Origin of the sequence: Maribacter sp. Asnod2-G09 (genome assembly GCF_045063795.1) — a bacterium.
Taxonomy (GTDB): domain Bacteria; phylum Bacteroidota; class Bacteroidia; order Flavobacteriales; family Flavobacteriaceae; genus Maribacter.
Window position 1 is genome coordinate 7,501 of sequence record NZ_JBEFOA010000002.1, and the last position, 57,671, is coordinate 65,171.

46 protein-coding genes and 2 tRNA genes (2 of these 48 only partly in view) are annotated in these 57,671 nt (G+C 35.0%); 32 read left to right on the forward strand and 16 right to left on the reverse strand.

Annotated elements, in window-relative coordinates; translation table 11 throughout:
- Together gltB and ACJJVT_RS00045 are read right to left on the reverse strand one after the other, a co-directional pair.
- On the reverse strand, nucleotides 1-4,337 hold the 5' portion of the coding sequence (gene gltB, locus ACJJVT_RS00040) for a glutamate synthase large subunit (protein WP_405395447.1). 172 nt of this gene lie to the left of the window's left edge; 4,337 of the gene's 4,509 nt are visible here — the first part of the coding sequence; the start codon lies at nucleotides 4,335-4,337; its stop codon lies off the left edge, out of view.
- Nucleotides 4,338-4,656: 319 nt separating this feature from the next.
- The gene (locus ACJJVT_RS00045) at nucleotides 4,657-5,796 is read right to left on the reverse strand and encodes an acyl-CoA dehydrogenase (protein WP_405395449.1); all 1,140 of its coding nucleotides are present in this window, start codon (nucleotides 5,794-5,796) and stop codon (nucleotides 4,657-4,659) included.
- A gap of 337 nt (nucleotides 5,797-6,133) precedes the next feature.
- Here ACJJVT_RS00045 and nhaD point away from each other — a divergent pair, with 337 nt between their 5' ends.
- The 15 genes from nhaD to ACJJVT_RS00120 all read left to right on the forward strand — a co-directional run bounded on the left by nhaD (nucleotide 6,134) and on the right by ACJJVT_RS00120 (nucleotide 23,218).
- Nucleotides 6,134-7,504: a sodium:proton antiporter NhaD gene (gene nhaD / locus ACJJVT_RS00050; RefSeq protein ID WP_405395450.1), complete on the forward strand. Its 1,371-nt coding sequence runs from the start codon at nucleotides 6,134-6,136 to the stop codon at nucleotides 7,502-7,504.
- 52 nt (nucleotides 7,505-7,556) lie between these two features.
- Nucleotides 7,557-8,246, forward strand: a complete 690-nt coding sequence (locus ACJJVT_RS00055; RefSeq protein WP_299325225.1) for a MotA/TolQ/ExbB proton channel family protein — start codon at nucleotides 7,557-7,559, stop codon at nucleotides 8,244-8,246.
- Between the two features lie 9 nt (nucleotides 8,247-8,255).
- Entirely contained in the window at nucleotides 8,256-8,642 is a 387-nt protein-coding gene (locus tag ACJJVT_RS00060; protein WP_073247166.1) for a biopolymer transporter ExbD, read from the forward strand.
- Nucleotides 8,643-9,581: an energy transducer TonB gene (locus tag ACJJVT_RS00065; protein ID WP_405395451.1), complete on the forward strand. Its 939-nt coding sequence runs from the start codon at nucleotides 8,643-8,645 to the stop codon at nucleotides 9,579-9,581.
- A complete protein-coding gene (locus ACJJVT_RS00070) occupies nucleotides 9,578-10,789 on the forward strand; it encodes a bifunctional folylpolyglutamate synthase/dihydrofolate synthase (protein WP_405395453.1) in 1,212 nt (403 codons plus the stop codon). Before ACJJVT_RS00065 ends, ACJJVT_RS00070 begins: the two co-directional genes overlap by 4 nt.
- Before the next feature lie 59 nt (nucleotides 10,790-10,848).
- Nucleotides 10,849-10,923 (forward strand) — tRNA-Val (locus ACJJVT_RS00075).
- 927 nt (nucleotides 10,924-11,850) lie between these two features.
- The gene (locus ACJJVT_RS00080) at nucleotides 11,851-14,967 is read left to right on the forward strand and encodes a SusC/RagA family TonB-linked outer membrane protein (RefSeq protein ID WP_405395454.1); all 3,117 of its coding nucleotides are present in this window, start codon (nucleotides 11,851-11,853) and stop codon (nucleotides 14,965-14,967) included.
- Nucleotides 14,968-14,985: 18 nt separating this feature from the next.
- Entirely contained in the window at nucleotides 14,986-16,440 is a 1,455-nt protein-coding gene (locus ACJJVT_RS00085; protein WP_405395455.1) for a RagB/SusD family nutrient uptake outer membrane protein, read from the forward strand.
- Between the two features lie 20 nt (nucleotides 16,441-16,460).
- Entirely contained in the window at nucleotides 16,461-17,282 is an 822-nt protein-coding gene (locus ACJJVT_RS00090; RefSeq protein ID WP_405395456.1) for a PKD domain-containing protein, read from the forward strand.
- Nucleotides 17,283-17,439: 157 nt separating this feature from the next.
- On the forward strand, nucleotides 17,440-18,882 hold the full coding sequence (locus ACJJVT_RS00095) for a hypothetical protein (RefSeq protein ID WP_405395457.1): 1,443 nt from the start codon (nucleotides 17,440-17,442) through the stop codon (nucleotides 18,880-18,882).
- 10 nt (nucleotides 18,883-18,892) lie between these two features.
- On the forward strand, nucleotides 18,893-19,804 hold the full coding sequence (locus ACJJVT_RS00100; RefSeq protein WP_405395458.1) for a polysaccharide lyase family 7 protein: 912 nt from the start codon (nucleotides 18,893-18,895) through the stop codon (nucleotides 19,802-19,804).
- Nucleotides 19,805-19,814: 10 nt separating this feature from the next.
- A complete protein-coding gene (locus tag ACJJVT_RS00105) occupies nucleotides 19,815-20,795 on the forward strand; it encodes a polysaccharide lyase family 7 protein (protein WP_405395460.1) in 981 nt (326 codons plus the stop codon).
- Between the two features lie 220 nt (nucleotides 20,796-21,015).
- Entirely contained in the window at nucleotides 21,016-21,717 is a 702-nt protein-coding gene (locus tag ACJJVT_RS00110; RefSeq protein WP_405395461.1) for a FadR/GntR family transcriptional regulator, read from the forward strand.
- A 76-nt stretch (nucleotides 21,718-21,793) separates the two neighbouring features.
- Nucleotides 21,794-23,065 carry an Nramp family divalent metal transporter gene (locus ACJJVT_RS00115; protein WP_405395463.1) on the forward strand — a complete coding sequence of 424 codons (1,272 nt, stop codon included), beginning with the start codon at nucleotides 21,794-21,796 and terminating at the stop codon, nucleotides 23,063-23,065.
- Between the two features lie 78 nt (nucleotides 23,066-23,143).
- Nucleotides 23,144-23,218 (forward strand) — tRNA-Val (locus ACJJVT_RS00120).
- A 17-nt stretch (nucleotides 23,219-23,235) separates the two neighbouring features.
- Here ACJJVT_RS00120 and murF read toward each other — a convergent pair.
- Both murF and gldJ read right to left on the reverse strand, forming a co-directional pair.
- A complete protein-coding gene (murF, locus tag ACJJVT_RS00125; protein ID WP_405395465.1) occupies nucleotides 23,236-24,513 on the reverse strand; it encodes a UDP-N-acetylmuramoyl-tripeptide--D-alanyl-D-alanine ligase in 1,278 nt (425 codons plus the stop codon).
- Between the two features lie 63 nt (nucleotides 24,514-24,576).
- Complete coding sequence (gldJ, locus tag ACJJVT_RS00130) at nucleotides 24,577-26,244, reverse strand: gliding motility lipoprotein GldJ (RefSeq protein WP_405395467.1); 1,668 nt, start codon at nucleotides 26,242-26,244, stop codon at nucleotides 24,577-24,579.
- A gap of 440 nt (nucleotides 26,245-26,684) precedes the next feature.
- Between gldJ and porV the strand changes: the two genes are divergently transcribed.
- The 9 genes from porV (at nucleotide 26,685) to ACJJVT_RS00175 (ending at nucleotide 36,251) form a co-directional block, all read left to right on the forward strand.
- Complete coding sequence (porV, locus tag ACJJVT_RS00135; RefSeq protein ID WP_405395469.1) at nucleotides 26,685-27,833, forward strand: type IX secretion system outer membrane channel protein PorV; 1,149 nt, start codon at nucleotides 26,685-26,687, stop codon at nucleotides 27,831-27,833.
- Between the two features lie 120 nt (nucleotides 27,834-27,953).
- The gene (cdd, locus tag ACJJVT_RS00140) at nucleotides 27,954-28,442 is read left to right on the forward strand and encodes a cytidine deaminase (protein WP_405395470.1); all 489 of its coding nucleotides are present in this window, start codon (nucleotides 27,954-27,956) and stop codon (nucleotides 28,440-28,442) included.
- A gap of 188 nt (nucleotides 28,443-28,630) precedes the next feature.
- The gene (gene pdhA / locus ACJJVT_RS00145; protein WP_405395472.1) at nucleotides 28,631-29,629 is read left to right on the forward strand and encodes a pyruvate dehydrogenase (acetyl-transferring) E1 component subunit alpha; all 999 of its coding nucleotides are present in this window, start codon (nucleotides 28,631-28,633) and stop codon (nucleotides 29,627-29,629) included.
- A 4-nt stretch (nucleotides 29,630-29,633) separates the two neighbouring features.
- The gene (locus ACJJVT_RS00150; protein WP_405395474.1) at nucleotides 29,634-31,277 is read left to right on the forward strand and encodes a 2-oxo acid dehydrogenase subunit E2; all 1,644 of its coding nucleotides are present in this window, start codon (nucleotides 29,634-29,636) and stop codon (nucleotides 31,275-31,277) included.
- 86 nt (nucleotides 31,278-31,363) lie between these two features.
- Nucleotides 31,364-32,413: a M28 family metallopeptidase gene (locus ACJJVT_RS00155; RefSeq protein ID WP_405395476.1), complete on the forward strand. Its 1,050-nt coding sequence runs from the start codon at nucleotides 31,364-31,366 to the stop codon at nucleotides 32,411-32,413.
- Entirely contained in the window at nucleotides 32,413-33,093 is a 681-nt protein-coding gene (locus ACJJVT_RS00160; protein ID WP_405395478.1) for an SDR family NAD(P)-dependent oxidoreductase, read from the forward strand. The genes ACJJVT_RS00155 and ACJJVT_RS00160 overlap by 1 nt, the downstream gene beginning before the upstream one ends.
- A gap of 2 nt (nucleotides 33,094-33,095) precedes the next feature.
- Nucleotides 33,096-33,698 carry a SprT-like domain-containing protein gene (locus tag ACJJVT_RS00165; RefSeq protein WP_405395480.1) on the forward strand — a complete coding sequence of 201 codons (603 nt, stop codon included), beginning with the start codon at nucleotides 33,096-33,098 and terminating at the stop codon, nucleotides 33,696-33,698.
- Between the two features lies 1 nt (nucleotide 33,699).
- The gene (locus tag ACJJVT_RS00170) at nucleotides 33,700-34,779 is read left to right on the forward strand and encodes a mannose-1-phosphate guanylyltransferase (RefSeq protein ID WP_405395481.1); all 1,080 of its coding nucleotides are present in this window, start codon (nucleotides 33,700-33,702) and stop codon (nucleotides 34,777-34,779) included.
- 2 nt (nucleotides 34,780-34,781) lie between these two features.
- Nucleotides 34,782-36,251, forward strand: a complete 1,470-nt coding sequence (locus ACJJVT_RS00175; protein WP_405395482.1) for a DUF389 domain-containing protein — start codon at nucleotides 34,782-34,784, stop codon at nucleotides 36,249-36,251.
- Between the two features lies 1 nt (nucleotide 36,252).
- On the opposite strand, the gene ACJJVT_RS00180 is transcribed toward ACJJVT_RS00175, so the two are convergent.
- Nucleotides 36,253-37,020 (reverse strand): ABC transporter ATP-binding protein, encoded by a 768-nt coding sequence (locus ACJJVT_RS00180; RefSeq protein ID WP_405395484.1) that lies wholly within the window; start codon nucleotides 37,018-37,020, stop codon nucleotides 36,253-36,255.
- Nucleotides 37,020-37,757 carry an ABC transporter permease gene (locus tag ACJJVT_RS00185; RefSeq protein ID WP_027068092.1) on the reverse strand — a complete coding sequence of 246 codons (738 nt, stop codon included), beginning with the start codon at nucleotides 37,755-37,757 and terminating at the stop codon, nucleotides 37,020-37,022. Before ACJJVT_RS00185 ends, ACJJVT_RS00180 begins: the two co-directional genes overlap by 1 nt.
- A 118-nt stretch (nucleotides 37,758-37,875) precedes the next feature.
- On the opposite strand from ACJJVT_RS00185, the gene pafA reads away from it, so the two are divergent.
- Together pafA and murI are read left to right on the forward strand one after the other, a co-directional pair.
- Nucleotides 37,876-39,543, forward strand: a complete 1,668-nt coding sequence (gene pafA, locus ACJJVT_RS00190) for an alkaline phosphatase PafA (RefSeq protein WP_405395485.1) — start codon at nucleotides 37,876-37,878, stop codon at nucleotides 39,541-39,543.
- Nucleotide 39,544: 1 nt separating this feature from the next.
- The gene (gene murI / locus ACJJVT_RS00195) at nucleotides 39,545-40,333 is read left to right on the forward strand and encodes a glutamate racemase (RefSeq protein WP_405395486.1); all 789 of its coding nucleotides are present in this window, start codon (nucleotides 39,545-39,547) and stop codon (nucleotides 40,331-40,333) included.
- On the opposite strand, the gene ACJJVT_RS00200 is transcribed toward murI, so the two are convergent.
- Together ACJJVT_RS00200 and ACJJVT_RS00205 are read right to left on the reverse strand one after the other, a co-directional pair.
- On the reverse strand, nucleotides 40,320-40,835 hold the full coding sequence (locus ACJJVT_RS00200) for a dihydrofolate reductase (protein ID WP_405395487.1): 516 nt from the start codon (nucleotides 40,833-40,835) through the stop codon (nucleotides 40,320-40,322). The two genes, murI and ACJJVT_RS00200, sit on opposite strands and share 14 nt — an antisense overlap.
- On the reverse strand, nucleotides 40,832-41,233 hold the full coding sequence (locus ACJJVT_RS00205) for a 2TM domain-containing protein (protein ID WP_405395488.1): 402 nt from the start codon (nucleotides 41,231-41,233) through the stop codon (nucleotides 40,832-40,834). The genes ACJJVT_RS00200 and ACJJVT_RS00205 overlap by 4 nt, the downstream gene beginning before the upstream one ends.
- A 54-nt stretch (nucleotides 41,234-41,287) precedes the next feature.
- On the opposite strand from ACJJVT_RS00205, the gene ACJJVT_RS00210 reads away from it, so the two are divergent.
- Both ACJJVT_RS00210 and ACJJVT_RS00215 read left to right on the forward strand, forming a co-directional pair.
- A complete protein-coding gene (locus ACJJVT_RS00210; protein WP_405395490.1) occupies nucleotides 41,288-42,373 on the forward strand; it encodes an aminotransferase class V-fold PLP-dependent enzyme in 1,086 nt (361 codons plus the stop codon).
- 148 nt (nucleotides 42,374-42,521) lie between these two features.
- The gene (locus tag ACJJVT_RS00215; RefSeq protein ID WP_133674658.1) at nucleotides 42,522-42,818 is read left to right on the forward strand and encodes an isoamylase early set domain-containing protein; all 297 of its coding nucleotides are present in this window, start codon (nucleotides 42,522-42,524) and stop codon (nucleotides 42,816-42,818) included.
- A 75-nt stretch (nucleotides 42,819-42,893) separates the two neighbouring features.
- Here ACJJVT_RS00215 and egtD read toward each other — a convergent pair whose 3' ends face one another.
- The 8 genes from egtD to ACJJVT_RS00255 form a co-directional block, all read right to left on the reverse strand.
- A complete protein-coding gene (gene egtD / locus ACJJVT_RS00220; protein WP_405395492.1) occupies nucleotides 42,894-43,862 on the reverse strand; it encodes an L-histidine N(alpha)-methyltransferase in 969 nt (322 codons plus the stop codon).
- Between the two features lie 16 nt (nucleotides 43,863-43,878).
- On the reverse strand, nucleotides 43,879-45,039 hold the full coding sequence (gene egtB / locus ACJJVT_RS00225) for an ergothioneine biosynthesis protein EgtB (RefSeq protein WP_405395494.1): 1,161 nt from the start codon (nucleotides 45,037-45,039) through the stop codon (nucleotides 43,879-43,881).
- Between the two features lie 75 nt (nucleotides 45,040-45,114).
- The gene (locus ACJJVT_RS00230) at nucleotides 45,115-45,930 is read right to left on the reverse strand and encodes an energy transducer TonB (RefSeq protein WP_405395496.1); all 816 of its coding nucleotides are present in this window, start codon (nucleotides 45,928-45,930) and stop codon (nucleotides 45,115-45,117) included.
- Between the two features lie 3 nt (nucleotides 45,931-45,933).
- Nucleotides 45,934-46,758: a thymidylate synthase gene (locus ACJJVT_RS00235; RefSeq protein ID WP_405395498.1), complete on the reverse strand. Its 825-nt coding sequence runs from the start codon at nucleotides 46,756-46,758 to the stop codon at nucleotides 45,934-45,936.
- 166 nt (nucleotides 46,759-46,924) lie between these two features.
- Complete coding sequence (locus tag ACJJVT_RS00240; RefSeq protein ID WP_405395500.1) at nucleotides 46,925-48,382, reverse strand: NupC/NupG family nucleoside CNT transporter; 1,458 nt, start codon at nucleotides 48,380-48,382, stop codon at nucleotides 46,925-46,927.
- A 14-nt stretch (nucleotides 48,383-48,396) separates the two neighbouring features.
- On the reverse strand, nucleotides 48,397-49,026 hold the full coding sequence (locus tag ACJJVT_RS00245; RefSeq protein ID WP_073247103.1) for a bifunctional nuclease family protein: 630 nt from the start codon (nucleotides 49,024-49,026) through the stop codon (nucleotides 48,397-48,399).
- An 85-nt stretch (nucleotides 49,027-49,111) separates the two neighbouring features.
- A complete protein-coding gene (locus ACJJVT_RS00250; protein ID WP_405395502.1) occupies nucleotides 49,112-50,080 on the reverse strand; it encodes an electron transfer flavoprotein subunit alpha/FixB family protein in 969 nt (322 codons plus the stop codon).
- A gap of 37 nt (nucleotides 50,081-50,117) precedes the next feature.
- Nucleotides 50,118-50,858, reverse strand: a complete 741-nt coding sequence (locus tag ACJJVT_RS00255; protein WP_405395504.1) for an electron transfer flavoprotein subunit beta/FixA family protein — start codon at nucleotides 50,856-50,858, stop codon at nucleotides 50,118-50,120.
- Between the two features lie 173 nt (nucleotides 50,859-51,031).
- Here ACJJVT_RS00255 and ACJJVT_RS00260 point away from each other — a divergent pair, with 173 nt between their 5' ends.
- From ACJJVT_RS00260 to ACJJVT_RS00275, 4 genes are all read left to right on the forward strand, one after another.
- Nucleotides 51,032-52,009, forward strand: coding sequence for a pyruvate dehydrogenase complex E1 component subunit beta (locus ACJJVT_RS00260; RefSeq protein ID WP_073247098.1), 978 nt, complete (start codon nucleotides 51,032-51,034; stop codon nucleotides 52,007-52,009).
- A 143-nt stretch (nucleotides 52,010-52,152) separates the two neighbouring features.
- The gene (locus tag ACJJVT_RS00265) at nucleotides 52,153-54,618 is read left to right on the forward strand and encodes a DUF5686 family protein (RefSeq protein WP_405395505.1); all 2,466 of its coding nucleotides are present in this window, start codon (nucleotides 52,153-52,155) and stop codon (nucleotides 54,616-54,618) included.
- Nucleotides 54,619-54,690: 72 nt separating this feature from the next.
- Nucleotides 54,691-55,218, forward strand: coding sequence for an inorganic diphosphatase (locus tag ACJJVT_RS00270; protein ID WP_299325260.1), 528 nt, complete (start codon nucleotides 54,691-54,693; stop codon nucleotides 55,216-55,218).
- Between the two features lie 106 nt (nucleotides 55,219-55,324).
- A protein-coding gene (locus ACJJVT_RS00275; RefSeq protein ID WP_405395507.1) for a sodium-translocating pyrophosphatase crosses the window boundary here: on the forward strand, nucleotides 55,325-57,671 show its 5' portion. Its footprint extends 80 nt past the window's final position; the window shows 2,347 of its 2,427 coding nt (coding positions 1-2,347); it begins with the start codon at nucleotides 55,325-55,327; the stop codon falls past the right edge of the window.

Here is a 57,671-nt window from a genome sequence, read left to right on the forward strand (position 1 = left end):
ATATCATTGGTTTCAGTTACTTCTAATAGATTAAGACCTTCTGTACTGCATCGCTTTTTGAAAGTTTTGTTACTATCTAATACAAATGCTATACCGCCGCTCATACCTGCTCCAAAATTTCTTCCAACTTCACCAAGAATAACAGCGACACCACCAGTCATATATTCACAACCGTGATCTCCAATACCTTCAACTACTGCTTTAGCTCCTGAGTTACGAACACAAAAACGCTCTCCAGCTTTTCCGTTAATATAAGCCCTACCAGCGGTAGCTCCATATAATGTAACATTACCGGTAATTACATTGTCCTCAGGAACTATCGTTGATTTCTCAGGTACTTTTATAACAAGTTTAGCGCCTGATAGTCCTTTTCCTAAATAATCATTGGTATTTCCATTAACAATCATGGTAAGTCCCCTTGTTGCAAATGCTCCAAAACTTTGTCCTGCAGACCCAGTAAAATTAAGGCGTAGTGTGTTTATTGGTAATCCTTCTGCGCCATAAGTCTTAGATATCTCATTACTAAGGATTGCACCGACCGCACGATCTGTATTACAAATAGGGTAATCTAAAGTTAATTTCTCTTTTCTGAATAAAGAAGGATTTGCTTTTGCTATAATATCAAACTCTATAGATTTATCTATATCGTGTTTTTGTTTTTCTGTATTGTAGAATTTAGTTCCTTTAGGTACATCTACTTGATGCAGTATAGGTGTTAAATCTATACCGGCTGATTTATAATGGTCAATTGCTTTTTTACGATCTAGTTTTTGAACTTGACCTACCATTTCATTTATAGTCTTAAAGCCTAGTTGCGCCATGATTTCACGTAACTCTTGTGCTACAAAATACATGTAGTTAACTACATGCTCTGGCTTACCGTTGAATTTTTTTCTTAACTCAGGGTTTTGAGTTGCTATACCAACAGGGCAGGTGTTTAAATGGCATACACGCATCATAATACAACCTGATGCTACTAATGGTGCAGTTGCGAAACCGAATTCTTCCGCTCCTAACAGACAAGCTACGGCAACATCTCTACCAGTTTTCAATTGTCCGTCACACTCAAGAACAATTCTATTTCTTAAATCATTTAATACAAGTGTTTGTTGTGCTTCGGCAATACCAAGTTCCCATGGTAAACCACAATGTTTTAATGATGTTAAAGGAGAAGCACCTGTACCACCATCAAAGCCAGATACCAAAACAACATCAGCTTTTGCTTTGGCAACACCAGCTGCAACCGTACCTACACCAACTTCAGAAACTAATTTTACATTAATTCTAGCTTTTCTATTAGCAGATTTTAAATCATAAATTAGTTGAGATAAATCTTCAATAGAATAGATGTCGTGATGTGGTGGTGGAGATATTAACCCTACATAAGGCGTAGAATTTCTTGTTTTTGCAATTTCAGGATTTACCTTAGGACCTGGTAATTGACCGCCTTCACCTGGCTTAGCGCCCTGTGCCATTTTAATCTGAATTTCTTTTGCGTTAGTCAAGTAGTTCGAAGTAACACCAAACCTACCTGAGGCAACTTGTTTTATTGCACTGTTTCTCCAGTCACCGGTAGAATTTTTGTAAAATCTATTTTGATCTTCTCCACCTTCGCCTGAGTTACTTTTACCACCAATACGGTTCATCGCAATCGCTAGATTCTCATGCGCTTCTTTACTGATAGATCCATAAGACATTGCACCAGTTTTGAATCTTTTTACAATTTCTGTCCATGGTTCAACATCTTCTAATGGAATTGGATCATAATTAGAGAATTCAAAAAGACCCCTAATGGTCATAAGGTTTTTAGATTGCTCATTAACCATACTCGAGTACTCTTTGTATGTGTCTGGCTCATTATTACGAACAGACTTTTGAAGTTTTGCGATGGATAGTGGATTGAACATGTGTTTTTCACCATCTCTTCTCCATCTGTATTCTCCGCCAATTTCTAAATCTAAATTAGCATCGATATGTTTTTTGCTAAATGTTTTATGATGACGTAGTGCAATCTCTTTTTCAATTTGATAAAGGCCAATTCCTTGAATACGTGTTGGTGTATTCGGAAAATATTTTTCAACAACCTTAGTATTGATACCAATACATTCAAAAAGTTGAGATCCACGGTAAGAATTCAGTGTTGAAATACCGATTTTGTTCATCACTTTTAAAATGCCTTTTCCGACAGCCTTATTGTAATTTTTAATAGCATCGTCAAACGATATTTCTGTAATATCATGTTCCTCTATTTGCTCTGCAATAATTTCATTAACCAAGTAAGGATTAATAGCACTTGCACCAAAGCCAAATAATAAAGCGAAATGATGTACTTCGCGTGGCTCTGCAGATTCTATTATAACACTAAGTTTAGAACGTTTGCCTAGTTTCTGTAATCCGCTATTTACAAATGAGCAAGCCAAAAGTGCTGGAATAGGAGCCATTTCTTCTGTAACATTTCTATCTGAAAGAATAATAATATTTGCTCCTTCATCTACAGCTTTAGATGCTTGATTTAATAATGCTTGTAAAGCATCTTCTAGTCCGTTATGCCCTTGTTTGATAGCATATAACATCGGAATTGAGACTACTTTGTAATCTGGACTTACATCGTAATTTTTAATTTTATCCAAATCCTCTTTAGAAATCACGGGATTTTGAATTTTAAGCTTTCTACAGTGTAATTCTGAAAACTCGAATATATTATGGTCGCTACCTAAAGTTAAACTAATATCTGTAATTAATTCTTCACGAATACCATCTAGAGGAGGGTTCGTTACTTGGGCGAATAATTGCTTAAAATAATTGTAAATTAATTGAGGTCGTTGAGATAAAACAGCAATTGGCGTATCTGAACCCATTGAGCCAATTGGTTCTTTACCAGCTTTTGCCATAGGAAGAACTATGGTATTGATATCTTCTAATGTATATCCAAATACAGATTTTCTTTTCTCTAAAGTTTCTTCGCCTAGAAATAAAGGGCAATCATTATAAGGAATGTCTTTTAAATGAACTAGGTTGTCATTTAGCCATTTCTCGTAAGGGAATTTTTGAGCTATGTTCTCCTTAATTTCTTCATCGTTAATAATTCTGCCTTCTTCCATATTCACCAAGAACATCTTGCCTGGTTGTAATCTTCCGTGGAATTCTACATTGTCAGGGGCGATGTCAACAACACCCGTTTCAGATGACATAACCACATAATCATCTTTTGTTACCGTGTATCTTGAAGGTCTTAATCCGTTTCTATCTAATACTGCTCCAATAAAGTTACCATCGGTAAAAGGAATAGAAGCTGGGCCGTCCCAAGGTTCCATCATACAAGAGTGATACTCGTAAAAAGCTCTTTTAGCTTCAGACATTTCTGCATTTTTCTCCCATGCTTCAGGTACTAGTATCATCATTACCTCAGGTAAGGATCTACCTGTCATCAATAAAAGTTCAACAACCATATCCATGGTAGCAGAATCAGACTTTCCTGGTAATATTATAGGAAGAACATTCTTTATTTCATCTCCGAACATATCGCTCTCCAATAATTCTTCTCTAGAGAACATACGGGTAACATTTCCTCTTAGGGTGTTAATTTCACCGTTATGACACATGTATCTAAAAGGTTGTGCTAGATCCCAAGTAGGGAAAGTATTCGTAGAGAAACGTTGATGCACTAATGCTAGTCTAGTAACTACTCTAGAATCCATTAGGTCTGAGTAATAAAGGCTAATATCTAAAGGCATCAATAAACCTTTAAATATAATTATCTTGGTAGATAAGCTAGGTACATAAAAGAACTTGCTTTCAGATAATTTTGATTTTATAATTGTATGCTCTGTTACTTTTCTTGCAATAAAAAGTTTCAAATTAAAATCGAAGTAGTCTTGATCTTCGTTTTCTTTGGCTACAAATATTTGTTTTACAAAAGGTTCTGTTTCAGCAGCAATTCTACCAGGTATGGATCTGTTGACCGGTACATCTCTCCATCCTAATAGTTTTAAGCCTTGTTTTCTTATATTTTCCTCAAAAACCGAGATACAAAAATCGCGTTGATTCTCTTTACGAGGGAAAAAGATGTTACCAACTGCATAGTCACCAGCTTTTGGTAATTCGAAACTACAAACAGCCTGAAAAAAATCATGTGGTATATCTATTAAAATACCTGCTCCATCTCCTGTCTTACCGTCGGCACTAACCGCACCTCTGTGTTCTAAACGTTCAAGTATCTCTAACGCTTTATGTATAATGTCGTTAGATTTTTTTCCTTTAAGACTGCATATAAATCCAGCCCCACAGTTATCATGTTCAAATTCCGGTAGATATAATCCTTGCTTCTTCAGTGTCATCCTTTGTGGTATTTCTTCAAAAATATCAATTTAATTAAATTATATTCAATGATTGAAACAAATTCAAGTAAAAAATTCAACAGAATAAATAAAAGCTTAAAAAATCGATAATTATGGATTTTTAAAACCTTCAATTTATCAGATTGATAAATTTAAGTTAATATTATCGAAAAAGATAGGTGAAGTAGGGGGTAAATTCTAGTTTTTACAACTTTCTAACAATTGAGCATAACTTTATTGAGAGGTTAACAAAGTAAGATTACAGTTTAATAAAATTCACCCCTATTTTTTATAGGGGTGAATGAAGAATAATCTAATTTTACTTCAAAATACTTCTTGAAATAACGATTTTTTGAATTTCTGAAGTGCCTTCGTATATCTGTGTTATTTTGGCATCTCTCATTAATCGCTCTACGTGGTAGTCTTTTACAAATCCGTTTCCACCATGAATTTGTACGGCTTCAACGGTAGTTTCCATAGCAACTTTAGACGCATATAATTTAGCCATAGCGCCAGAAAGGTCATAATCGTTACCGTTATCTTTATCTATTGCAGATTGATATACTAATAATCGTGCAGCTTGAATTTCGGTATGCATATCTGCAAGTTTAAATGCAATAGCCTGGTGATTGCTGATTTCAGTACCAAAAGCCTTACGTTCTTTAGAATATTTCAAAGCTAGTTCGTAAGCACCTGCGGCAATACCCAATGCTTGCGCGGCAATACCAATACGCCCCCCTGCTAAAGTTTTCATAGCAAACTTGAATCCGAAGCCATCTTCGCCGATTCTATTTTCTTTCGGAACTTTTACATCATTAAATATTAATGAATGGGTGTCGCTACCTCTGATTCCTAATTTATTTTCTTTAGGTCCTATTTCAAATCCGGGAGCACCTTTCTCTATAATTAATGCATTTATGCCTCTGTGCTTTTTGTCTTTATCGGTTTGTGCAATTACAATATATGTACTCGCAGTACCGCCATTGGTAATCCAGTTTTTGGTTCCATTAACAATATAATGGTCGCCCATATCTATGGCGGTTGTTTTTTGAGAAGTGGCATCACTTCCAGCTTCTGGTTCAGAAAGGCAGAACGCTCCTATTTGTTCTCCTGTAGAAAGCTTTGTAAGATATTTTTCTTTTTGAGCTTCAGTACCGAATTTTTCTAATCCCCAGCATACCAAAGAATTATTTACGGACATTACTACTGAAGTTGATGCGTCAATTTTAGAAATTTCTTCCATAGCTATAACATATGAAAGGGTATCAAGTCCGCTACCGCCGTACTTGGGGTCTACCATCATGCCCAAAAAACCCAGTTCTCCTAGTTTTTTAATTTCTTCTTTTGGGAATCTTTGTTCGTCATCACGTTCAATTACTTCTGCTAATAGCTCAGTTTGAGCAAAATCACGAGCAGCTTCTTGTATAAGTTTTTGTTCTTCATTTAATGAAAAATCCATCTAATTGTATATAAAGGTTAACGTATCAAAGATAAAGATATAGTAGTTAAATATTACACTTAAACACCTCCTTTTGATTGATTTTGTAACAATAGTATTATCGTAATATAGGATCAGTTCATATTTAACATTTTCTTATGCGTTAAAATGTGGTCACTAAAAACCTGTTAAATTTGTAATAGTGTCGATTTAAGTATTTGGAAGTCAAATAACTTCGGTATTATTGTCAATTCATTAGGAATTCACGGACAATTTTAAATATATTTGGAAGATTTATTTTTTAGAATTAGAACCTATATTTACAACTAATAACTAGTTACTTAAAAAACCAACGAAAATGGAAACCATCATTGTTATTGTTTTTTTGGCCGGATATCTTGCCATTACCTTAGAGCACAATCTTAAAATAGATAAATTAATTCCAGCATTAGCTATGATGGCTATTCTTTGGGCGCTAATAGCTTTGGGTATAGATGGCTATGAAAACTGGTTTGATTCTGCTCAGCAAAGTCTTGTGGAAGGGTTCAGCAATTTTGAGCATTTAGATAGGATGCATATGATGGAGGAGTCTCTATTGCATCATTTAGGTAAAACAGCAGAGATTCTTTTCTTTCTTTTAGGAGCGATGACGATTGTGGAAATCATTGATTATTTTGATGGTTTTGCAACTATAAAGGGTTTTATTAAGACAAAGCAAAAAGGAAAATTACTTTGGTTATTTTCAATATTGGCATTCGTATTGTCTGCTATCATAGACAACTTAACAGCGACAATTGTTTTAATTACCATACTTCAAAAAGTAATTAAGGATAGGGAAACAAAATTATGGTTTGCAGGTATGATTGTAATTACGGCAAACGCAGGTGGTGCTTGGTCTCCTATAGGTGATGTTACTACAACAATGTTATGGATTGCAAATAGGGTAAGTGCTGGTCAGTTAGTGCTTCACGTACTTTTGCCTTCTTTGGTTTGTATGATCGTACCTGTTGTAATAGCTAGCAGATTTAAGGTTTTTAAAGGTTTAATTGATGGTGAATTAGATGGTGAAAATTCTAAGTCTAAATATAGTGGAGTAATGTTGTATTTAGGTCTAGGCGCTATTTTATTTGTTCCTATTTTTAAAACAGTAACTCATTTGCCTCCTTATGTAGGTATGATGTTGTCATTAGCTGTAGTAGCAACTTTTGCTGAAATATATAGTAATAAGAAGTTTAGTATTTCCTCTGTAGATCAAGAGGGTCAAGATAGTGAAGGTCACCATAGTCCTGTGCATCATTCATTGTCTAAAATTGAATTGCCAAGTATTCTGTTCTTCTTGGGTATTTTATTGGCGGTAGCGGCAATGGAATCTTTAGGAATACTTTTTAATGCTGCAGGTGCACTAAATGAAGCAATACCTAATACTGATGTTGTAGTATTATTATTTGGTTTAGGGTCAGCTGTTATTGATAACGTACCATTGGTTGCTGCAAGTATGGGAATGTTTAGTGAGCCTTTAGATAATCCGTTATGGCATTTTATCGCTTATTCTGCTGGTACAGGTGGTAGTATGTTGATAATTGGTTCTGCCGCAGGCGTTGTTGCTATGGGTATGGAGAAAATTGATTTTTTCTGGTATCTTAAAAAAATTGCATGGTTGGCATTTGCAGGTTTTATTAGTGGGGCTGTTGTTTTTATTCTATTAAGAGATTTTGTACTTCACGGATAATTTAATTCGCAATTCATCGTTATAAAGGCAAATTCAATACTTAAAGAATACTATGTTATTATTCCAGGATTTGGCTCAAGATGCGAGCGAAGAATTATTGTCTGAAGAGAAAACTCTTTCGGTTATAGATTTAATATTTAATGGTGGTACAGGTAGTGTCATTATTATATCGGTGTTATTCATAATGTTGGGCGTAGCTCTATATATCTATTTTGAGCGTTTACTTGCTGTAAATGCAGCATCTAAAATAGATAAGAATTTTATGAATCAAATACGAGATTATGTCACCACGGGTAAATTAGATGCTGCAAAGCTTTTATGTGCTCAGACAGATTCGCCGGTAGCTAGATTGACTGAAAAAGGAGTTTCTCGTATAGGCAAGCCGTTAGATGATATAAATACCGCTATAGAAAACGCTGGTACACTTGAAGTTTATAAGCTTGAAAAGAATGTAAGTATTCTGGCAACGGTAGCAGGTGCTGCCCCAATGATTGGTTTCTTGGGTACAGTTATAGGTATGATTCTTGCGTTTCATGAAATGGCCAGTAGTGGTGGTCAGGCAGAAATGGGTTCATTGGCATCTGGTATTTATACAGCAATGACAACAACAGTTGCAGGTCTTATTGTAGGTATTATTGCTTACGTGGGGTATAATCATTTAGTGAACAGAACTGATAAGGTGGTTCATAAAATGGAAGCTAACGCTGTAGAATTCTTAGATTTATTAAACGAACCTCTTTAATTTTATACTATGAAATTAAAAGGAAGAAATAAAGTCAGTCCAGACTTTAGTATGTCTTCAATGACAGATATCGTATTCTTGTTATTGGTCTTTTTCATGCTAACCGCAAATTCGCCTAACGCTTTAGATTTATTGCTTCCAAAAGCGAAAGGGAAATCTACAAATACTCAAAACGTATCTGTAAGTATAGATAAGAACCTTCAATACTTCGTTAATGATGAACGTATTAATGGGGAATATATAGAGATAGAATTGAAAAAAGCTTTAGCTGGTCAAGATAGTCCTACTATCATACTTAGAACAGAAGAAAGCGTTGCGATTAAAGAAGCTGTCTATGTTATGGACATCGCAAATAGAAATAATTATAAGGTTATTTTGGCAGTACGCCCGAACTAAATGGCATTTTTAGATACGAAACATAAAAAGAAATCATTGACACTTACCACATTGTTGTTAAGTGCGCTGCTATTGATTCTGTTTTATATCGGTCTAAATTATATGGATCCGCCCGAAGAGAACGGCATCTCTGTGAATTTTGGTACTATGGATTTTGGTAGTGGTAAAGTACAGCCAAAAGAAAAGATACAGTCTGAACCTTTAGATACTCCTCCTGTTGAACCAACGATACAAGAAGTTGCAGAAACTGTTGAGGAACCTATAGAAGAAGTCGAAGAAGCTGCGGCCGAGAAAGAGGCGCCTGCAGAAAAATTATTGACTCAAGATAATGAAGAGGCTATAAAAATCAATCAGGCAAAAGAAGCTAAAAGAAAGGCTGATGAAGCTGCTGCAGATGCAAAAAGAAAAGCAGAAGCTGCAGAGAATAAGAAAAAGGCTGAAGCAGCAAAAATTGCGAAGCAAAAGAAAGATGCCGAAGACAAGGCGCGCCAAGAGCAAGAAGCTAAAAAGAAAGCTTTAGATGCAATGATGGGTGGTCTTAATAAATCTGACGGCACAGCATCAGGTAGCGAAGGCGATGACAACAAGGCAGGGGATAAAGGTCAGCCAGACGGTGATCCGTATGCGACTAGTTATTATGGAAGTCCTGGTAGTGGCAGTGGAACTGGTGGTTATGGCTTAAATGGTCGATCATTAGTGAACAAAGGGCAAGTGCAACAAGAATGTAATGAGTCTGGTAGGGTAGTAGTTAAAATTATAGTAGACCGTAATGGTAAAGTGATAAGTGCTGAACCAGGAGTGAAGGGTACAACCAATAATAATCCATGCTTACTTGAACCTGCAAAGAAAACTGCATTCATGCACAAATGGAATTTAGATGGTAATGCCCCAAGCAAACAAGTTGGTTTTGTAGTTGTAAACTTCAAATTAGGAGAGTGACCTATAAAGAAACATTAGATTGGATGTTTGCACAACTTCCAATGTATCAGAATAAAGGTAAGAGTGCCTTTAATTCAAAACTTGATGGTATTACATCATTTGCCAATCATTTAAACAATCCTCACACGCAGTTTAAGAGTATTCACGTAGCTGGTACCAATGGAAAAGGTTCTAGTAGTCATCTATTGGCTTCGGTTCTTCAAGAAGCGGGCTATAAAGTTGGTTTATATACCTCACCACATTTAAAAGATTTTAGAGAACGTATTCGTATTAACGGGAATAAGGTAGCTAAGTATTGGGTAGTTGAGTTTATTCAAGAGAATCAAGTATACTTTTCTGAAAATAGGCTGTCATTTTTTGAAATGACTGTTGGTATGGCATTTTCATATTTTGCTCAAGAAAAGGTTGATATAGCAATTATTGAAGTGGGGTTGGGCGGTAGGCTCGATTCGACGAATATTATTAAGCCAGAGGTTAGTTTAATAACAAATATTGGGTTAGATCATGTTGATATGCTCGGTGATACCATCGCCAAAATCGCAAGAGAGAAAGCGGGAATTATAAAATCGGGGGTTCCGGTGGTAATAAGTGAATATAATGTTGAATCGGCACCAGTCTTTAGTTCAGTCGCAAAAGATAATAATACTAAAATAATATTTGCCGAAGATGCAGATTATCCTGAATATGAAATTGGGTTATTAGGTTCTTATCAGAAAAAAAATATAAAAGGAGTACTTGCAACTTTGAATGCTTTATCTGGTTTCGTAATCACAGAACGTAATATAATTCAAGGGTTAAAAGGTGTCGTAGAAAATACGCAACTTATGGGGCGTTGGCAGCAAATTGGGTCAGATCCTATCATTATTTGTGATACAGCTCATAATAAAGAAGGTATTTCGCTGGTCATGGAACAAGTAAAAAAACAGAAATATGAAGAATTACATATCGTAATCGGCTTTGTAAAGGATAAGGATGTTAGTAGAATATCTTCTCTTTTTCCAAAAAAAGCAACATATTATTACTGTAAGCCAAAAAATTTTAGGGGACTTGATGAAAAAGATTTGGAACTTGTGTTTTCTGAAGCAGGTTTTAAAGGCGATGTTTATAAGTCTGTAAATAAGGCTTTTAAAGCTGCAAAAAAACGAGCCAAAAAGAATGATTTTATTTATGTTGGGGGTAGTAATTTTGTCGTAGCAGAAGTTCTTTAAATTTTTATTGATTTTTCTTTTGTGGAATGTAAAAGTATTATATATTTGCACTCCTTTTGGGGCTCTTAGCTCAGTTGGTTCAGAGCACCTGCCTTACAAGCAGGGGGTCACTGGTTCGAATCCAGTAGGGCCCACAGGTTAGAAGGCTTTCATGAAAATGGAAGCCTTTTTTTATTTTTAGACCTTTCGTAGTACAGAATTTCTTCAGTTTTTAATTACACTTTTATCAGTCCAGATTTTATTTTTCTGGTATCCTTTTTTCTATGATAAAATTTAAAATTATAGATACATCATTCATCTTTTAATTGGTATTATAAATTGACTAGGTTGTTTTAATATCAGTATTTGTAAAAAGGATAGCTATTGAGCGTTTTACACTTAATAGATTAAAAGACCTTTATTCTTGTGCAGAGGCATTTAAGAAGCAGCAAGTTGCTTTTAAGGGACAAAAGTGATAACAATCACAAAATATACTATTCTTTTATCTTATTTCTCAATTGTCTGACAATGGTTGTGACTGTTAGACGTATTTCAACCGGTGGGATCGTAATGAAACTGGGTGCTCGATCGTGATTTGCGTAATTATGATATGAAGTTCTATTTATTGTCAATTGCGCAATATAAGCCGGTTTATTTGTGTAAAATCACAATAAAATAGCCTTCAAATCATTAAAGTAATTTTTTTTAACAATATAATAACATATATTTGGTAAACCAGTTTGACGAACCAATTTGGTAAACCAGTTAAAAAATATAATTATGAAACTAGTAATAACTAAAATAAAAGAAATGAAACGCTAAGAGAATTGCATAAAAAAAGGACGGGTGCTCGCCCATCCTTTTAGATTAAAAATTACTTCGTTTTGAAGGGAAGTAAAGAACAAACATGTAAATATTGCTAAATACACATTTCCTGTAAAAATAGGAATTTTCATTGATTTAATATGGAAGCTTGAGTATTGGCAAATTGAAGATCATGATGCGAAATATGTAATCGCATTTTAAGTAGATCAAAAAGATGGCAAAAGCCAATTCAATAGAACTAACTTAATTTAACACAGATGAATTTTAAACTAAAAATTTTTATGGTTGTAATGTTGCTGGTCAACATTCAATTATTTGCACAAGATACCTATGATCTATCAGGTACGGTAACAGATGCAAACAATGTGCCAATACCTGGCGCAAATATTGTTGTTGCAAATACAACAAGAGGTACTCAAAGTGATTTTGACGGAAATTTCACCATTCAGGTAACTAGTGGTGATATGTTACGTTTCTCTTATATAGGGTATACAACAGAAATAATAGCTATTGTTGCTCAAAAAACTGTAAGTGTTACTTTGAAAGAAGATGCAAGTCAGCTTGATGAAGTAGTAGTAGTAGGGTATGGTACTCAGAAGAAATCTACCGTTACAGGTTCTATTTCTAAGGTAACGAACGAAACTTTAGATCAAATAGCCGTATCAAGGGTTGATGACGCTTTAATAGGTCAGGTATCTGGTGTGAACATTCAAGCGACGAATGCTGAAGCTGGTGGGGCACCGACCATTACTATTAGAGGTATTGGTTCTGTAACTGCTGATTCAGGTCCTGCATTAGTAATTGATGGGGTGGTTGTAAGTTCAGACTTTCTTGGAAACCTTGATATGAATGATGTAGAATCTTTTGAAGTATTAAAAGATGCTGCTTCTGCTGCCATTTATGGTAGTGAAGGTTCTAACGGTGTAATTTTAATTACTACTAAAAGTGGTAAAGCTGGTAAAACAAAATTTAGCTATCAAACGTATACGGGTCTTAAAGGCGCTCATGGTAGTGACGATTATAGAAAGAGTGTATCTGAATGGGCTAAAATAGAACAAGCGGCTACAGGTACTCTTTCTAATGAAACGCAATACGCGCAATTATTAGTTAAAGCAACAGGCGTTGACAGAGATTGGCAAGATGTTTTCTTTGATGGTGGTGCCATTACTAGTCATTCTTTATCTGCAAGAGGTGGTTCTGAAGATACTAAGTTTAGTACATCTTTAAGATATCTTCATGATGAGGGTGTTGTAATTACTGATGACTATAAATTGTTCTCAGCTAATATGAAAGTAGATTCTAAAATCGGTGAAAGAGCAAGATTTGGAATTAGAGCTACACCTTCTTATACAAAACAAAGAAGATTGCCAACTTCTATTCACAACCCAACACGTCAATCTCCTTGGTTGCCAATTTATCATACCGAAGAATCTCTTCAATTTATTGATAGAAATTCGGGTAATGGTCAATACGCAAATGTAGGAGTAGGAGATTATTTCTTTGAAAATCACTTAGTAGAATTAGATGTAAATGGAGATGGAAACGATAGTAGACCTCGTACTTCAGGAGATTCGAACCCATATGCACAGTATGTAGAAAGAGAGCATTTTGAGTATAATACTAAATTATTCGGTTCTACATATTTGAGCTATGAGCTTTTAGATGGTCTTACTGCTAAAACATCATTAGGTGTGACATTGGAGCAGCGTAAGAGAACAAGGTATGATGGTGTATTACATCATGCAAGTGGTGCTGCAAGATCTGCATACTATTTATCGAACAGATTCAGAACTAGAATTATTTCTGATAATACTTTAAACTATACTAAGACATTTGGTGATGATCATGATTTAAATTTGTTGGTAGGTGCAACCGTTCAAAAAAGAAAATCAGAAGAAAGCATTACTGAAGGTAGTGGGTTTTCAAATGACTTACTTAAAAACTTTCAAGGTGCTACTGTAGTTGATCTTCCAACGGAAATCAACACAGAGCTTAAAAAGATAGGTTACTTTGCTAGAGTTAATTATGCTTATAAAGGCAAATACTTAGTAAATGCTTCTATTAGACGAGATGGTAGTTCTGTATTCGGTATAGATTCTAAATGGGGTAACTTCCCTGCAGTATCTGTAGGTTGGAATGTTGCTAAAGAAAATTTCTTATTAAATAGTGATGCGGTAAATACTTTAAAATTTAGAGCTAGTTATGGTTTAACTGGGGCAGAGAATTTTAATGTCGGTGATGATATCGTTAACGCATGGCCTTATTTAGCATTATTGCAAAATTCAAATGCAATTGATGACGGTAGTATTGCAGCTGGTGTTTCGCCACTTAATATTGCAAACACTTTATTACAATGGGAAGCTTCTAAAGAATTCACTGTCGGTTTAGATTATGGTTTTTTCAATAATAGAATCTCTGGTTCTGTTGATTATTATCAAAGAACGAGTGATGAATTACTGTTGAACAATCCAGTTTCATATATATCAGGATTTAATGGTGGTATTGTGAATTTAGGTGAAGTGCAAAACACAGGTGTTGAACTTGAGCTAAGAACTAGAAATGTTTCGAATGAAAATTTCTCATGGAATTCAACTTTTATAGCTTCTACTAATAAAAATGAATTATTAAGCTTTGGTGATTCTAACAACGCACTTATTGAAGATACCTACGGTAGAAATTCTCAATGGATCAATAGAATTGGTGAGCCTATATCTTCTTTCTGGGGTTATGTGGTTGATGAACAAGCTTTTGATGAAACTTCTTTCAGAACAACATATGTTGATAGTCCATGGAACAGAATCAATGGTCAATCTGATGATACCATCGTTAAAGATTTAAATGGTGATGGTTTAATTACAGAAGAAGACAAAACTATTTTGGGTAGTCCTTATCCAGATTTAGTATACAGTTTTACCAATGAATTCAAATTCGGAAATGTTGATTTTTCATTTATGGTTCAAGGTAGCTTAGGTGCTCAGGTTAATAATATTGGGGATCAATATTTCTACAACTGGTTCGGTAACAGAACAAGAAGTGGTGGAGAGTTAGAAGCAGTGGCTAATGGTTTGGTATCTGATGTTTCATTTATACAAGAAAAGGTATTGACAAGTGATGTTATTGCAAGTGCAGATTACTTTTCTTTACGTAACGTAAATCTTGGTTATAATTTTTCAGATGATATTACAGAACGTTTAGGTGTAAGTGGCTTAAGAGTTTATGCTACCGCACAGAATTTGCTTTATATCACTGCAGATGATTACCACGGTTTTAATCCAGAACATATAGATGGTAGCAATCCAAGAGCTTACGGATCACAAAGAGCGGGTACGCCAATCTTTAGAACGGTAACATTTGGGCTTAACGTTGACTTTTAATCTTAAAAAAAACAAACGATGAAACATATAAAATATATAATTTTTGCCGTAACAGTATCCGTTTTTGTTTCCTGTGATACTGAAGAATTCTTAAATCCATTGCCAGATACGGCAGTTGCGGTAGACGGGTTCTTTCAATCGGATGCAGACGTATTGTCTGGAGTATATGGAATTTACGATGCCTTGCAAGGTGTAAATAGTAATACTGAGTCTAATATTGGTGATTTCAATAGAGGCGTTCAATTTGAACACCTTTTAACAGAGCATCGTACAGATAATACAAGAAATGCAACTCTTGAGGGTTCTAAAGCCGATTTTCACAGGTATGTTGTTAATGCTAATAATGTAGAATCTGAAGATTACTATGCTTCTATGTATGAAGTTATTTTTAGAGCAAATAACATATTAGATTTTATTGATGTAGCAAATGAAAGCAATCAAGCAAGATATGCTGCCGAAGCTAAATTTTTAAGAGCATATGCATACTTTAAATTAGTTAGAATGTTCGGCGCGGTGCCGTTAGTTACTTCTGTTGTAGGGCCTACAGATAATGAAGCACTTTTTACAAGAATACCTGAAGCACAGGTTTATGATCAAATAATAGCAGATTTACAAGAGGCGGTAAGTGTTTTAGATAATTCATCTAAATCAAGAGCGTCTAAAGCTGCTGCACAAGGTATTTTGGCTAAAGTATACTTGTCGCTGGCTTCTCCGAATTATGCTGCGGCGCAGCAATTATGTGAGTCTATCGTTAATAGTGGTGGATTTAGCTTGGAGAGTGATTTTCATGATGTTTTTTATGATGAATTGAACAACGAAATTATTTTTGCAATTCAATATATACCAGGTAATAGCGCAGAAAGTCAAAGTTTTTCATCTGAATTTACTTCTTCGATACGTGCAGGTGCAGAAGATGGGCAAAACATTGTAAATGATAACTTAAGATTGGATTTTGTTGCCTTTGGAGGGAATAGAACAGCAACTTCTATTACCGATTTGAATGGTTCGCTTTTAGATGATAGAAATGAGGTGGCTAAGTTTTTCCCTGACGGATTTGATTCAACGGCTGAACCGGCTTACGGTCCTAATGCTCGTAATGCAGGTAACGATTATATCGCTTTACGTTATGCAGATGTTCTTTTAATGCATGTTGAAGCAATTTTGGCAGGTGGCGCTTCAACAACAAGTTCTGCTGCTATAGCTTCTTTTCAAGCGGTAAGAGATAGAGCTGGTTTAACAGCAGCTGTTTCTACGATTACCAAAGAAGATTTGTTAGTTGAAAGAAGAGTAGAATTGGCATTTGAGAATCAACGTTGGTTTGATCTTCTTAGATTCGGTGTAGCTGAATCTGTGTTAAGTGCGCATTCTGCTGAACTAGGTTATGTATTTGATTCTAGAAAATTATTACTACCTATTCCAGCAAGAGAAATAAATATAAGCGGTGGATTATTAACACAAAACCCGGGATATTAAATTTTAAAAACTTTTAAACTATGAAAATTAAACAAAATATTTTCCGAAAAACAACCTTGTTGCTTTTTAGTGTAGTCGTAACAAGTTCTTTTGTTGGTTGTGTTGGTTCTGATACATTTAGAGATGATTTACCAGATGCTAACTCTAAAGTAGACACTATATTTCCAGAAGCAAATTTTGACTATACGGCAGATCAAACAGATTTTACAATAATTAATTTTACAGATCTTTCTACTGAAGCAGCTTCTTATGCGTGGGACTTTGGTGGTGGAGCTACTTCAACAGATCGTGACCCATCATTTCAATTTCCAGGTGAAGGTACATTTCCTGTTACATTAGTTTCAAGTGATGGTAATGGCGAGACTTCTACGATTACTTTAGATGTAATAGTTGTAGACGAATTAGTGGCAGCTTTTCAATGTCCTGATTTCTTATGTAGTCCAAGAACACCATGGGCAGGAGTAGATAGAGGAACTACAAGTTCTTACTCTGCTAGTTCTTCTCCAACACCACCAGAAGATAATGGAGCAGCTAAGTTAAGTAGTAGTTCTAATTTTCTTGACCAAAGTATTCGTGTGGTTGCTGGTGCAACATATGAAGTAACTTTTTGGTATGTAAGTAAAACAACCGGTAGTTCTGCAGGTACACTTTTAATTGAAGATGCCGATACTCAAGCTGTTTTTCTTAATCAAGAAATTCCATTAACCGATCAAGCTTCGTCTTACGTACAAACATCATTCTCTTTTACAACAGGTGATGAAACAGAGAACATGAGATTTAATATCGAATATGCAGGTACTGAATGCAGATTTTCTAAAATTAGTATCGATAGACTTAATTAATCAAAATCCTTGAAATGGTAATTTAAAAATGTAATTACACTTGTTGTCGTTTCATTTTTAAATTACACTTCAAGACATCATGTATATTCTTAAACAGAAATTTAAATTATTTAAATTGTTTAAGAAGCATCTAACAAAAAATAAAAAATATAATATTATGAGTTTAATAAAAAAAGGAATAAGTGCCCTTTTGATAACTGGTCTGATCATGTCATGTGATGAAGATGGTTATGAGCCAATTGAGCCAGTAGATTCTTCTGGGGGTTCTATTGGAAGCGTATTTTCAAGTTTTGATGTATCAGCTAGTGGAGATGGTACCATTGTTACCGTAACACCATTATCGGTTGGCGTAGATTCATACGTAATTGATTTTGGCGATGGTAGTACTGCCTTAACAGCATTGCAAGGAGAATCGGCTACATATGATTATTCTAATGTTGAGGCATCAGCAGACTATACCATAACGGTTACAACAAAGGCAGCTGGTCAAACAGATTTAACAAAATCAGAAGATATTACAGTAGAGCATACAGTACAGTCTGTTGACAATGCACCTTCTTCACCAGAGATTAAAAGATATAATTTGTTGAACATATTTACTGATGCAGGTTCTGTAGGTTCGTCAGGTACTGGTGGTAAAGCAGTTGTTTTAGAATCAGGAAATAATTTGGCAGAGTTTTCAAGATTACATAGTGATACAGGAGTTTTCGCATTGAGTGACGAAGTTGTTGCTGCAGATGCTTTTTACAGCGGTGTAGGTTCTAACGATATTCATTTTGATGTGTATTCTGAATTTGCTACTGGTATCGATAAATTAAAAATAACGTTGGTAGATAGTACAAATGGTACTAGTCATGTTATTGATGATATAGATTTGATGGACGGCGAGTGGACTGGTCTTGATTTTGACTTGGCTACAGATTTCTCAACACCTGTTACTCAATTCAAAACTATTCTATTTGAACTCGGTTCTAGTGGTAATGCCAACGATCATGCTACAATTACAGTAGATAATATCTATATGACAAGAATGACAGGGGCAACCATTTTAAATGGTGATTTTGAAGATGGTCAAGATTTTTGGAAATGGTCAACATTTACAGATGGTGAAACAAACCCATTTGGTTCTAGTTCAGATGGTTCTAACCAAGATTATGATGGGACTGATACTGGTAGTAAGACAAGAGGAGCTAAATGGTCTTCAAGTCAATCAGGTGGAGAGTTTGGTTCTTCTAGTTCAAGGTATGCTTACCAAGAGTTGAATTTAGTGCCCGGAGCAGATTATATTTTAGAGTATCAATATGCTATAAAAGATGATAGTGGAACAGATCCTATTGGAGGAAGAAAAGTAGTAGGTTTAATTCTAGACGGTCAGTATGATGATGGTGCAGATGCTGTTGCTAATCTAGGAGATAACTTAGCTTTTAATGAAGGTTTTGTAGCTGAAGGAAAATTCTCTGATACTACTGACGGGGCTGGTACATTGGTGCAAATTCCATTTACTGCTAATGATAGTGGAGAAGTTGCTATAATGTTTTATGCAGTAACTCCTAAAGACGCATACATAGATAATGTGAAGGTTCGTTCAGTGAATCCATAATTTGTAATTTATGCAAAACACCCGAAAAGGAATATTGGTATTTATAGTATTATTATTTCTATCTGTAAACGCTACTTCTCAAAATAAGAAAAGTAGCGTTTCAGAATCGGATGTAAAAATTAAGAAATCCAAGAAAAGGAAAAAGAAGATTAAGCTTCCAGAAATTGATTTAAGTAACTGGAAGGTTACAATACCAGAAGGTAGTGGTAAAGGAGGGGCAATTAGTGTAGCGCCACCAGAAATTTTGAATTATGCTACAAATGAGACTTTAAAGCCTTATATGTACAATGATTCTACTAAAGGGGCATTAACATTTTACGCTTATCCAACTACAGCGACCACAGCAAATACTAAATATTCTAGATCAGAACTTAGAGAGCAGATGGTTCCGGGAGATGATAATGTCAATTGGACATTTAAGCAAGGTGGTACTTTAAAAGCAAAACTTTCAGTTGATGATGTTTCTCGAGATAAGTATGGAAAATATCATAAAGTAATTATTTTGCAAATACATGGTCGATTGACCAATGATCAAAAAGATTTAATAGAGCAAAAAGACAATAATGCACCGCCGGTTTTAAAGATATATTGGCAGAATGGTAAAATTAGAGTCAAAACAAAAAAATTAAAATATGCAGATGTAAATGCTATTGGCATATTACATGAAGAAGCTTGGACAGATGATAAAGGCTTTAATTTTGAAGAAGAAGTAGGTTTCGGCAAGTTTCAAATTGAAGTGAAAGTTACAGATGGCAAAATGGTAGTTTCATTGAATAAAACTGAATATGCCGTTTATGACGATTTCAATATGAAAAGATGGGGAGTATTTGAAAATTACTTTAAGGCAGGTAATTATTTTCAAAGTAGAGATGAAGGTTCATTTGCCAAGGTCAGTTTTTATGAACTTGAAGTGAAGCATTAATAAGAATTATATGGTTATAAATAATATTTTACGTTTATGTAAATCAACAATAGCAAAATGTTTTTTTGCCTTTGTAATGGTATTTGCCATTTCAAGTTGTAGTAACGATGCAGAAGTAGCTGAAGAGGAGATTGTTCAGGAAGAAGAAGTGGCTGAAGAAGAAATAGAAGAAGCTCCTGAGCCAGAGGAAGAAGTAGTTGTTGAAGAAGAACAAGTAGAAGGGGTAGACTTTTTTTTACCAAATATAGATTTGAGTAATTGGAAAGTAACCTTGCCAATCGGTAGTCCTGATGAGGTAGAGCCACCAGAGATAGTAGATTATGCTACAGATGAAAGATTGTTACCGTACATGTACAATGATTCTACAGATGGCTCTTTAGTATTTTTTACATCACCAGGCACATCTACAGCTAATTCATCTTATTCTAGAACAGAATTAAGAGAGCAAATGGTGCCAGGTAGTAATAGTACTAATTGGACTTTTGCAGAAGGTGGTCGCATGAAGGGCACTTTATCGGTACCAGAAATTACTACAGATGCAGGTGGTGATTTTCATAGAACTTTGGTCATGCAAATTCACGGTAGATTAACAAATGAGCAAAGAGATTTAATAGGGGAAGATGATAACAATGCTCCTCCAATGTTGAAAATTTATTGGCAGAAAGGTAAGGTAAGGGTGCTTACTAAAAAACTCAAGGACCTTAATGCTACAGACGAAGAGATTTTGCATACAGATGCTTGGGAAGATAATGAAGGACATACTTTCTCAGAGAATATAGGAACTAATACATTTACTCTAGAGATTATTGCTTCAGACGGTAGGTTAGAGGTGATTTTGAACGAAACCGATTCCGTTGTTTATGAAGATATACATATGCAAAAGTGGAGCGTTTTTGAAAACTATTTTAAAGCGGGTAACTATTTACAAACCCTAGATGCTGGTGCATCTGCCAGAGTTAAATATTACGAATTAGAAGTCACGCATGAGTGATACACAATAAATATACTTAGTATAAATAAGAAAGTTGTTTGAGTTAGATTTGTTGAAATGAGTTTGCCAGTCTTTTTTAAGGCTGGTAAATTTCATTAACATTCGCTGTTTTGATATATGTAATTATCGTTAAAAATAAAACTTCTTATTTTAGCAAATGGTGATTACGGTTTTAGGTGAACGAATTTGGCAATCAATTTTCCTTTAAAGCAAGATATATATGAAATTAGAAATCCTCACAAGGACAGAAAATCAAGAAATACAAAATGATATTATAGTACAGCTTAGAGATTTAATGAATAATAAAAATCTTGAGCCTGGTGATAAATTACCATCAGAAAGAATGCTATCAGATAAATTTGAAGTTAGTCGAAGTAATGTTCGAGAGGCGATTCAAAAATTAGAATTTTATGGAATTTTAATTTCAAAACCTCAAAGTGGAACTTTTGTAGCAGATATAGGTCAGATTGCTATGAACGGTATGGTGAACGATATTCTGCGTCTAGAAGAACCTGATTTTAAATCATTGGTAGAAACTAGAATTCTTCTTGAGCTAAAAACCGTTAGACTTGCGGCTAGAAGAAGAACAGATGCAGATTTAAAGCAATTGAAAAATGCTTTGGATGCTTATCGTAAAAAGGTCGAGAATGGAGAAGATGCTGTACAGGAAGATTTATTATTTCATTTGGCAATAGCAAAAGCTAGTGGAAATAGTACAATGAATACTTTCATGCTTATTATTACACCAGAAATACTGACAAATTTCGAGAAGTACCATGTTTGTGATAAAAATATGGCATTTAGAGGTATAGAAGAACATCAAGATATTTTTGACGCTATAGAGGAACAGAATCCGCAATTGGCAAAAGCAAAAATGAAAGTACATTTTAAGAACCTATATCAATTCTGCTATAATATTTAGAAGAATAAATCAAATAGTTATTGCCGACTAAATTTCGAAATCATTTTAATAATAACCTACCTAAAGAATAAGTAAAATGAGTAACTCAGCCAAGCTATCAATTTGGAAAAAAATATTGGCGTTAGTGTTGGCATTTGGTCCTGGAATATTCGCTATTGGATATACTATAGGTACCGGTAGTGTTACGTCAATGATTGTAGCGGGTAGTACTTATGGTATGCAACTTTTATGGGTATTACTTTTAAGTTGTATTTTTTCAGGTTTGTTAATGTATGCTTACGGTAATTTCGCCTTAGTAACAGGTGAAACAGCACTTTATGCTTTTAAAAAACATTTGAAGTGGGGAAAGCTAATTGCCATACTCATAATTCTTGGTATTTCTTTTGGTCAATGGAATTCATTAATGGGTATTCTTGGTATTTCAGCCAATGTCATCTATGAGATATTTTTAATTTACTTCCCCAATTTGGTAGATTTCAAATATGAGTCCGTTTTAATAATAGCAATAACTGTTATTGTAATTTTTTACGGATTATTAATGGTAGGTAAGTATGCTTTTTTTGAAAAGATATTAGTCATTTTTGTAACCATAATGGGGCTTTCATTCATAATTTCCTTATTTATGGTGTACCCATTACCTGTTGAAGTTGTAAAAGGTTTGATACCGACAATACCAAAAGTTGAAGGTGGGCAGATGATGGTAGCTGCTTTTGTAGGTACGACCATGGCGGCAGCTACGTTTCTTTCAAGACCACTTTTTGTAAAAGGAAAAGGTTGGACAATAAATAATCGTTCGCAACAAAAGAAAGATGCCATAATTGCAGCTTCGCTTGTATTTTTTATTAGTGCATCTGTAATGGCTGTAGCTTGTGGGGCTTTATTTCATCAAGGGAAACCAGTAACTCAAGTATTGGATATGGTAAATACATTAGAGCCTGTTGCTGGTAAATTTGCTCTAACGCTTTTCTTTTTTGGAACGTTAAGTGCAGGATTATCATCAATTTTTCCGTGTCTACTAATTGCTCCGATATTATTAGCAGATTATCAATCAGGGGAGTTGGATACTAACTCAAAACAATTTAGAATAATTACGGCAATAGCTTCATTATTTGCGTTGATCGTTCCTGTTTATGGAGCTAATCCTATTCAAATGCAAATACTATCTCAAGTGTTTAATGTGTTTGTTTTGCCACTGGTAATACTAGGGATAATACTTCTTATAAATAACAAGAAATTAATGAACAAATATAAGGCGGGGGTTTGGCTTAATTTGGGGCTCTTTGCCGCGCTTTTCTTTTCTTGTGTAATTTCTTATAATGGCGTTGTAGCATTGCTAGATTATTTCTAGTTCAAAACAATTTTGTAGTATCGCTTCTGATTAAAATGGGATAAGTAGTATCTTTGCAGACTTGTTCAAAGTTTTAAGGGGATATTAGCTCAGTTGGTTTAGAGCGCTGCCTTGACAGGGCAGAGGTCACCGGTTCGAATCCAGTATATCCCACAATAAAATTCAATTTTTTATATCAAATCTAAAACCCGTTCTAAAGCCATGCCTCTTGAACCTTTAATCAAGAAAGAAGATTCCGTTTTTATAGGCTTTTTAACTAAGTAAGCTTTCAGTTCTTCAAAACTCTTTAGTCTAATAGCGGTGGAGTTAGTAGTGTAAAAATTCTCTCCAACCAATAGCACTTGTTCAAATTTTAAACTCGTTGCTAAATCTGAAATATTTTGATGTTCTACTTTTGCAGACTCTCCTAATTCGAACATGTCGCCTAGAATCAAAACTTTCTGGTCTTTGTTTAACGAATTAAAATTTTCTAAAGCCACCTTCATGCTCGAAGGGTTGGCATTATAAGCATCGAGAATAATATAGTGTCCGTTATTATGTAATATTTGCGATCTATTATTGTCTGGAGTATATTCTTCAAGTGCCTTTTTTATTTCGCTTAACTCAACATTGAAATATTTTGCCATAATAATTGCTGCACAGCAATTCGGAAAATTATAGGCGCCAATTAAATTGGTTTCTATATTGATATCTTCTACTATTAGATTAACAAAGGGCTGAGCCTCTAGTAATTTAATAGTATAGTATTTGGGATCATCAGAACTAAAACCGAATTTTTTAGTGTACGTACTTAGTTTGTCTTTTTGAATTGGGTCGTCGGCATTTAAGAAAATTGACTTTTTGTGTGAAATCAGGTAATCATATAATTCGCTTTTTCCTTTTTTAACACCTTCAATTCCTCCAAAACCTTCTAAGTGAGCCTTTCCAAAATTGGTGATATAACCAAAATCTGGTTCGGCAATTTCACATAAAAACTCAATTTCCTTTAGGTGATTCGCACCCATTTCAACAATGGCAATTTCAGTGTCAGGTTGAATGGTTAATAAAGTTAACGGCACACCGATATGATTGTTGAGGTTTCCTTTGGTCGCTATAGTTCTATAAGTTTTGCGAAGTACAGCGTTAATTAATTCTTTGGTAGTCGTTTTGCCATTGCTGCCAGTAAGACTTATGATTTGTGCTTTTGATTGTCTTCTATGAAAATTTGCTAATTGTTGTAGTGTTGTTAAAACGTCTTTTACTAGTATTGTTCTGTCATCAATTAGATATTTCTCTTCATCAATAACAACTAGACTGGCTCCGTTGTCTAAAGCTCTTTGAGCATAAGTGTTGCCATTAAAGTTATCTCCTTTTAGTGCAAAGAAAATATCGTTTTCTTTTATCTTTCTGGTGTCAGTGCTGATAGAAGGGTTCGCTAAAAAAGCGGAATGTAAATCTTGAATTTTCATAAAATCGAAGATAAAAAAAAGCTCCTTAAGAAAGGAGCTTTTTTTAGTTCGTAAAGGGAAAAATTATTTAGCTTTTTTTCCTCTAACTGTTTTGTTTTTTGTTTTTGATTTAGAACCGACTCTAGACATTGCACATCTAAAACCGATATAATCAGTAGCCATGTATTGTGGCAAGTATCTTCTTTGAGCTGGATCTAACCAGTAAGCTCTATCTCTCCAAGAACCACCTTTGTATACTCTAACTTCATCATTAATCAATGTAGTTCTGTTGTTAGAAACGTCAAAACCTTTAACAAGATTTCCTAATGAATCTCTTTCGACAGAATGTTTAGGAGAGTTGTACATTTTTTTGTTTGGATCTTCTTCTTCACCGTCATTAAATCTATCGTAAAATCTTGAAGAGCCCGAATCACCATCTCTATACCCTCTGTTGTCACTCGAAGAGAAATTTGTTCTTAAATACGTTTCTTCTTCATCAACAGGTACCATTTTAATTTCACCTGGTAAGTTTACTGCGACTACTTTTCCATTTGGTAAAGTGTCATAAACAATAGAATCTCTTAAGATGTTAACTTTACCATCTTCACCTATTGCGGTTTTCATGTAAATGTTACCTCTGTAGTAGTTGAAATCACTTACTTCGTCATCAACTATTGGGCGATATACATCAGCAGTCCACTCGGCAACATTACCGGCCATATCATAAAGACCTAAATCATTCGGCTTATATGACATTACTTGAGCAGTAATATCTGCACCATCATCAGACCAACCTGCGATTCCGCCATAATCACCTTTACCTTGCTTAAAGTTAGCTAATTGGTCACCTCTACCTACACGTTGTCCATTACGAGTATAATCACCTTCCCATGGGTATTTTTTTCTACCTCTATAGTTGTTGTATTCTCTTTGACCAACCTGTGCCTGAGCAGCATATTCCCATTCAGTTTCGGTAGGTAATCTATATTCTGGCATAATAATACCGCTACTCCTTTTTGCGAAAGTAGATGTGCTATCTTTTTTCTGCTTTCCTTGTAAAGAATCAATTTGTCCGTTATAAACAGATTCTGGTCTGTTTAAGTAAGCTTCAGTACTAAAGGTACCTTGAACTTCGCCTGTAGCTGCCTGATATTTTGCATCTTCAGATAAGTAACCTTCTCTTTCTAGCATAACTTCGTTTACACGGTCAGTTCTCCATTCTGCAAATTGCGTAGCCTGAATCCAGTTTACACCAACAACAGGGTATTCTGCGTATGCTGGGTGTCTCAGGTAGTTATTTGTCATTGTTTCATTAAAGCCTAATCTATTTCTCCATACCAAAGTATCTGGCAATGCACCTACATATATGTTAGTATATTTAGGATTTTCTGGAGGGTAAACACTTTTTAGATAATCAAGGTATTCCAAGTACATTACATTGGTAACCTCCGTTTCATCCATATAAAAAGATTGTACATGCTGTGCAGTTGGGGTGTTGTTCCAATCATGCATTACATCATCTTGTACTTTACCTTTGGTAAATGTACCACCTTCAACAAATACCAATCCTGGAGCAGTTTCTTGCTCTTTAAAGTCGGTATTGTACTGAAAACCACCTTCTTTGGCATTTATCTTCCAACCTGTAGCTCTAGAGGTATTTTTTCCAGATGAGGATTTAGAACAGCTACTTACTGTAAAACCTCCTACTAATACCGTGCATGAGAGTACAACTTTTATTAAATGTTTTTTCATAATTAGGACTTGAGTTCAATTTTCATATACCATAGTAGTTTGGTCGCTATAGAATATGATACTATAATTTCTTTTAATTTGTTTGTCACTTTCGCTCAATAGAACGGTGTTTTTATGAGATTATTTTACAATTGAAAATAATTTTAAAAATCTCACGGCAAACTGTCAATAAATTTAGGCTCGCTTTAATAGGTAAACGCTTAAAACAACTAATTAGTATGGTTTTAATTATTTCTTTTTTAAAGAATATGCGGTAGATAAATACAGAACATAACTATGCTGTAAAATGACTCTTATTATATGGAGAAAATAAATTCTACTAAAAATCTTGATTTTCATGCAAGATAACGGGAAAATGTGCGTTTACATGTAAAATATTAGAGTGTGAAATAGGGTATTCACTATATTTCACCTTTAAAAATTTAAAGAACTATTCTAAAATGAGAAAAATTTCAATAATTTTCTTTGTATTAATTGTTGGTAAGGTCTTTGCTCAAGACGATCAACGTGTGATAACTACGGCAGTGCCGTTTTTGACTATTGCCGCTGATGCAAGATCTGCAGGTATGGGTGATATGGGTGTTGCAACTTCAACAGATGCTTTTTCTCAACAATGGAATCCTGCTAAATTCGCTTTTGCAGAACGTAAAATGGGTATAGGTGTTAGTTATACTCCTTATTTAGAAAGTATTATTACTGATATTTCATTATTGAACGCTAGTTTTTATAATAAACTAAATGATCAAAGTGCTTTTGCGGTTAGTTTAAGATATTTTACATTGGGTGAAATAGAATTAAGACAATTTGCAAATGATCCTGGTACAATAGCGAAGCCTAATGAATTGGCCTTAGATGGTTCGTATTCTTTAAAGCTGAGTCCGACTTTCTCAATGGCAGTTGGTGGTAGATATATTAGGTCGAACCTGAAATTACCACAAAACGGAACCGAAGATTCTCAAGCTGCGGGTTCTTTTGCGGTAGATGTAGCTGGTTATTACAGATCTAACGAAATTGCTTATAATAATTTTGATGGTCGATGGAGAGCTGGTTTCAACCTTTCTAATATTGGAGGTAAAATTCAGTATGATGCTGGTGGACAAGAAAACTTCTTACCAAGCAAGTTGAGTTTTGGTGGTGGTTTTGATTTTATTTTGGATCAAGACAATGTTATTGGTATAACAACAGAATTCACAAAATTACTGGTGCCAACACCTCAAGATTATGATAATGATGGAGATGTTGATGCAGCAGACAACGATATTTACCAGAACGAAAGTGGATTCAGTGGAATATTTAATTCTTTTTCTGATGCGCCAGATGGTTTTAGTGAAGAATTGAAAGAGTTTACTTGGGCTTTAGGAGCAGAGTATACGTACCAAGATGCTTTTATGCTTAGAACAGGTTATTTCAATGAAAGTGAAGAGAAAGGTTCAAGAAAGTTTTTTACACTTGGTGCAGGTTTTAAATTTAAAGCGGCGCAAGTAGATTTATCTTATTTATTCTCAACTTCACAAGTAAGAAACCCATTAGAGAACACGTTACGTTTTTCTCTTACATTCAATTTGGGTGAAGAGTTTTATAATGATTAATTCATATAGATATTTATAAAAAAACCTGCTTTATGCAGGTTTTTTTATGCGTAACCTTTTTATTCTTATTTATTATTAGGGTCAAGTATATATTTGTAGATTGAAAAATAAAATTAAAAAATGATTAGCCAAAAAAAGATAAGCTTTGATATTACGGTGTACGATTCGTTAACTGAACTTGAAAATGATGACCAAAATCTAATGTCAGTAGCAGTAAAAGCCAGGCAAAGAGCTTATGCTCCTTATTCAAGTTTTAATGTTGGAGCTTCGGTTTTATTGGAAAATGGAGAAATTATAGAAGGTAATAATCAAGAAAACGCTTCATATCCATCTGGGTTGTGTGCAGAACGTGTTGCGATTTTTTATGCAGGAGCAAAGTATCCAGGTATGAAAATAAAAGCGATTGCAATAACGGCGGCATCTTTAAATCATGAAGTAAATGAGCCAGCTGCGCCTTGCGGTAATTGTAGACAGGCTATTTCTGAATATGAATTTAGACAACAAGAACCTATAAGAATTCTATTAATGGGTGAAACGGGTAATGTTATAGAATGCAATTCTTTGGCAGATTTATTACCACTTGGCTTTAATAGTAGTTATCTTAATTAAGAAAACTTGCAAAAAGTATTGTAAATAAACACGTTATATGCTTTATTTGTTAAGCATATAATTTCTGAATGGATTTGCTTCTATTATTTTTATCGATTCATTTATATGTGTATTTTTGCTCTTTTGAGATACCTAGGTCATTCTGCCTCTGTAATCAATAAAGAATTTTAAACCTTTACTTAAAATTGATGAAAAAAATCACCAAGGAAACGTATTTGAAATGGTATGCAGACATGCTATTTTGGAGAAAATTTGAGGATAAATTAGCTGCTGTTTATATTCAGCAAAAGGTAAGAGGATTTTTACATTTGTATAATGGGCAAGAAGCTGTTTTGGCTGGTGCACTTCATGCAATGGATCTTTCTAAAGACCGTATGATAACTGCTTATAGAAATCACGTTCAGCCAATTGGTATGGGTGTAGATCCTAAAATGGTTATGGCTGAGTTGTTCGGTAAAGTAACCGGTACCTCAAAAGGTATGGGCGGTTCAATGCATATTTTTTCAAAAGAACATCGTTTTCATGGCGGTCATGGTATCGTTGGAGGTCAAATTCCATTAGGTGCAGGTATGGCTTTTGGCGATAAGTATGCAGGTAGAGATAACGTTACCTTATGTTATATGGGTGATGGTGCTGTAAGGCAAGGAGCTTTACATGAAACTTTTAACTTGGCTATGTTGTGGCAATTACCTGTTGTCTTTATTTGTGAAAATAATGGCTATGCAATGGGTACTTCTGTGGCTAGAACATCTTTTTCTACAGAAATATGGAAGTTAGGTTTAGGTTATGAGATGCCATGTGGGCCAGTTGATGGTATGAATCCTGTGACGGTTGCTCAAGAAATGAGTAAGGCGATAGAAAGAGCACGTAGTGGTGGCGGACCAACTTTTCTTGAAATGAAGACTTATAGATACAGAGGTCATTCAATGTCAGATGCACAGCATTATAGAACTAAAGATGAAGTTGAAGAGTACAAGAAAATAGATCCGATTACTCAAGTATTGGATATTATCAAAGAAAATAAATACGCAACTGACGCTGAAATTAAAGACATTGACAAGAATGTCAAGGTTATGGTTAAGGAATGTGAAAAGTTCGCCGAAGAATCAGATTATCCACCTATAAACCAATTGTATGATATGGTTTATGAACAAGAGGATTTTCCATTTGTTGAACATAAATTTTAAATAGATGGCTATAGTAGTAAATATGCCCCGTTTAAGCGATACCATGGAAGAGGGTACCGTAGCTAAATGGTTGAAAAGCGTTGGAGATAAAATTGAAGAAGGAGATATATTAGCCGAAATCGAAACAGATAAGGCAACGATGGAGTTCGAGTCATTTAATGAGGGAACGCTATTACATATTGGTATTCAAGAAGGTGATACTGCGCCTGTAGATAGTCTTTTGGCTATTATTGGTGATGAAGGTGAAGATATTTCTGCTTTAATTAGTGGAGGTAGTTCAACAGCTTCAGCAGAGGAATCGTCTGAGGATAGTCCGGTTGCAGAAGATACATCAGAAGATGAAGAAGCGCAAGGTGGTGGTGAAATTCCTGAGGGAGTCGAAATCATAAAAATGCCTCGTTTAAGCGACACCATGGAAGAAGGTACTGTTGCGACATGGTTAAAGAAAGTAGGTGATGATGTTGAGGAAGGTGACATATTAGCAGAGATCGAAACTGATAAGGCTACTATGGAATTCGAGTCTTTCTATAATGGTAAGTTATTATATGTAGGAATACAAGAAGGAGAATCTTCTCCTGTAGATGCTGTCTTGGCAGTTATTGGACCAGAAGGTACCGATGTAGATGCTGTTTTAAGTAGTGGGTCTGGTAGTAGTAAGAAAAGTGCTGCAAAAGAAACCAAAAAAGAAACGCCGAAATCTTCAAATTCATCTGATAGTAAAGAAGTTTCTAAGCCAGTTGCTGATGGAGCAAGAATTTTTGCTTCTCCTTTAGCTAAGAAAATAGCGGCAGACAAAGGTGTTGATTTAGCTAATGTTTCAGGTTCTGGTGATAACGGTAGAATTACTAAGAAAGATATCGAGAACTATACACCAAGTAAAACGGCTGCACCAGTTGCTGCCACAAGTGCAAAGGCAGATAGCGCAATTGCTGCTCAACCAGTTTCTATGGCATTGCCATCTGGTGAAGAGGGTACAGAAGAGGTTAAGAATTCTAATATGCGTAAGGCAATTGCCAAAGCATTGGGTAATTCTAAATTTAACGCTCCACATTTCTATTTGACTATTGAAGTTGATATGGATAATGCTAAAGCGTCTCGTGCTCAGATCAATAGTTTGCCAGATACCAAAGTGTCATTTAATGATATGGTTTTAAAGGCTTGTGCAATGGCACTTAGAAAGCATCCTCAAGTAAATACTTCATGGAGTGCAGATACTACCAAGTATCATAAGCATATACATATGGGTGTTGCTGTAGCTGTTGATGAAGGTTTGGTCGTGCCAGTTGTAAAACATGCAGATTTATTAGGTTTAACACAGATAGGTAGCGCTGTTAAAGATTTAGCGGGTAAAGCACGTAACAAGAAAATTGCCCCTTCAGAGATGGAAGGTAGCACATTTACGGTATCAAATTTAGGAATGTTCGGTATACTTGAGTTTACAAGTATCATCAATCAACCAAATTCAGCTATACTTTCAGTTGGTGCTATTGTTGAAAAACCAGTTGTTAAAAACGGAGAAATAGTTGTTGGTAATACAATGAAGTTAACACTTGCTTGTGATCATAGAACTGTTGATGGTGCTGTGGGAGCTCAGTTCCTTCAGACATTAAGATATTTTGTAGAGAATCCGGTTACTATGTTAGCATAGAAAATCGATTTTAAAAATAGAATTAGAAAAGCATCCTTTCATCGGGATGCTTTTTTTTATCTTTATATTCTAAATTTGATGTTGTTATGAAATATATAAGTATTGTACTTCTAAGTACTTTAATTCTTAGCTGTGGTGGCGCAAAAGTGGATCAATCAATGGTTCTGAATCCTACAAATCCGAAAGGAGAGAAAGGCACAGTCTTGTCTGAATCTACAGTTGAAAAAACGGAGGATAAAGTAGGTATGACAACTTCAAAAATGAAAGGGAGTACTTTACCAGGGGATATTGAAAAAATAATGACGTTTTTAACTTCGGATAAATTACAGGGACGAGATACAGGTAGCGGAGGTATAGCGATGGCAGCAGATTATATTCAGAATGTATTCGAGAATAATAATATACAACCATATTTTACATCATATAAAGATACATTAGAGAACTATAGTGATGGTGTAGCTTATAATGTAATAGGTTTTTTACCAGGCACTGATGAAAAACTAAAAAATGAGTTTGTTCTAATAGGAGCACATTACGATCATTTAGGATTGATTAGTGGAGATAGTAATGATAAAATTGCGAACGGAGCTAATGATAACGCTTCAGGAACTACAACTGTTTTAGAATTTGCAAAGTACTTTGGTGAACATAAAAATAACAAACGCAGTATAATTTTCGCCCTATTTACAGCAGAGGAAAAAGGTTTGGTAGGGTCAAAGCATTTAGCGAAAAAATTAAAAACTGAAAATATTGATTTGTACGCAATGTTGAACTTTGAAATGGTAGGCGTGCCAATGGTAGATAAAGGCCATAGTCTATATTTAACAGGATATGAACTATCAAATTTAGCAGAAGTTAGTAATGGCTATGCAGCTAAAAATTTAGTAGGTTTTCTGCCGAAAGCAAAAGAGTTTAATTTGTTCAGACGATCAGATAATGCTCCTTTTCATGATGAGTTTAATGTGCCATCTCAAACCTATAGTTCTTTTGATTTTACAAATTTCGGTGAATACCATAAAGTAGGTGATGAAGCATCGTTGATGGATTATGAATTTATGGCAACAATAGTAAATGAATCAGTGCCGATGTTAGAAGGTATTATTAATGCACCGGTAAAAGAATTAAAGTATAATTAATGGAATACGTAATTGTAACAGGTACCAGTAGGGGAATTGGTTTCGAATTAAGTAAGTTACTAGCCGATGCTGGTTATAAGGTCTTGGCGCTTTCTAGAAATGATAAACCGATTAAAAGTATAAATCATAAAAATATCGAAGCATTTTCTTTTGATGTGTCCTCGGCTGAAGACAGAGATAATCTATTTAATTATTTAAAAGAGAAAAATGCTAATATTATAGCGCTTATAAATAATGCCGGCAAGTTGATAAACAAACCTTTTTTAGAGTTGACTGAAGAAGAGTTTAAGGCGGTATATGAAGTAAATGTTTTTGGTGTAGCTGCTATGACAAGGCTTATTATTCCATTTATGGGTAAAGATGCTCATGTGCTTACCATTAGTTCAATGGGCGGTATTCAGGGTAGTGCTAAATTCCCAGGTCTTTCGGCATATAGTTCTAGTAAAGGAGCGGTACTTACGTTAACAGAATTATTAGCGGAAGAATTCAAAGAAACTGGTCCGGCATTTAATGCACTTGCTTTAGGTGCGGTGCAAACAGAAATGTTAGAAGAAGCATTTCCGGGTTATGAGGCTCCTGTGAGTGCCAAAGAGATGGCAGAGTATATAATGGATTTTGCTTTAAAAGGGCAAAAAATGTATAATGGTAAAATTTTACAAGTAAGTAGTAGTACACCTTAAGAATGCAAGAAACGTTAGCTAAATATCTTCCTGAATTGGCTGTTGGTCCATGTTATGCACTAATTAAAGATAGTCAGGTGCATTTAAAAATCGTGAATGAACGTGTTACTAGGCATGGTGATTATAGAATTCGAAAAGACGGTAATCATCAGATTACGGTTAATGCATCTCTAAACAAGTACAGATTCTTAATTACGTTAATTCATGAAATTGCACACTTAATAGCATTTGAGAAATACGGTCGTACTATTAAGCCACATGGTTTAGAGTGGAAAAAAACGTTTCAACATTTAATGCTTCCATTTATACGACCAGAGATTTTTCCATCTCAACTTCTGCCTTTATTGGCAAGGCATTTCAGAAATCCGAAAGCAAGTAGTAGTACTGATGCTCAACTATCTATTGCTTTAAAACATTTCGATGAACAACAATCGGAAAAAACTTACGTTTACGAATTACCAATAGGGTGTGTGTTTCGTATTCATAATGGTAAACTTTTTAAAAAAGGTAATAAACGAACTAAGCGTTACGAATGTGTAGAATTATCCTCAGGTAGGATGTTTTTATTTCAACCAAATGCTGAAGTAGAATTAATAAAAAGCTGACATGAACAAAAATTATTATGCCGTTTTAATGGCAGGAGGAGTAGGATCAAGATTTTGGCCAATAAGTACAAGTGAGAATCCGAAGCAATTTCATGATATGTTGGGTACAGGAGATACCCTTATACAGAAAACGTTTCAAAGGCTAAATAAATTTGTGCCTACCGAGAATATTTTGATTCTTACCAATGAACGTTATAATGATTTGGTGTTAGAGCAATTACCAATGGTGAAACAAGAACAGGTAGTTCTTGAACCAGCAATGAGAAATACAGCACCATGTATTTTGTATGCTGCCATGAAGATTCAGAAAATGAATGAAGATGCAGTTATGATCGTGGCACCAAGTGATCATTGGATCGAAGATGAAGATGCATTTGCAAAAGATGTTACGGCATGTTTTAAAAAGTGTGAAACCGAAGATGTTTTGTGTACGTTAGGTATAAAACCTTCTTTCCCTAATACAGGTTTTGGGTATATAGAATATAATAAGGAAGATAAAGCACCTATTAAAAAAGTTAATCAGTTTAGAGAGAAGCCGGACTATGAAACTGCTAAAGATTTTCTAGCACAGGGTAACTTTTTATGGAATGCAGGTATATTTATGTGGAGTGCAAAAACTATTGTTAACGCATTTCAAAACTTTCAGCCAAAACAATATGCCTTGTTTAGAGATGGTCTAGTGTGTTATAATACAGACGATGAAAAGAAATTTATATCAGAGAACTATCCGAAAGCTGAAAATATATCTATCGATTACGCTATTTTAGAAAATTCAAAAGCTATTTATGTAAAAGAAGCTACTTTTGATTGGAATGATTTGGGTACTTGGGGTTCGTTATACGACAAGCTTGATAAAGATGAGAATAAGAATGCTATAGTAAATGCTAAAGTATTGACGGAAGATGCTAATGGTAACATGATTAGGTCTAAAGCTGGTAAAGTTGTTGTTGTAGACGGACTAAATGATTATATCATAGTTGATAAAGATGAAGTACTTTTGATCTACCCAAAGACCAAAGAACAAGATATCAAACAAGTTTTAAATAAGGTAAAAGATACCTTTGGTGATGAATTCGCTTAAATATGGAGAACAATCTTAATCAAGATAACATTACCCCTAACAGTAATGAGGGTAGTGGTAGTGAGGAAGTAAAAAAAGATTTTCAAGGTCTTTTGGGTAGTGTTAAAACGTTTCTTTCTGAGCTGTTGGATATTAGAACCAACACAGATCAGCAGGCGACGAAAGAAGCTATTATTGCCGATATTCCTTTTAAGGGGCATACTTCTTGGATTTTGATTTGTTCTATTTTTATAGCATCTATTGGTCTTAACGCCAATTCTACTGCAGTAGTAATCGGTGCCATGTTAATATCGCCACTAATGGGACCTATTCTAGGAATAGGGATGTCAGTGGCAATTAATGATATTGACACCTTAAAAAGATCATTGAAGAACTTTGCTGTAATGGTAGTTTTAAGTGTGATAACAGCATACTTGTTCTATCGTTTTTTTCCGCTTAGAGATGAGTCTTCAGAGCTTTTAGCTAGAACAGAGCCAGATATTAGAGATGTATTAATAGCTTTTTTTGGTGGCTTGGCATTAGTAATAGCCCGTGCTAAAAAAGGTACTATAGCCAGTGTTATTTTTGGTGTTGCAATTGCAACGGCATTAATGCCGCCTTTATGTACAGTAGGATTCGGTTTAGCTATTGGAAATTGGGAGTATGCTAGGGGGGCAATGTACTTGTTTATTATCAATACTATTTTTATAGCCTTGGCGACCTTTTTGGTAATAAAGCTCTTGAAATTTCCCATGGTTCGTTACGTAAATTCGCAACGAAGAAAACTAATAGCTAGGTTGGCATCTTTGTTGGCTGTTTTAGTAATGATACCTGCAGGATTTACATTTTACAATGTATTTAAAAAATCATTGTTCAATAGGGATGCAGAAGCTTTTATTACAGAAAAAATACAGCCATATCAATTTACTGGAGAAGGTAAATTTTTAAGAGATTTTAGTGAGGTGGTTTATGATGATGAAGGTAATTCTAAAATAGAATTGTTTTTTATGGGTAACGAAGGTATACCTGAAAATGTAATTGCCACGTGGCGTACACAAATGGCAGATTATAAACAATTAAACGGTACTGAGCTTGCTGTTGTTCAAGGTTCTAGAAGCGATGAGGCAAATGAGCTTAAATACGTGAATGAACTATATGAATCTCAGAAAAGTATTTTAACCAGTAAAGATGAGAAAATACAGGTTCTAGAAACTGAATTGATGCGTTTAAACCAGATTTCATCAAATCAAATTCCTTTTAAAGAAATTAGTCTTGAGGCGAAAACGAATTATGAAAATTTAGAGCGAATAGGTTATGCTTATTTAATTTCAACAGATTTTGCTAAAACCGATAGCATACCATTATTTGAGGTCACTTGGAAAAAGGAAGCCAAAAGAGCAGAAACGGTTAAAGATATGAGCAAGCTACAAGATTGGTTACGTCTAAGATTGAGTAATAAGAATATTCAGATTAAAGAAGTACCTACAGAGTAGGTTAGTTTTGTTCTTGAATATACATTTGGCGTACCTTTTTGAAAAGATCAGATGAATAAACAAAATTAGTTACCGCTTCATTATCAGTTTTAAAGATTTCGTTTTTAGTCCCTTCCCATTCTAAAAGTCCGTCTTTAAGAAAAATTATTTTTTCCCCAATTTGCATTACCGAGTTCATATCGTGAGTATTAATTACCGTAGTAATATTATATTCTTCGGTAATTTCTTTGATAAGGTCATCAATAAGAATAGCAGTCTTAGGGTCTAAACCAGAATTAGGTTCATCACAAAAAAGATATTTCGGATTCATAACTATCGCACGAGCAATAGCCACACGTTTTTGCATACCGCCAGAAATCTCAGAAGGAAATTTATGATGTGCATCAATTAGATTAACTCTTTTTAGAACAGCATCTACACGGTCTTTCATTTCAGATTTAGACTGCTTGGTAAACATTTCTAGAGGAAACATTACATTGCCTTCAACCGACATACTATCAAATAGGGCGCTACCTTGAAATACCATGCCCATTTCTTGTCTTAAATCGCGTTTCTCATCATCAGAAAGATCAGCATACAATTTTCCGTCGTAGGCAATACCGCCTTCTTCGGGAATAAATAATCCTAAAAGACATTTGAGGAAAACGGTTTTACCAGATCCACTTTGTCCAATGATCAAATTAGTTTTTCCTTTTTCAAATGTAGTCGTAACCCCTTTAAGGATATGTGCATCGCCAAAAGATTTATGTATGTCTCGTACGTCTATCATTATCCTAATAAAAGTTGGGTTAATATGTAGTTAAGTATGATAATTACAACACTTGTCCAAACGAATGCGGTTGTACTTGCCTTACCTACCTCTAAAGCTCCGCCGCGCATATAAAATCCATGAAAAGATGGTATAGTCGCGATCACAAAAGCAAAAATCAAGGTTTTGACAAAAGCATATGCAATATGAAAAGGAACAAAATCTGATTGTAATCCTGTTATAAAATCTTCGCTAGTTAAAAATCCGCCGAAAACTCCGGCCATCCATCCACCAAATATTCCAACATACATAGAAATTGCAATAGCGAATGGGTAAAAAAGCATTGCAATAATCTTAGGGAATACTAAGTAATTTAATGAATTAACACCCATTACCTCTAAAGCATCTATTTGTTCGGTTACACGCATGGTACCAATACTAGATGTAATGTAAGATCCTACTTTACCAGCCATTATTATAGATACAAAAGTTGGTGCAAATTCTAATATTACAGATTGCCGCGTTGCAAAACCAATTAAATTTCGCGGTATTAATGGGTTGGTAAGATTGAGTGCGGTTTGTATGGCTACAACGGCACCTATAAAAAAGGAAATGAATATGATTATGCCCAATGAGCTAAAAATCAACTCATCTATTTCCTTGAATATAAGAGACTTCATTATTCTCCATTTCGTAGGTTTTTTAAAAACCTCGCGGATCATAATTGCATAGCTCCCTACAGATGCTAAATAGTTCATTGATTTAAAATATATTTCTTACCGTAAAAATAACAATAAAGGACCTGATTTAACCTCCGTTTAATCTTTAAAGATGTAAATTATTTTACATTTGTGTAACAATCCTATCCGTATGAAAATGAAAAAATATTTTGTTGCTTCTTTATTTGTAAGCACGATGTTATTGGTGAACGCTTTAAATGCTCAAAAGAAAAATAAGGAAAATACAAATGATGACCTTTTAAGGGTTAAGCCAAAATTGGTCGTTGGTATTGTAGTAGATCAAATGCGTTATGATTATATAACACGTTTTTACGATCATTTTGGCAATGATGGATTCAAAAGACTTGTAGAGCAAGGGTTCAATTGTAAAAACAACCACTTCAACTATGCGCCCACAAGTACCGGACCTGGGCATACATCTGTATATACTGGTACTACACCTGCGGTACACGGTATAATAGGTAATAATTGGTACGATAAAGAGACCGATGCAAGTGTGTATTGTGCCAGTGATGATACCTATACATCGGTAGGGACAACGGCAGATGCTGGACAAATGTCACCTCACCGTATGGATGTTACCACTATAACAGACGAATTGCGTTTAAATAGTCAAATGCAAGGAAAGACTATTGCGATTGCCTTAAAGGATAGAGGTGCGGTTTTACCTGGTGGGCATACTGCGAATGCTGCTTATTGGTTTCATGGTGCAGATGAAGGTAATTGGATAACAAGTTCTTATTACATGAGTCAACTTCCAAAATGGGTTAATGATTTTAATTCATCGGGTACGGCACAATCTTATAAAAGAGAATGGAATACGTTAAAAGATATTAAGGAATATAAAGAGAGTGGAACCGATAATAATCTTTTTGAAGGAAAATTTGAAGGGGAATCAACAACTTCATTCCCTCACAACACTCCTGCATTATTAGATAAAACAAAAGATTTTGATATTATAAAGTCAACACCTTTTGGTAATTCATTGACTGCAGATTTTGCTATTGAGGCATTGAAGCAAGAGGGTTTGGGTAAAGACGATATTACAGATTTTCTAGCTGTAAGTTTTTCAAGTACCGATTATGTTGGTCATATGTACGGCGTTAATTCTAAAGAAGTTCAAGATACTTATTTAAGGTTAGATGCAGATTTAGAAAGTTTGTTCAAAGCATTAGATAAGAATGTTGGAGAAGGGGAGTATACTTTATTTTTGACAGCTGATCATGCGGCTGTTGAGGTTCCTACGTATTTAAAAAGTGAAAAAATACCGGCTGGTTACGTAGATACAGCTGCTAATAAAAAAAGATTGAGCGAATTTCTACAGTACAAGTATGGTACAGAAGATATCATTAAAAACGTTTCTAACAATCAAATATTCTTAGATCATAAAATTGTAAAAAATCTAGACCTGAGTTTAGCTGATGTACAAGTTGAAATTGCACAAGAATATTTAGGTTATGATGCAATAGATAGAGTGTATACTGCGAATCAAATGTGGGGTACAAATTACACTCATGGTATTCCTTATATCTTACAAAATGGTTATAATCAAAAGAGATCGGGTGATGTATTAGTAGTATTTAAACCAGGATTTATTTCTTACGGTTCTACAGGTTCTACACATGGCTCACCACAAATTTATGATACACATGCGCCGTTATTGTTTTATGGTATGGGTATTAAGCCAGGTTCTACAGTTAAGAGAACAGAGATTCCTGATATTGCACCAACCATTTCAGCATTGTTAGGTATATCTTTTCCGAACGGAACAACAGGTAAACCTATAACAGAAGTGTTTAAATAATATGGACGATAGGCAAATAGGTATTTTCGATTCTGGTATTGGCGGCACATCTATCTGGGGCGAAATACAAGAGCTTTTACCTAATGAAAATTGTATTTATTTGGCAGATAGTAAGAATGCTCCTTATGGCGATAAATCTGAAGAACGAATTCTAGAGCTGAGTATAAAGAATACTGAATATTTATTAAGCCAAGGTTGTAAAATTATAGTCGTTGCCTGTAATACGGCAACGACAAACGCCATTGATTATTTAAGGACAAACTATAATGTGCCTTTTATAGGTATTGAGCCAGCACTAAAACCTGCGGCTATAAATACCAAAACTAAAATTGTGGGTGTTTTAGCTACTAAGGGAACTTTATCTAGTAGTCTATTTCATAGTACCTCAAAAAATCATGCTGCCGGTATAACCGTGTTAGAACAACGAGGCACCGGTTTAGTAGAGATGATTGAAAACGGAAATCTTCAAAACGATGAGTTATACCAGTTGTTAGAAGGTTATATAAAACCTATGCTTAAAAAGGGAATGGATTATCTTGTTTTGGGCTGTACGCATTACCCATATTTAATTCCGCTATTGAAAAAAATGCTACCAGAAAATGTAACTATAATAGACTCTGGTCAGGCGGTGGCCCGACAAACTAAAACAGTTTTAGAGAAAAATGAATTGTTGACAGGTGCTACACAACAGGGTTTACATCAATTTTATACAAATGGCGATGAAAAAGTGCTTGCTTCGATTTTAGAATCTGCTAAGCCTAATCATACAGTTTCTTTTAAAGACTTTTAAGCGTATTCTTTTTTTTAACGTAGGTCAAATAAGTGAATGATAACTTATGTTTTTCGTCCGTTGGGTGAAACTCTTGGTTTGTCAGCATCCAATAGTTCTCATCTATTTCGGGGAAGAAAGTGTCGGCATCTTCAAAAGTAGCATGCACACGGGTAAGTTCTATTTTGTCAGAATGCTTTTCACCTTGCTTATAAATTTCTCCGCCACCAATTATAAAGGCAATTTCATTGTCTACTAAATCTATAGCTTCATCTAATGAGTGCACTACAATACATTCATCATAGTCTACCGAGTAGTTTTTATCTCTGGTAATGATGATGTGAGTTCTGTTTGGTAGTGGCTTAGGGAAACTTTCATATGTTTTTCTACCCATTATAATTTTATGACCAGACGTTAATTTCTTGAATCTTTTAAAATCATCTGGCAAATGCCAAAGCAAATCGTTGTCCTTGCCTAAGGCATTGTTTTCTGCTGCCGCAGCAATTATTATAAGTGTGCTCAAAGTAGTTTTTTTTTAGGTTCGGATTCAATTGCGGTAGGTAGTTTTATTTCCTGTTCAATTTCATTTTCCATTTCGGCAATGCGTTTCTTTTGCTTCGCCACTAATTTCTCACGTTGTGAACGTTCCCAGTCATTACCCATAAATTTATTGGTAACAAAGACATTGAAAATGTGTAGAACAAAAAGAAATCCCCAAAAGGTAATTGCCCAAACGAACCAATTATATTCTTGTCCGTATTTTAATATTTTATTGATAAGCACCAAGAAAACACTACCAACTAAAAAAACTACGAAATGTGTATAAAGGCGTTTTTTTTGTTTAACCCTTTTTTGAGCATTCTCTAATAGCTCATGCTGCTCTAAATCTAATTTGGAGGTATTTTTATTTCTAGAAAACATACTCTTCCTATCTTTGGTATAAAGATACAGGAAATGTATTATACGCTATAATCAATGGAAAAATTTAGAAAAGAATTCCCGGTATTAAGAAAAGGTATTTATGCGAACACCGCTGTGTATGGTTTGCTATATGATTCTTTGTTAGAATGGCGACAAGAGCATGATCTAGACTTTTTAATAGATGGTAGCGATATGCGCGAGCAATCTTTAAAAGTGATTTCAGATACTCGTACAAGCGTTGGTAAGTTCTTTAATTGTAAACGAGAGAACGTAGCATTGGTTAGCAATTTTTCATCAGGACTTAATGTGTTGTTGGAAGGATTGAATTCTAAGAAAAAGGTGCTACTTGTTGAGAATGATTACCCTTCTCTTAATTGGAGTTTTGAGAATAGAGATTTTGAGGTTTCCTATATAGCTATGTCTGTTGATTTAGAAGAGCGTATTCAAGAAACAATATCAAATCAGAAAATTGATGTACTTGCTTTAAGCTTGGTGCAGTGGCTTGATGGTTTTGCCATTGATTTAGGTTTTTTGAAAGATTTAAAAAAACAGCATCCTGATTTAATCATCATGGTAGATGGTACCCAGTTTTGTGGTAGTACTAGCTTTGACTTTGATAACTCAGGTATTGATGTTTTAGGTGCTAGTGCCTATAAGTGGTTATTGGCTGGTTATGGTAACGGATTTATGTTGTTTTCGGATCAGGTTAAAAATGAGTTCGCAATAAATAATATTGGCTTTAATGCTGCCGACGGAGATTTTGATAAAAAAGATGAAATTAGATTTGCTAAGAAATTCGAGCCAGGCCATCTGTCATCGCTAATTTTTGGAAGTTTAAAGTTTTCTCTAGATTTTTTTGAAAGAATAGGGATGGATAAAATAACAGAACACAATCGTAAATTATCAGAAAAGGCAAAGTCAGAATTTCAAAAGTTAGGACTATTATCTGATGAGGTTGTGGGGAGAAATCAGCATAGTACCATTTTTAATATCAAAGCAAACGAAGCTACTTATCAGAAACTAATAGAAAATGACGTGTTTTGCGCACAAAGAGGTGACGGAGTACGTTTAGGTTTTCATTTCTATAATACCGAAGCAGAAATAGATGCAATTGTAAAAATCTTAAAAACAGGAAAGTAGCTATTCACAATTAAGTAATTATGTAGGATTAAATTTCGTTGTACATCTATAAAAAGCATAAATATTAAGGATTTGATAAAAATCTCTTAAGTGTTGTAAATGAGTATTTTATTATGCTAGTTTTGCCATGAATATTAAACTTAATATCATGGCAATTGCGAAAAAATATTTAAAAACTAAGCCAGTATGTAAGGTTACTTTTACAGTACCTACAGACGATGCAAAGAAAGTAGCTGTAGTTGGTGATTTCAATAACTGGAATGCTAAAAAAAGCGCGCTAAAGAAACAAAAGAACGGTTCTTTTAAAGGGACTTTTGATCTTCCAAAAGAGAACTCATTTGAATTCAAATACATTGTTGACGGAGAATATGTAAACGATGGTGAGGCTGATCGTTACCAATGGAATGATTTCGCTGGTTCTGAGAATGCTGTATTAGAATTGTAAAAGAAATAATACTGAAATATAGAAAGCCTGCTATTTTGAATAGCAGGCTTTTTTTATACTATTTGGCAGTAGCATCTAAGCTTTTTTAAAGACACAGTTTTTATAACCATATGTTGTTGATTCATACGAAGTCGTCATTTTTAAACCAGATTCTTTCGCAAGCCAAGTAATTATTTCATCATCGTACTTTTGTGAAATTTCGGTGTGTATGGTCTCCCATTGCTTAAAATTGACGTTTAGCTCTAAATTTTTAATTTGTACTGTCTGTTCAATTTTTGAAACTAAATAACTCTTAGCGGTTCCTGTTTCGGGGTTATAGACTTCCCAATGTAAAAACTGCTCTAAATCAAAGTTTGCATTTAGTTCGGTATTTATTCTTGCAAGAACATTTTTATTGAATGCCGCGGTAACACCTTCTTTGTCATTATAGGCATCTAAGATCGTTTGCGGATTTTTCTTTTGGTCAAACCCCATAAATAAGAGGTCTTCAGGTTGCATTAGCTGTTGGATCTTATTCATGAAAACAACTGCCTGCTCATGTTCTAAGTTGCCAATATTAGAACCTAAAAACAAAATTATTTTTCTGTTCTCACGATTGTTTATTTCTTTAAGTGCTTCAAAATATGTGCCTTGAAAAGGTTGAACTTGTACTTCAGGTAGTTCTTTTTCAATTGAATTTTGTAGTTGATTTAATGCGTTGTCACTTATGTCAATGGGTACATAAGTAAAATTGATTTTTTGATCGCTGAACTCTTTTAATAGAATTTTGGTCTTTTTACCATCTCCAGCACCAAGTTCAATTAAGTCAAATGACCCAAAACCGGTAAACAGATTTGAGATTTCTTCTTTATTGCTTTTAAGAATTTCATACTCAGAATCGGTAAGATAATAAGTTGGCATTGCCATGATATCTTGAAAAAGCTTATCTCCCTTTTTGTCGTAAAAATACATTGACGACAAGTGCTTAGGGTTGTCGGTCAAGCCTTGATAAACTTCTTTTTCAAATTCACTTATATTGGTGCGCGTAGTTTTTGTGTCTTGCATACGTAATCTGTCGTATTTATTTGGCTAACCTTATTCCGGTAAACTGCCATTTTAAATCGGTTGGAAAAAAGTTGCGATAGGTATGTCTCGCGTGTTTGGTAGGTGTAGCTATTGAACTACCTCTAAGTACCTTTTGGTTGACCATAAATTTACCGTTGTATTCGCCTAAAGCTCCGTCAACTTTTTTATAATTAGGGTAGGGCAGGTAGGCACTTTCTGTCCATTCCCAACGTTGTCCCCAGTTAAATTGTTGCTGAGCGGCTTCCCACTCAAATTCAGTAGGTAGGCGACATCCTTTATATTGAGCAAAGGCAAATGCTTCAAAATAAGAAATATGGGTAACAGGCGCGTCTAAATCAGCTTCAGTTAATCCATTAAGGCTATAGTAATGCCATATTCCATCTATTTCGTGCCAGTATAATGGCGCTGTTACTTGGTTTTGCTGTACCCAATCCCATCCAGCGGCATGCCAAAGGTCGAAACGTTTATATCCGCCTGCTTTAATGAATTCAATGTATTCGGCATTGGTGACGAGTTTGTTCGATATTTGATAATCATGAAGATATACTTTGTGTCTTCCTAATTCATTGTCAAAACAGAAGTCAGTAGAATTATGACCTATCTCATAAATACCTTCGCTCATAGAAATCCAGCTTTGAGCATCTTTCTCAATGGTGAATTCTTTAAAAGTACCTGAGTATTTAGGTAGTAACGGGTTGTTCCCGAGAATATATTTAATATCCGTAAGTAGTAATTCTTGATGTTGCTTTTCGTGATGTATACCAATTTCTAGAACGGCTAATAATGTGCTGTCTTCATTAGATGCTAGCAAGCTTTTCATTGCTTGAGTTACATAATTTCTGTATTCGTAAACCTTTTTTACTGAAGGTCTAGACAAATTACCTCGGTCTGCGCGTACCACACGTTTGCCTACGGTTTCGTAATAGCTGTTAAATACAAATGAAAAATCTTCATCAAAAACCGTATAAGACTTTTCGTATGTTTTGAGAATAAACTCTTCAAAAAACCAAGTTGTATGACCTAAATGCCATTTTGGAGGGGAGACGTCTATGATAGGCTGTACCACATAATCTTCAATTTCGAGAGGCTTGCAAATAGCCTCGGTGTGCTCTCTGGTTTCTAAAAAGAAATCTAAGAACGTATCAGTACTGACCATGAAAACAATTTTTATGGAAAGTTAAATAAAAATGATCAATTGAGTTTAACCTGATAAATTAAGAAATTGATACTATTAAAGCTTGAAATTAATGGGAATGGAGTATGGTACCTTTTTAGGTGCACCATTCTGATGACCAGGTTGAAGTTTTGGTAGTAGAGAAATAATTCTTCGAGCTTCGTTTTCTAAAATTGGTGCAGGACCTTTTGTTTTAATGTCACCAACATTACCTTCTTTGTCAATGGTGAACATGATGCTTACTCTGCCGCTGACCCTTTTTGCTATGGCTTCTTTAGGATAATTAAAGTTAGAACCAATATGCTGTTGCATAAGTGAATTAAAGGTTCTTCTATCTGTTAGGGCATTAACTCTTGGTTGATTTGGAAACAGTGGTGTTTCTTCGATAGTGCCACCTTTAAAAGTACTATTACTATCTAAGGGAATTTTGTTTAATTTATTATTGCTAGTTGAATAATCGTAATTCAAAAAGTAATTTGGTCTGTAATTATCGGTTTTTTTATTATCGACTCTTAAAACATGCAATTCAGCAATTCTTTGATTAAGCTCTCTAGTGAATTTTTTATTCAGTTTTTTATCGTTGATGTAAGAATGAATTCTTTCATCATTGATCTGATTTAAATCATTTAATTCAAAAGTGATTCTTGTTTTTAACGTATCAATTTCTTGATTCCTTTTTTTGAATAAATCTTCAAGAATAACAAGTACCTCTTCCTCAATTTTAAGACTTAAGCATTCATTTTTATCTAAAGCATCTGCACACTCATCAATTATTATTTCTTCTTGTGGAAAATAAATAGAATCGTCTTGAGAAAAACAATTCATTGAAATGAAAGTACAAACGATAAGTAAAATTGATGCTTTTATTTTCATAGTTTAAATAGCTACTTTCCCTTTTATATGAGGATGCGGATTATAATCTACCAATTCAAAATCTTCGAACTTGAAATCAAAAATATCTTTCACTTCCGGATTCATTTTCATTTTAGGCAATGCTCTAGGTTCTCTGCTTAACTGCAATTCAACTTGCTCCATATGATTATTATAAATATGGGCATCACCGAAAGTATGAATAAAATCGCCAGCTTCATAGCCACATACCTGAGCCATCATCATGGTAAACAATGCGTAAGATGCAATATTGAACGGTACACCTAAAAAGATATCTGCACTACGTTGGTATAATTGGCAAGATAATTTACCATCGGCAACATAAAACTGAAAGAATGCATGGCAAGGTGGTAAAGCTGCTTTGCCATTAGACACATTCTCAGAAAATGATTTAGAAGTATCTGGCAATACACTAGGGTTCCAAGCAGATACTAACATTCTTCTGCTGTTAGGATTGGTTTTTAAAGAATGAACTACTTCTTTAATCTGATCGATTTCATCATCGTTCCAATTACGCCATTGATGACCATAAACCGGACCTAGATCTCCATTTTCATCAGCCCATTCGTTCCAGATGCGAACACCATTTTCTTGTAGGTATTTAATATTGGTATCACCTTTTAAAAACCAAAGTAGTTCATACACTATAGATTTTAAATGTAATTTTTTAGTAGTCACCATTGGGAAACCTTCGCTGAGGTCAAAACGCATCTGATACCCAAAAACACTTTTAGTTCCGGTTCCTGTGCGGTCACCTTTTTGGTTTCCTTCAGTTAATACGTGATTAAGTAAGTCGTGATATTGTTTCATAAGAATAGAGCTCCCTGAGTCCTATATGTAGTTCTCTTGCGGAGTAATGATTATTGTTACTTCAAAAATAAAGAAAGATGATATGTAAAACAGTAGAATAACTTCTCAGTTATCAATAATTATCAACGTATGAATTGGATTTCCCCTTTTGGGGGTTAGGGGGCATTTACCCTAAAATCATACCTGCAATAGTTGCAGAAAGTAATGATGCTAGAGAACCACCAAGAACAGCTTTCATTCCGAATTCAGATAAAGTCTTTCTTTGTCCTGGTGCTAGTGATCCAATACCACCAATTTGAATACCGATAGAAGCGAAGTTGGCAAAACCACATAGCATAAACGTTGCCATTATTACCGATTTGTTATAGGTAAAGTGTGTAGTGCTTGCCATATTTTTTAGCTCTATAAGTTGAGTGTATCCAACGAATTCACTGGCAACAAGTTTAATGCCTAGTAGTTGCCCCATGAGCATAATATCTTCATCTGCAACTCCTATTATCCACATTAATGGAGCGAATATGGTTCCTAAAATTGCTTCTAAGGAAAACTTTTCAAAACTAGTATTATTTGCTACCCATTGATTTAATCCTGTTAAATCTCCTGTAAATTCGAATATACCGTTAATCATAGCTATAAATGCAACAAATACTAATAGCATTGCCCCTACATTAACCGCTAATTTTAAACCTTCTGTTGTTCCGTTGGCAATTGCATCTAATATGTTTGCGCCTATTTTTTCAGTAGATACTTCTACATTTGTGTCTATTTCTTCGGTTTGTGGGTATAGTATTTTTGAAATTACTATGGCACCAGGAGCAGCCATTACAGATGCAGCTAAAAGGTGTTTAGCAAAGATTATACGTAATTCGGAATCATCTCCACCTAAAAATCCTATATATGCTGCAAGTACAGCACCAGCTAGTGTTGCCATACCACCAATCATTACCAATAGAATTTCAGACTTTGTCATTTTCTCTAAATATGGCTTGATCAATAATGGAGCTTCTGTTTGCCCTAAAAATATATTACCGGCAATACTTAAACTCTCAGCACCTGAAATACCTAAAGATTTTGAAAGAAGCCAAGCAAGGGTTTTGACTACTTTTTGTATTATACCTAAGTAAAATAATACAGAAGTTAGAGCCGAAAAGAAAATGATTGTTGGTAATACTTGAAAAGCAAATATGTAGCCAAATGTATCCATGTCCGAAACAAGGCCTTTGAAAATAAACTCACTTCCTTTGGTTGTAAATTCTAATATCTTAACAAAGACTTTTCCTATAGATTCAAAAATTTGCTCAACCCAACTTACTTTTAATACACCAATAGCGATGATTAGTTGTATTGAAAGACCGATACCAACTGTTTTCCAATTAATTGCTTTTCTATTAGAACTGAATAAGTAGGATATAAAGATTAAGGCAACCATCCCTAAAATTCCCCTCCATAAACTGTGAATGGAAAACCCTGCAACAGGAACTATTTGATCTACAGGTTTGGAAATATCTTTAACGATATTATTTGGTGTTAAAGTAGATAAGCTATCTTGAATACCAACATCTTGAGAAAAAGCAGAAAACGAAAAAATAACACATATAAATACAACCCAACCCCAATTCTTCATGCAAATCTATTTAATCAATTACGTTTAGAGATTTCATCTCTTAGTTTTGCCGCCTTTTCGTAGTCTTCGTTGGTGACTGCCTTTTTTAATTCTGCTTCCAATTCATCTATAGTAAGTTCTGTGTAGCCATCGCTTGCGCCAGACTCTATTTCTATAGTTTCCCCTTCTTGCAAAATCTCATCGACCATAATACTATCATCGTTATCTTTTTGATCTTTCTCTTTAGAAGAGAATTTCAAGAAAATACCAGCTTTGTCCAAAATAGTCTTATAGGTGAATATAGGGGCATTGAAACGTAATGCCAAGGCAATGGCATCACTAGTTCTTGCATCTATGATTTCTTCAATACCATCTCTTTCGCAAATAATGCTAGAGTAAAATACACCATCTACCAATTTATGTATAATCACCTGTTTGATTACAATATCAAACCTGTCGGAGAAATTTTTAAATAGGTCGTGTGTAAGTGGTCTTGGTGGCTTTATCTCTTTCTCCAGCGCAATTGCTATGGATTGAGCTTCAAAAGCGCCAATGACTATAGGTAATTTTCTGTCGCCTTCAACTTCATTCAAAATAAGAGCATAAGCTCCGTTCTGAGTTTGGCTGTAAGAGATACCTTTTATTTTTAATCGTACTAGACTCATAGGTTTTTAACTAAAAAAGGCTGTTCGAATACTTGGGGTTCCAACTATACGAACAGCCCTTTAAGGGGCACAAAATAACAAAAAATTACCCGTTTTGTGCTTTAAAATCCTTTAATTTTTCAATCAATTGAGGAACTACTTCAAAGGCGTCTCCAACAATACCGTAATCAGCAGCTTTAAAGAAAGGTGCTTCAGGGTCATTATTGATGACAACTTTTGTTTTAGAAGCACTTACACCTGCTAAATGTTGTATCGCTCCAGAGATACCGATGGCAATGTAAAGATTACTTGCTACGGGCTTTCCTGTTTGTCCAACATGCTCACCGTGAGGTCTCCAGCCAAGATCAGATACGGGTTTAGAACAAGCTGTTGCAGCGCCTAAAACATCTGCAAGTTCTTCTATCATTCCCCAGTTTTCTGGTCCTTTCATTCCTCTACCTGCAGAAACAACAATATCGGCATCTGCTATAGTAGCTTTACCGACAACTTTATCTATTTCAACAGATTTGGTATCATTTATAGCAGCATCTGCAGCACCACTAATTTCTTCAACAGAAATGTCTGTCTTGTTTTCGTGAGCACCAAAAGCATTATTAGATACACCTACTATTTTAATATCTGTATCTATTTGAGTGTGTGCAAAACCTTTATTACTGAAAGCAGTTCTCTTAACAGCAAATGGAGCAGTGCTATCTGGCGCCTGAACTACATTTGGTGCGTAACCAGCAGATAGTTTGGCAGCTAATAAAGGAGCTAAATACTTTGTATCTGTGCTTGAACTCAAAATAACAACCTTTGCATCTGTGCTTTTTACTGCTTCGGCGATAGATGCTGCGAAAGCACCAGCGTTAAATGTTTCTAATGAGCCGTCTTTAACGTTCATTACTTTAGAAACTCCGTATTCACCAAGAGATTCACCCTCGGTAGTGTTGAAAGCTATTGCGGTAACAGTTGTGCCCATCATTTTGGCAACTGCAGAAGCATAAGAGGCAACCTCGAACGCATTCTTCTTAAATTTTCCTTGTTCTGATTCTGTATATACTAAAACTGACATCTTTTTTGTTTTTAATGATTACCTATTATATAGGTTATTAAATGACTTTTGCTTCATTATGTAAAAGATCAACTAATTGATCTACACTGTCGGCAAGTTTAACTTGACCTTTTGGAGCTGGTTTGTCGAATTTTTTGTCTTCGGTAGCTTTGATCGCATCTACAGGTTCAACAACGGTTAATGCTTTTTTTCTCGCCATCATAATACCACGCATATTAGGTATACGTAAATCACTTTCTTCAACAAGACCTTTTTGACCTCCAACAACTAAAGGTAAAGAGCTACTTAATTTTTCTTTTCCACCATCGATTTCTCTAACGGCAGTAACATTGTTTCCGTCAATTTCAAGATTTATACAAGAATTGATGAAATTCATATTGGTTAAAGAAGCCAAAATACCTGGTACCATACCACCATTATAATCAATAGATTCTCTACCACCTATTACTAAATCGTAACCACCGTTCTTAACAACTTCTGCAAGTTGTTGAGCAACAGAAAATCCGTCAGTAGGTTCTGTGTTGATTCTAAAAGCTTCATCTGCGCCAATGGCAAGTGCCTTACGCATTGTAGGTTCAACGGTTGGGCCGCCAACAGTAGCTATATGTACTGTAGCACCTTGTTTTTCTTTAAACCACATAGCTCTTGTTAAACCGAATTCATCATTCGGGTTAATTACAAACTGTACACCGTTGGTGTCAAATTTTGTATCGCCATCTGTGAAATTTATCTTAGACGTAGTGTCTGGAACATTACTTATGCAAACTAATATCTTCATGTTTAAAAAACTTTATATCAATGGTGACGAAGATAGCTATTTAAATCCTAATTTACTATGCATGCATAGTAAATTTTATAACTTTTTTTAAATCTGGCAGTCTATTTTTTGATATTATATTTCATATTTTTGCTTGCTTTATAGCGTATAACAAAGAATAATATTTACCATACATGAAAACACTACAATTTAGGCAAGCAATAGCCGAGGCCATGTCCGAAGAAATGAGGAAGGATGAATCTATCTATTTGATGGGTGAAGAGGTAGCGGAATATAATGGCGCATATAAGGCTTCCAAGGGTATGTTGGATGAGTTTGGCCCAAAGAGGGTTATTGATACTCCCATCTCAGAACTTGGTTTTGCTGGTATAGGAGTTGGTTCTACTATGACCGGTAATAGACCTATTATAGAGTTCATGACCTTCAACTTTGCGTTGGTAGGTATTGATCAAATTATAAATAACGCTGCTAAGATCAGACAAATGTCTGGTGGGCAATTTCCTTGTCCTATAGTATTTAGAGGTCCTACGGGTTCTGCAGGTCAATTGGCGGCGACGCATTCACAAGCTTTTGAGAGTTGGTATGCCAACTGTCCGGGTTTAAAAGTAGTCGTACCATCTAACCCAGCAGATGCAAAAGGATTGTTGAAAGCTGCAATACGCGATAATGATCCTGTAATATTTATGGAGTCTGAGCAAATGTATGGTGATAAAGGTGAAGTGCCAGAAGGTGATTATACTATTCCATTAGGGGTTGCAGATATTCGTAGAGAAGGTAAAGACGTTACTATCGTTTCTTTTGGTAAAATTATTAAAGAAGCTGATAAAGCTGCCGATGAATTAGAAAAAGAAGGTATTAGCTGTGAGATTATCGATTTACGTACAGTAAAACCTTTAGATTACGAAGCTATTTTGAAATCTGTTAAAAAGACAAACCGTTTGGTGATTTTAGAAGAAGCTTGGCCATTTGGTAATGTAGCAACGGAAATTACATATCATATACAAGCACATGCATTTGATTATTTAGATGCACCAGTTGTTAAAATTAATACAGCAGATACACCGGCACCATATTCTCCAGTACTATTGGCAGAGTGGTTACCTAATCATAAAGATGTGGTTGAAGCTGTTAAAAGAGTTTTATACAAATAAAAGATTTACTTTTGTAAAGTACTTTAGCTTCTCCGACCAAGTCTGGAGAAGCTTTTTTTATTAGCATGTTATTTGCGACAAAATTTTTTATTGAACGACGAATTTTAATGAGAGGGATAATTTTCATATTCTTAAGTCTATGTATGTTCATAGCTCAAGGTCAGACCAAAATTGGTGGTATTGTCATTGATGAGCAGGGTGAGCCTGTATCCTTTGCTAATGTATTCTTTAAAAATTCTACAGAAGGTACCATTACAAATGATGATGGTCGCTTTTATTTAGAGTCTGAAAACGAATACCCTACAGTAATTATATCTTTTATCGGTTATACAGATTACGAACTTCGGTTAGATTCTAAAGTTGCCTATGACTTAAAAATAACCATGGTCGAAGCTGCAGAGCAGTTGAACGAAGTGGTGTTGATAGCCGGTAAGCAATCTAAAAAGAATAATCCTGCGGTAGATATTCTTCGAAAAATTTGGTCCAAAAAACGCCAGAACGGTGTTCGGCAGTTCGATCAATACGCTTTTGATAAGTATGAAAAGGTAGAGTTCGATTTAAATACTATTGATAGTGCACTTATAAAAAGTAAGGTATTTAAAGGGCTTGAATTTGTTTTTCAAGATTTAGATACTTCTCGTATAACAGGTAAAACCTACTTGCCAATTTTCTTAAACGAGACTTTTTCTAAAGTTTATGGAGACAACAAAATTAAAGAAGAGAAAGAGGAAGTTTTAGGAAATAAGAATTCCGGATTCGAAAACAATCAAGCGATTATAGCATTTGTACAAGACTTATATCAAGAGTATGATGTCTATAATAATTACCTGAAATTTTTCGATAAAAGTTTCACTAGTCCGCTATCAAAAACCGGCGTAGATGTGTATAATTATGCCCTTCGAGATAGTGCTTTTATAGATAATAAATGGTGTTATAATATTGTATACTATCCACGTCGTAAAAACGAATTGACCTTTAAAGGAGATTTTTGGGTAAATGATTCTACTTGGGCGGTGAAAAATATTAATCTTCAGGTTACAAAAAGTGCCAACATAAACTGGGTAAAAGAAATCTATATTGAGCAAGATTTTGAAGTAATGAATGATTCTGTGTTTCTTTTGAAACGCGATTATATGTTGAGTGATTTCAGTTTCAACAAAAAAGAAGAATCAAAAGGATTGTATGGTAAACGAACCAGTGTTTATGATAATTACGAGTTCAATAAGGTTAAGCCGAGAGAGGTCTATAAAAAAGATAGAAACCCGTTAGACGTTACCCAGATTATTAAAGATGATGCCTTTTGGGAACAGAACAGGTTAGAGAGTTTAAATAAAGATGAGCAGGGTATTTATAAGTTACTCGACACCCTTAAAACCGTACCCAAATTTAAAACCTATTATAATTTTGTAAGTATTTTAGGATCTGGCTATGTAGAGGTAGATAAATGGAACTTAGATTTAGGCTCTGTTTATGATTTCTTCGGATACAATACTGCAGAAGGCGCAAGAGTGCGACTTGGGGCAAGAACATACTATGGTCAAAATGACCTTTGGCGAGTAGAAGGATACACGGCATACGGATTCAAAGACCACAAGTTCAAACACGGTTTGGCGGGTAAAATGCTGCTAGATAAAAATAGCAGATTAATCGTTTCTGGTGGTAACCGTAGAGATATAGAGCAACTTGGTGTTAGTCTAACGGCAACTAATGACGTTTTGGGTCGAAGTATTGCATCTTCTTCATTATTAACGGTAGGTGCAAATAATAGATTAACGAATATTAATTTAAGTGCGCTAAATTTTGAAATTGAACCACTAACCAATTTAAAACTATCTGTGGGTGGTACGTTTAGAACATTGAGTTCTGCATTACCCGGTGATTTTAGTTTAGATTATGTAAATCCAGAATCTCCAACAGGGGTTTCATCAGAAATACGTCAGTTCGATTTTAATGCATTGGTACTCTATACTCCGGGTAAGAAAACGATAGGTTTCGGTGTTGAACGCAGAGATGTCAATGATACCTATAGTACTATATTATTGAATTATACAAAAGGAACTAAGGGAGTAATGAATAGTGATTTCGATTACAGTAAACTCCAATTTTCATATAGTCAACCATGGCAATTAGGGGGTTTTGGTAGATTGTTGAGTACCGTAGAGCTTGGTAAAACATTTGGAGAGGTTCCTTTAGGACTGCTGAGTGTAGTGCCTGGTAACCAAACCTTTTTCTCTAATTATGGCACATTCCCAAATTTAGATTTTTATGAATTTGTAACAGATACCTATGCGGCGGTACATTTGCAACATAACTTTAACGGTCGCTTTTTCTCTAGAATTCCGTTCTTAAGAAAATATAATTTAAGGGAAATAGTAGCTGTTCGTGGAGTATGGGGAGATTTGTCTGATGAAAATATAGCGTTAAGTGCGCCAGCAACAGTGAATACACCATTACGTGCACCATCAGAAAAAATATACTATGAATATTCTTTCGGAATAGGAAATATCTTTAAGGTATTCAGATTAGATTTCAATTTTAGAGGAAATTATTTAGAAAATCCCGATGCAAGAAAGTTCGGTGTAACCGGTACGTTTGGATTTGTCTTTTAATTCGATTAATTTTTACAATTATAACAACTTAGTAACGTTTCATAAGAAACTATAAATTAAACAATTTTTAATATGGCAGCAGCAAAAGGCTTAACCTTTGATGTTTTAATAGAAATTCCGAAAGGAAGCAGAAACAAATACGAATACGATTTTGATTTACATAAAATTCGTTTTGACCGTATGTTGTTTTCTTCAATGATGTATCCTGGTGATTACGGATTCATACCTGAAACTTTAGCGTTAGATAAAGATCCATTAGACGTTTTAGTAATGGGAACAGAACCTACATATCCAATGACGGTGATGGAAGTAAAACCTATAGGTGTATTTCACATGACAGATGAGAAAGGTCCAGATGAGAAAATTATCTGTGTACCGGTTTCAGATCCAATCTGGAGCAATAACAATGATATAAGCGATTTGAATCCGCATAGATTAAAAGAAATCGAACATTTCTTTCAAGTATATAAAGATTTAGAAGAGAAAAAAGTTGATACAGGCGGGTGGAGCGATGCTGCTAAAGCAATCGAAATTTACCACGAATGTGTTAAGAGATATGATGATAGTGAGCACAAAGCGAAGCGCACTTTTGTAATATAAATAATATTTTACATCATTTGAGCCACTTTTTTTAATAAAAAGTGGCTTTTTTTATTCTATTCTAATTTACTACATTAGTCGAACTAACAACTAACAAATAGATTAAATGGAGTCAATGATGATTTACATGCCAATTCTTATGGCAGTATTAGGCCTAATTTACATGGGCATTAAAAGATCTTGGGTGATGAAACAACACGCCGGAGATGGAAAAATGAAAGAAATATCAGATCACATTTATGAAGGTGCTCTAGCCTTTTTAAGTGCAGAATACAGGCTTCTGGCTATATTCGTGGTCGTTGTAAGTATTCTGCTTGCAATCGTTTCTTTCGTAGTGCCAACAACACATTGGCTAATTGTAATAGCATTTATTTTTGGAGCGGTATTTTCTGCCTACGCAGGTAATATAGGTATGAAAATAGCAACCAAGACTAATGTAAGAACTACACAGGCAGCACGTACAAGTTTGCCTAATGCATTAAAAATATCTTTTGGTGGTGGTACCGTTATGGGACTTGGTGTTGCTGGTTTAGCGGTATTAGGACTTACGATATTCTTTATAGTATTCTTTCAGTTTTTTATGGGCGGTGTTTGGACATCGACTATGGATATGACAATAGTTTTAGAAACCCTTGCAGGTTTCTCTTTAGGTGCGGAGTCTATTGCACTATTTGCTCGTGTAGGTGGCGGTATTTATACCAAAGCAGCCGATGTAGGTGCAGATTTAGTAGGTAAGGTAGAAGCTGGTATACCAGAAGATGATCCACGTAACCCAGCTACAATTGCCGATAATGTTGGTGATAACGTAGGTGATGTTGCCGGTATGGGTGCAGATTTATTTGGGTCATATGTAGCAACAGTTTTGGCAGCTATGGTTTTGGGTAACTATGTAATTAAAGATATGGGTGGTAATATTACCGATGCCTTTGGTGGTATCGGACCAATATTATTGCCAATGGCAATTGCGGGTGCAGGTATTATTATATCTATCATCGGTACCATGTTGGTAAAAATAAAAAGTAACGATGCCAAAGAAGCTGAGGTAATGGGTGCTTTGAATATTGGTAACTGGACATCAATTGTTTTGGTTGCAATCTCATGTTTTGGTTTGGTTACTTGGATGTTGCCCGAAACCATGAAAATGGAATTTTTTGGTGAAGGACTTTTGGAAATATCTTCAATGCGTGTATTCTATGCCACTTTGGTAGGTTTAGTAGTAGGTGCAGTGATTTCTTCAGTAACAGAATATTATACAGGATTAGGGAAGTCTCCTATCCTAAAAATTGTACAGCAATCTTCAACAGGTGCGGGTACGAATATTATCGCAGGTTTGGCAACGGGTATGATTTCTACATTCCCATCAGTTTTATTGTTCGCAGGTGCTATTTGGGCATCTTATGCATTTGCAGGGTTTTACGGTGTTGCTTTAGCCGCCTCTGCAATGATGGCAACTACAGCTATGCAATTGGCGATTGATGCCTTCGGACCAATTTCTGATAATGCAGGTGGTATTGCCGAAATGAGTGAGCAAGAACCTATCGTAAGAGAAAGAACAGATATATTAGATTCTGTAGGTAACACAACTGCGGCTACAGGTAAAGGTTTCGCTATTGCTTCTGCAGCATTAACATCTTTGGCATTATTTGCTGCCTATGTGACTTTCACGGGCATTGATGGTATCAACATATTTAAAGCTCCGGTATTGGCAATGTTATTTGTTGGTGGTATGGTGCCGGTAGTATTCTCTGCATTGGCAATGAATGCTGTTGGTAAAGCTGCTATGGAAATGGTGCAGGAAGTTAGACGTCAGTTTAAAGAGATACCTGGTATTATGGAAGGTACGGGCAAGCCAGAATATGATAAATGTGTAGCTATCTCTACAAAAGCTTCTTTGAAAGAAATGATGTTACCTGGTTTATTAACTATAGGTTTTCCGTTGGTCATTGCATTCGTTCCTATGCTATTCGGAATGAACAAATTGGCGATTGCAGAAATGTTAGGTGGTTATATGGCTGGTGTTACCGTATCGGGTGTATTATGGGCAATCTTTCAAAACAACGCCGGTGGTGCTTGGGATAATGCCAAGAAATCATTTGAAGCAGGGGTTGAGATTAATGGTGAAATGACGTATAAAGGTTCAGAAGCTCATAAGGCAGCTGTAACTGGTGATACTGTTGGTGATCCGTTTAAAGATACTTCAGGTCCTTCAATGAACATTTTAATTAAATTGACTTGCTTGATCGGTTTGGTAATTGCACCAATATTAGGAGGTCATGCAGAAGAAGGTGTTGCATTATTAAATGATACAAAAGAGGTTACAATAGAAATGAATGTAGAAAGTGCTGATTTGGCGGAAGCTATTGTTACCTATTCTACTACGGTAAATGGTGAATCTATTACTGAAGAAATAGTCTATAATGGTACAAAAGCAGAGGTTGAGGCACAATTGCAAG

Coding starts and splice junctions, on each gene's coding strand:
- ACJJVT_RS00205 (WP_405395488.1), bottom strand. CDS start 41,233: ATGTTTTCTAGAAATAAAAATACCTCCAAATTAGATTTAGAGCAGCAT.
- ACJJVT_RS00085 (WP_405395455.1), top strand. CDS start 14,986: ATGAAACATATAAAATATATAATTTTTGCCGTAACAGTATCCGTTTTT.
- ACJJVT_RS00065 (WP_405395451.1), top strand. CDS start 8,643: ATGGCATTTTTAGATACGAAACATAAAAAGAAATCATTGACACTTACC.
- ACJJVT_RS00090 (WP_405395456.1), top strand. CDS start 16,461: ATGAAAATTAAACAAAATATTTTCCGAAAAACAACCTTGTTGCTTTTT.
- ACJJVT_RS00080 (WP_405395454.1), top strand. CDS start 11,851: ATGAATTTTAAACTAAAAATTTTTATGGTTGTAATGTTGCTGGTCAAC.
- egtD (WP_405395492.1), bottom strand. CDS start 43,862: ATGCAAGACACAAAAACTACGCGCACCAATATAAGTGAATTTGAAAAA.
- ACJJVT_RS00210 (WP_405395490.1), top strand. CDS start 41,288: ATGGAAAAATTTAGAAAAGAATTCCCGGTATTAAGAAAAGGTATTTAT.
- ACJJVT_RS00245 (WP_073247103.1), bottom strand. CDS start 49,026: ATGAGTCTAGTACGATTAAAAATAAAAGGTATCTCTTACAGCCAAACT.
- ACJJVT_RS00265 (WP_405395505.1), top strand. CDS start 52,153: ATGTTCATAGCTCAAGGTCAGACCAAAATTGGTGGTATTGTCATTGAT.
- porV (WP_405395469.1), top strand. CDS start 26,685: ATGAGAAAAATTTCAATAATTTTCTTTGTATTAATTGTTGGTAAGGTC.
- ACJJVT_RS00235 (WP_405395498.1), bottom strand. CDS start 46,758: ATGAAACAATATCACGACTTACTTAATCACGTATTAACTGAAGGAAAC.
- ACJJVT_RS00270 (WP_299325260.1), top strand. CDS start 54,691: ATGGCAGCAGCAAAAGGCTTAACCTTTGATGTTTTAATAGAAATTCCG.
- ACJJVT_RS00055 (WP_299325225.1), top strand. CDS start 7,557: ATGTTATTATTCCAGGATTTGGCTCAAGATGCGAGCGAAGAATTATTG.
- ACJJVT_RS00100 (WP_405395458.1), top strand. CDS start 18,893: ATGCAAAACACCCGAAAAGGAATATTGGTATTTATAGTATTATTATTT.
- ACJJVT_RS00255 (WP_405395504.1), bottom strand. CDS start 50,858: ATGAAGATATTAGTTTGCATAAGTAATGTTCCAGACACTACGTCTAAG.
- pdhA (WP_405395472.1), top strand. CDS start 28,631: ATGAAAAAAATCACCAAGGAAACGTATTTGAAATGGTATGCAGACATG.
- ACJJVT_RS00110 (WP_405395461.1), top strand. CDS start 21,016: ATGAAATTAGAAATCCTCACAAGGACAGAAAATCAAGAAATACAAAAT.
- ACJJVT_RS00175 (WP_405395482.1), top strand. CDS start 34,782: ATGGAGAACAATCTTAATCAAGATAACATTACCCCTAACAGTAATGAG.
- egtB (WP_405395494.1), bottom strand. CDS start 45,039: ATGGTCAGTACTGATACGTTCTTAGATTTCTTTTTAGAAACCAGAGAG.
- ACJJVT_RS00160 (WP_405395478.1), top strand. CDS start 32,413: ATGGAATACGTAATTGTAACAGGTACCAGTAGGGGAATTGGTTTCGAA.
- ACJJVT_RS00155 (WP_405395476.1), top strand. CDS start 31,364: ATGAAATATATAAGTATTGTACTTCTAAGTACTTTAATTCTTAGCTGT.
- ACJJVT_RS00240 (WP_405395500.1), bottom strand. CDS start 48,382: ATGAAGAATTGGGGTTGGGTTGTATTTATATGTGTTATTTTTTCGTTT.
- ACJJVT_RS00045 (WP_405395449.1), bottom strand. CDS start 5,796: ATGGATTTTTCATTAAATGAAGAACAAAAACTTATACAAGAAGCTGCT.
- ACJJVT_RS00260 (WP_073247098.1), top strand. CDS start 51,032: ATGAAAACACTACAATTTAGGCAAGCAATAGCCGAGGCCATGTCCGAA.
- murF (WP_405395465.1), bottom strand. CDS start 24,513: ATGAAAATTCAAGATTTACATTCCGCTTTTTTAGCGAACCCTTCTATC.
- ACJJVT_RS00095 (WP_405395457.1), top strand. CDS start 17,440: ATGAGTTTAATAAAAAAAGGAATAAGTGCCCTTTTGATAACTGGTCTG.
- cdd (WP_405395470.1), top strand. CDS start 27,954: ATGATTAGCCAAAAAAAGATAAGCTTTGATATTACGGTGTACGATTCG.
- ACJJVT_RS00060 (WP_073247166.1), top strand. CDS start 8,256: ATGAAATTAAAAGGAAGAAATAAAGTCAGTCCAGACTTTAGTATGTCT.
- pafA (WP_405395485.1), top strand. CDS start 37,876: ATGAAAAAATATTTTGTTGCTTCTTTATTTGTAAGCACGATGTTATTG.
- ACJJVT_RS00105 (WP_405395460.1), top strand. CDS start 19,815: ATGGTTATAAATAATATTTTACGTTTATGTAAATCAACAATAGCAAAA.
- ACJJVT_RS00180 (WP_405395484.1), bottom strand. CDS start 37,020: ATGATAGACGTACGAGACATACATAAATCTTTTGGCGATGCACATATC.
- ACJJVT_RS00115 (WP_405395463.1), top strand. CDS start 21,794: ATGAGTAACTCAGCCAAGCTATCAATTTGGAAAAAAATATTGGCGTTA.
- ACJJVT_RS00250 (WP_405395502.1), bottom strand. CDS start 50,080: ATGTCAGTTTTAGTATATACAGAATCAGAACAAGGAAAATTTAAGAAG.
- ACJJVT_RS00170 (WP_405395481.1), top strand. CDS start 33,700: ATGAACAAAAATTATTATGCCGTTTTAATGGCAGGAGGAGTAGGATCA.
- ACJJVT_RS00150 (WP_405395474.1), top strand. CDS start 29,634: ATGGCTATAGTAGTAAATATGCCCCGTTTAAGCGATACCATGGAAGAG.
- ACJJVT_RS00230 (WP_405395496.1), bottom strand. CDS start 45,930: ATGAAAATAAAAGCATCAATTTTACTTATCGTTTGTACTTTCATTTCA.
- murI (WP_405395486.1), top strand. CDS start 39,545: ATGGACGATAGGCAAATAGGTATTTTCGATTCTGGTATTGGCGGCACA.
- gldJ (WP_405395467.1), bottom strand. CDS start 26,244: ATGAAAAAACATTTAATAAAAGTTGTACTCTCATGCACGGTATTAGTA.
- ACJJVT_RS00165 (WP_405395480.1), top strand. CDS start 33,096: ATGCAAGAAACGTTAGCTAAATATCTTCCTGAATTGGCTGTTGGTCCA.
- ACJJVT_RS00215 (WP_133674658.1), top strand. CDS start 42,522: ATGGCAATTGCGAAAAAATATTTAAAAACTAAGCCAGTATGTAAGGTT.
- nhaD (WP_405395450.1), top strand. CDS start 6,134: ATGGAAACCATCATTGTTATTGTTTTTTTGGCCGGATATCTTGCCATT.
- ACJJVT_RS00185 (WP_027068092.1), bottom strand. CDS start 37,757: ATGAACTATTTAGCATCTGTAGGGAGCTATGCAATTATGATCCGCGAG.